Annotated in this window: 34 protein-coding genes and 1 pseudogene; 14 read left to right on the top strand and 21 right to left on the bottom strand. The window is 54.5% G+C overall.

Features of this window, described 5'->3' with window-relative positions; translation table 11 throughout:
- The 6 genes from Q0Z93_RS00175 to Q0Z93_RS00150 all read left to right on the top strand — a co-directional run.
- Nucleotides 1-295: hypothetical protein (locus Q0Z93_RS00175; protein WP_298061313.1), on the top strand; the 295-nt coding region annotated here is incomplete at its 5' end.
- 1 nt (nt 296) lies between these two features.
- Nucleotides 297-1,757 (top strand): aminoacyl-histidine dipeptidase, encoded by a 1,461-nt coding sequence (locus Q0Z93_RS00170; protein ID WP_298061310.1) that lies wholly within the window; start codon nt 297-299, stop codon nt 1,755-1,757.
- A 295-nt stretch (nt 1,758-2,052) separates the two neighbouring features.
- On the top strand, nt 2,053-5,619 hold the full coding sequence (locus tag Q0Z93_RS00165) for a SusC/RagA family TonB-linked outer membrane protein (protein ID WP_298061308.1): 3,567 nt from the start codon (nt 2,053-2,055) through the stop codon (nt 5,617-5,619).
- 24 nt (nt 5,620-5,643) lie between these two features.
- Nucleotides 5,644-7,806 carry a SusD/RagB family nutrient-binding outer membrane lipoprotein gene (locus Q0Z93_RS00160; protein WP_298061307.1) on the top strand — a complete coding sequence of 721 codons (2,163 nt, stop codon included), beginning with the start codon at nt 5,644-5,646 and terminating at the stop codon, nt 7,804-7,806.
- 298 nt (nt 7,807-8,104) lie between these two features.
- Entirely contained in the window at nt 8,105-8,986 is an 882-nt protein-coding gene (locus Q0Z93_RS00155) for an SDR family oxidoreductase (protein ID WP_298061303.1), read from the top strand.
- 957 nt (nt 8,987-9,943) lie between these two features.
- Complete coding sequence (locus Q0Z93_RS00150; protein WP_298061301.1) at nt 9,944-11,050, top strand: pyridoxal phosphate-dependent aminotransferase; 1,107 nt, start codon at nt 9,944-9,946, stop codon at nt 11,048-11,050.
- Between the two features lie 197 nt (nt 11,051-11,247).
- On the opposite strand, the gene Q0Z93_RS00145 is transcribed toward Q0Z93_RS00150, so the two are convergent.
- The 6 genes from Q0Z93_RS00145 to Q0Z93_RS00120 all read right to left on the bottom strand — a co-directional run bounded on the left by Q0Z93_RS00145 (nt 11,248) and on the right by Q0Z93_RS00120 (nt 21,352).
- On the bottom strand, nt 11,248-13,446 hold the full coding sequence (locus tag Q0Z93_RS00145; protein ID WP_298061299.1) for a SusD/RagB family nutrient-binding outer membrane lipoprotein: 2,199 nt from the start codon (nt 13,444-13,446) through the stop codon (nt 11,248-11,250).
- A 28-nt stretch (nt 13,447-13,474) separates the two neighbouring features.
- On the bottom strand, nt 13,475-16,768 hold the full coding sequence (locus Q0Z93_RS00140) for a SusC/RagA family TonB-linked outer membrane protein (RefSeq protein ID WP_298061297.1): 3,294 nt from the start codon (nt 16,766-16,768) through the stop codon (nt 13,475-13,477).
- A gap of 131 nt (nt 16,769-16,899) precedes the next feature.
- Nucleotides 16,900-18,129, bottom strand: coding sequence for a site-specific integrase (locus tag Q0Z93_RS00135; RefSeq protein WP_298061319.1), 1,230 nt, complete (start codon nt 18,127-18,129; stop codon nt 16,900-16,902).
- 98 nt (nt 18,130-18,227) lie between these two features.
- Nucleotides 18,228-18,920 carry a TrkA family potassium uptake protein gene (locus tag Q0Z93_RS00130; protein WP_298061295.1) on the bottom strand — a complete coding sequence of 231 codons (693 nt, stop codon included), beginning with the start codon at nt 18,918-18,920 and terminating at the stop codon, nt 18,228-18,230.
- Nucleotides 18,921-19,516: 596 nt separating this feature from the next.
- Entirely contained in the window at nt 19,517-20,272 is a 756-nt protein-coding gene (gene aroE, locus Q0Z93_RS00125) for a shikimate dehydrogenase (protein WP_298061293.1), read from the bottom strand.
- A 120-nt stretch (nt 20,273-20,392) separates the two neighbouring features.
- Nucleotides 20,393-21,352: a DUF368 domain-containing protein gene (locus tag Q0Z93_RS00120; RefSeq protein WP_298061290.1), complete on the bottom strand. Its 960-nt coding sequence runs from the start codon at nt 21,350-21,352 to the stop codon at nt 20,393-20,395.
- Nucleotides 21,353-21,879: 527 nt separating this feature from the next.
- Between Q0Z93_RS00120 and Q0Z93_RS00115 the strand changes: the two genes are divergently transcribed.
- Both Q0Z93_RS00115 and Q0Z93_RS00110 read left to right on the top strand, forming a co-directional pair.
- A complete protein-coding gene (locus Q0Z93_RS00115; RefSeq protein WP_298061287.1) occupies nt 21,880-22,971 on the top strand; it encodes a BF3164 family lipoprotein in 1,092 nt (363 codons plus the stop codon).
- Between the two features lie 5 nt (nt 22,972-22,976).
- Nucleotides 22,977-23,351 (top strand): hypothetical protein, encoded by a 375-nt coding sequence (locus Q0Z93_RS00110; protein WP_298061285.1) that lies wholly within the window; start codon nt 22,977-22,979, stop codon nt 23,349-23,351.
- 85 nt (nt 23,352-23,436) lie between these two features.
- On the opposite strand, the gene Q0Z93_RS00105 is transcribed toward Q0Z93_RS00110, so the two are convergent.
- From Q0Z93_RS00105 to Q0Z93_RS00095, 3 genes are all read right to left on the bottom strand, one after another.
- Nucleotides 23,437-26,079, bottom strand: a complete 2,643-nt coding sequence (locus Q0Z93_RS00105; protein WP_298061283.1) for a transglutaminase-like domain-containing protein — start codon at nt 26,077-26,079, stop codon at nt 23,437-23,439.
- 148 nt (nt 26,080-26,227) lie between these two features.
- Nucleotides 26,228-26,458, bottom strand: coding sequence for a hypothetical protein (locus Q0Z93_RS00100; RefSeq protein WP_298061281.1), 231 nt, complete (start codon nt 26,456-26,458; stop codon nt 26,228-26,230).
- A gap of 1,351 nt (nt 26,459-27,809) precedes the next feature.
- Complete coding sequence (locus Q0Z93_RS00095) at nt 27,810-29,195, bottom strand: TIGR00341 family protein (RefSeq protein WP_298061279.1); 1,386 nt, start codon at nt 29,193-29,195, stop codon at nt 27,810-27,812.
- 313 nt (nt 29,196-29,508) lie between these two features.
- Between Q0Z93_RS00095 and Q0Z93_RS00090 the strand changes: the two genes are divergently transcribed.
- Both Q0Z93_RS00090 and Q0Z93_RS00085 read left to right on the top strand, forming a co-directional pair.
- Complete coding sequence (locus tag Q0Z93_RS00090; protein ID WP_298061277.1) at nt 29,509-29,913, top strand: DUF3276 family protein; 405 nt, start codon at nt 29,509-29,511, stop codon at nt 29,911-29,913.
- A gap of 28 nt (nt 29,914-29,941) precedes the next feature.
- The gene (locus tag Q0Z93_RS00085) at nt 29,942-31,024 is read left to right on the top strand and encodes a tRNA-specific 2-thiouridylase (protein WP_298061273.1); all 1,083 of its coding nucleotides are present in this window, start codon (nt 29,942-29,944) and stop codon (nt 31,022-31,024) included.
- 11 nt (nt 31,025-31,035) lie between these two features.
- Here Q0Z93_RS00085 and rsmI read toward each other — a convergent pair whose 3' ends face one another.
- Both rsmI and Q0Z93_RS00075 read right to left on the bottom strand, forming a co-directional pair.
- Entirely contained in the window at nt 31,036-31,767 is a 732-nt protein-coding gene (gene rsmI, locus Q0Z93_RS00080) for a 16S rRNA (cytidine(1402)-2'-O)-methyltransferase (protein WP_298061271.1), read from the bottom strand.
- 483 nt (nt 31,768-32,250) lie between these two features.
- Nucleotides 32,251-33,075, bottom strand: a complete 825-nt coding sequence (locus Q0Z93_RS00075; protein WP_298061269.1) for a hypothetical protein — start codon at nt 33,073-33,075, stop codon at nt 32,251-32,253.
- Between the two features lie 301 nt (nt 33,076-33,376).
- Here Q0Z93_RS00075 and Q0Z93_RS00070 point away from each other — a divergent pair, with 301 nt between their 5' ends.
- The 4 genes from Q0Z93_RS00070 to Q0Z93_RS00055 all read left to right on the top strand — a co-directional run bounded on the left by Q0Z93_RS00070 (nt 33,377) and on the right by Q0Z93_RS00055 (nt 39,424).
- Nucleotides 33,377-34,369 carry an NYN domain-containing protein gene (locus tag Q0Z93_RS00070; protein WP_298061267.1) on the top strand — a complete coding sequence of 331 codons (993 nt, stop codon included), beginning with the start codon at nt 33,377-33,379 and terminating at the stop codon, nt 34,367-34,369.
- A 273-nt stretch (nt 34,370-34,642) separates the two neighbouring features.
- Nucleotides 34,643-36,325 (top strand): peptide MFS transporter, encoded by a 1,683-nt coding sequence (locus Q0Z93_RS00065; protein ID WP_363291291.1) that lies wholly within the window; start codon nt 34,643-34,645, stop codon nt 36,323-36,325.
- Nucleotides 36,326-36,499: 174 nt separating this feature from the next.
- Nucleotides 36,500-37,090, top strand: a complete 591-nt coding sequence (locus Q0Z93_RS00060) for a porin family protein (RefSeq protein ID WP_298061263.1) — start codon at nt 36,500-36,502, stop codon at nt 37,088-37,090.
- 513 nt (nt 37,091-37,603) lie between these two features.
- Nucleotides 37,604-39,424 carry a potassium transporter TrkG gene (locus tag Q0Z93_RS00055; RefSeq protein ID WP_298061261.1) on the top strand — a complete coding sequence of 607 codons (1,821 nt, stop codon included), beginning with the start codon at nt 37,604-37,606 and terminating at the stop codon, nt 39,422-39,424.
- An 83-nt stretch (nt 39,425-39,507) separates the two neighbouring features.
- Here Q0Z93_RS00055 and Q0Z93_RS00050 read toward each other — a convergent pair whose 3' ends face one another.
- From Q0Z93_RS00050 to Q0Z93_RS00005, 10 genes and pseudogenes are all read right to left on the bottom strand, one after another.
- Complete coding sequence (locus Q0Z93_RS00050) at nt 39,508-39,681, bottom strand: 4Fe-4S binding protein (RefSeq protein ID WP_298061258.1); 174 nt, start codon at nt 39,679-39,681, stop codon at nt 39,508-39,510.
- Between the two features lie 65 nt (nt 39,682-39,746).
- Complete coding sequence (locus Q0Z93_RS00045) at nt 39,747-40,343, bottom strand: UbiX family flavin prenyltransferase (RefSeq protein ID WP_298061254.1); 597 nt, start codon at nt 40,341-40,343, stop codon at nt 39,747-39,749.
- A gap of 332 nt (nt 40,344-40,675) precedes the next feature.
- Nucleotides 40,676-42,679 carry a dihydrofolate reductase gene (locus Q0Z93_RS00040; protein ID WP_298061316.1) on the bottom strand — a complete coding sequence of 668 codons (2,004 nt, stop codon included), beginning with the start codon at nt 42,677-42,679 and terminating at the stop codon, nt 40,676-40,678.
- Nucleotides 42,680-42,770: 91 nt separating this feature from the next.
- Entirely contained in the window at nt 42,771-43,301 is a 531-nt protein-coding gene (locus Q0Z93_RS00035; protein WP_298061252.1) for a hypothetical protein, read from the bottom strand.
- On the bottom strand, nt 43,285-44,631 hold the full coding sequence (locus Q0Z93_RS00030; protein ID WP_298061250.1) for a M23 family metallopeptidase: 1,347 nt from the start codon (nt 44,629-44,631) through the stop codon (nt 43,285-43,287). Before Q0Z93_RS00030 ends, Q0Z93_RS00035 begins: the two co-directional genes overlap by 17 nt.
- A gap of 11 nt (nt 44,632-44,642) precedes the next feature.
- On the bottom strand, nt 44,643-45,560 hold the full coding sequence (locus tag Q0Z93_RS00025; protein WP_298061247.1) for a YitT family protein: 918 nt from the start codon (nt 45,558-45,560) through the stop codon (nt 44,643-44,645).
- Between the two features lie 37 nt (nt 45,561-45,597).
- Nucleotides 45,598-48,354 carry a leucine--tRNA ligase gene (gene leuS / locus Q0Z93_RS00020; RefSeq protein WP_298061245.1) on the bottom strand — a complete coding sequence of 919 codons (2,757 nt, stop codon included), beginning with the start codon at nt 48,352-48,354 and terminating at the stop codon, nt 45,598-45,600.
- A gap of 14 nt (nt 48,355-48,368) precedes the next feature.
- Nucleotides 48,369-50,123 carry a S41 family peptidase gene (locus tag Q0Z93_RS00015; protein WP_298061243.1) on the bottom strand — a complete coding sequence of 585 codons (1,755 nt, stop codon included), beginning with the start codon at nt 50,121-50,123 and terminating at the stop codon, nt 48,369-48,371.
- A gap of 26 nt (nt 50,124-50,149) precedes the next feature.
- A complete protein-coding gene (locus tag Q0Z93_RS00010; protein ID WP_298061241.1) occupies nt 50,150-50,602 on the bottom strand; it encodes a hypothetical protein in 453 nt (150 codons plus the stop codon).
- Between the two features lie 405 nt (nt 50,603-51,007).
- Nucleotides 51,008-51,905, bottom strand: a pseudogene (locus tag Q0Z93_RS00005) (DNA repair protein RecN); the annotation flags it as partial.

Raw genomic sequence — 51,905 nt, 5'->3', positions numbered from 1 at the left:
TTCTTTGAAAAGAAAGAACCAAAGAAACTTTCAGATAGCTGCGCTACTCCTTACGCTCCGCAGTCCTCTTGCATTGAGTTTTCTTTGGGGTGTGGCAATAGCGGGCATAAAGCGTTATTTACCTAAGTGCCCGCTATTGCTCACACCCCAAGAGAATCAAAGACAAGGGCATCCGGCAGGCTCAAGAGATGCGTTAGCATCTCAAAAAGTTTTTCTGGTTCTCTTTGTTCACAAAGAGAACAGTACCCTCAAACATAGGGTAATGATTAATCGAACAGTTAAAAGTAATAAATAATATGAAACAGATTTCAGAACTTGAGCCGCGTTCCGTGTGGGAGATTTTCGAGCAGATCACCCAAGTGCCCCGTCCTTCGAAGCAAGAATCAAAGATACAAGCCTTTATCGAGGCCTTTGCCGACCAGCACCGGTTGGAACACAAGCGGGACGCGAAAGGGAACATCGTGATTATTCGACCCGCCGCGGCAGGACGGGAAAGCGAGCCCGCCTTGATTTTGCAGAGCCATATGGACATGGTGTGCGAGAAAGACTCCGACAGATCGATCGACTTCGGAAACGACCCGATTCAGGCATATGTCGACGGAGATTGGGTGAAAGCCCGCGGAACTACGCTGGGGGCAGACTGCGGGATCGGGATGGCCTTGCAGATGGCAGTGTTGATAGACAAGGATTTACGGTGCCCGAAAATCGAAGCCCTGTTCACCGTCGATGAAGAACAGGGACTGACCGGCGCGATGAACCTCGGCCAAGGGATGCTCACCGGCAGCCGGATGATCAACCTCGATTCGGAAGACGAAGGCGAGATCTTTATCGGCTGCGCCGGCGGGACAGACACTATCGCCACGATGACCTATACGCCCGAGAAAGCTCCCTCGGCAGCCGAATACCATTATTATAAGGTAGAGATCTCGGGTCTGCACGGAGGCCATTCCGGAGATGACATAGAAAAAGGGTATGCCAACTCCAATAAGCTGTTGAACCGCATCCTTTGGAACCTGGAGAAAGATTACGGCATGCGGTTGTGCCGGTTCGACGGCGGCAATCTGAGAAATGCCATTCCGCGCGAAGCGGCAGCGGTGGCGGCAATCCCTGCCGCACAGTGCGAAGCCGCCGAAAAGGCGTTCCGGCGGCTGGCCAATGATATGATTGCCGAATACAAGCATACGGAAGCCTCGATGAAGATCGACCTCGAACCTGTAGCGGAAGCCCCGGCTTATGTGTTGCCTGCCGATGTCCAGCGGCGTTTGCTGGATGTGTTGTATGCCGTGCCTCACGGAGTTATGGCGATGAGTTTCGCTATGCCGGGGTTGGTGGAGACCTCGACCAATCTGGCTTCGGTAAAGATGCCGGAGGAGGGGAAGATCGAGATCACGACTTCGCAGCGCAGCTCGGTCGAGAGTGCGAAGCGCGACGTGGCGGATCGGGTAGGGGCGGTCTTTGCGCTGGCGGGAGCCGACGTGTGCCATACGGACGGCTATCCGGGCTGGGCGCCGAATCCGGATTCGGCGCTTGTGCGCAAAGCTGCCGGGATTTATAAGGAAATGTTCGGAAACGAACCGAAAGTCCGGGCGATTCATGCGGGCTTGGAGTGCGGTCTGTTTTTGGCCCGGTATCCCCATCTGGACATCATTTCGACAGGGCCGACCTTGCGGGGCGTCCACTCTCCGGCAGAAAGGGTCGAGATCGCCAGCGTGGGCAAAGTATGGCAATATCTGTGCCGGCTGGTCGAATCGGTGTGATGCAATTATTTTATAAATAAGCACCTGATCGGCGGATTTCATCATGCCTTCTGGTGTTTTTCTCTTACACCGGCCTGAAACCGAACCGATTAGGTCAGTAAAAATATTTAATATCGTATGCGTGTCCTCGGAAAAACCGATAACGGCAAGGCATGCGGGAGGGTAAAAAACGAAATTCGTGAGAAAAAGTTTTTTTATCTCGGGATAGTATCCTATATTTGCCCATAGTTAGGGGTGGAGCCTAATGGAAACTCAAGTCAAACAATATTAACCCTTTTCACTTAAATGCTTTTATATGAAGAAAATTAGACTGTTAACATTGTTGGTCCTTGGTCTGCTTATAGGCGGTACAGCCTATGCGCAGAGCCGGGTGAGCGGTGTGGTTAAGTCTGCCGAAGACGGACAACCACTCGCAGGTGTAGTCGTACAGATCAAAGGTACGAACATTGGCGCTCTGACCAGTGCCGACGGTGCTTACACCATCAACAACGCATCGGTGGCTAATTCCACGCTGGTATTTAGCTACGCCGGTATGCGTAAACAAGAGATTGCGGTAGCGGGGAAAACGACTATCAACGTGACCTTGCAACCCGATGCTTTGCAGACAGAGGCAGTCACTGTGACTGCGCTGGGAGGACGGAAGCAGAACCGTGCACTCGGGTATGCCACGTCTTCCGTTAAAGGGGAAGAACTGGCCCGTACCAACACGATCAGCCCGGCAAATGCATTGCAGGGTAAGGTTGCCGGGGTGCAGATTGCCACAGGGGGGTCTGCCGGGGTAACTACGGCTCCGACCGTGACGATCCGTGGTGCCAAGTCGCTGACCAAGAACAACTCGCCGATCTATGTGATCGACGGGGTTATCATGGAATACGCTCAGCAGGACAAAGGAACCATCTACGGGAATAACGACCGGAATACGCAGTACGGTAACCAGTTGAAGAACCTGAACCCGGACGACTACGAAAGCGTGACGGTGCTGAAAGGGGCTGCTGCGACTTCGTTGTACGGTTCACGCGGTGCGAACGGCGCCATTGTGATTACCACCAAAAGCGGTAAGGCTCGAAAAGGGATCGGTGTCGAAGTAAGTTATGGTCATGAATGGGGCGTAACTTATAAGAACTCAATCGCCTTGCAGAACTTGTACAGCGCGGGGTACGGTTATAACGGCTATGAAGGGAACATTCCCGACGGAGCTGACGCGGCTTATAACGGATACTTGTCGGATTCGTTCGGTCCTTCGTTCGCTTCGTTGAAAGGTACACAACTGCGTCAGTATTATAAATACTACGCTCCGGACAATATCGACAACCCGTTGGAAGACGTTATAGCCTACCCGGACAACTGGAAAACGATCTATCAGAACAGCAACTACGACAACGTGAGCGTAGCGCTGACCGGGGGGTCGGACAAGGCTACTTTCCGTTTGTCGTATGCTTATACGAACACTGACGGGGCGATGCCGAACAACTCGTTCGACCGCCATTCGATCAACTTCACGACGAACGGTAAGATCAACGACATCTTCTCGACCAATCTGACCGTACAATATTCGAACTCGAATACGAAGAATGTCTATTACAGCAATGGTTGGGACTGGAATACCGTTCCGGGTTACATTACGGCTGCTACGATCAACCGGAATACGGATGTGCAGTGGTATCAGGATCATTTCATCAATCCGGAAACTTATCAACGGTATGGTACCTCGCAGCTGGGGAACTTGAACTCGTTGCTGAACAAGATTGCCGATGACAACACGAATCGGAATGAACAGACGTTGATTGCCCAATTGGGGCTGAACGCCCAGTTTACCGATTGGTTGGATGCCAACGTTAGCCTCAGCTACAACAACTGGCAGATCTTTACGGATACGAAAAACTACGGTTCAAGTACCGGACGTACCGGTAGCGACGGTTATTATAGCATCTGGGGGGAAACCAGCGGTTCGTACGACGGAATCGCCCAGTTGCACAGCAACAACCGTTTCATCGACGACAACTTGGAACTGGACGTACGTCTGTTGGCTGAAATTTACGGGAACACCCGTTCAACTTCTTATTCCAAGAGCACCAACGGCGGTTTGATAAGCCCCGGCTTGTGGACATTCGGGAACTCGGTAAATCCGATTACGGCAAGTCAGCTGGCTGCATCTGAAACTCCGCGTAATAATATGACCGTCGGGGTTGCAGGTGTAATCAACCTCTCGTGGAAAGATCAGGTGTACTTGGAAGTGACCGGCCGTAACGACTGGCTGAGTTCATTGCTGTACCCGACTTGGCTTCCGTACGGGCAGGATAACTACTCGGTATTCTATCCTTCGGTGAACGCATCGTGGGTATTTTCGGATACGTTCCAGATCGACCCGAACATCTTGTCGTTCGGTAAACTGCGTGCATCCTGGGCACAGGTAGGTAAGGGTACCGATGCGTACACTACTGCACAGGGGGCCGGTGGTTTCTCGATCAGTTCGATATATGGTCCGCAGAACAGTTCGCTTTTCCAAGCTTCACCGAACAATTCCGCTCTTCCGAACTACGACCTGAAGCCTGAACTCCAGACCTCTATCGAATTCGGTGCCGACCTGCGTTTCCTGAACGGTCGGATCGGTGTCGATGTGGCTTACTACAAAACCAATACGAAGAACCAGATTCTGGCTTTGAATGCGGTGAGCGAATCGGGTGTAAGCAGTCAGTGGGTCAATGCCGGTAACATCCAGAACCAAGGTTGGGAAATCCAGTTGGACGTGACTCCGATTCGGACTCGTACCGTGCAGTGGAACATCGGTGCAAACTGGAGCCGTAACCGCGGTAAGATCAAGGAGCTGGCTAATAACATCAACTATTATACCATTACCGGTGGTGTAGACGGTTCGCCGGGGGTATATGCTTTCGTCGACGGAGCTTACGGTGTCGTAGCAGCCGGTGGCGGTTACGGTAGCGGCCAGCCGATCGCAAGATACAATAATGCGGAAGATCCGAACGATTATCGGAATGGCATGAAACTGCTCTTCGTTGCTTCGAAAAATATTGATGGCAACTTGAATGTCAATCCGGAAGCAGGTGCACTCGGAGTTCCGGTCAATCCGGTATTCCGCTATCTGACTGCGAATAGTATTGCCGGATATTACGGTGAAGAATCTGAATATTGGGGTGGTAAAAAGAATCTTACTACCGAATTCGGTAGTGTTGAACCCGATTTCTATTACGGGATCAATACCTCGGTACAGGTGAACCTGCCGAACAACAACGGTTCGTTCGACTTCTTCGGCCAGATCGACGGTCGTTCGGGTGGTTATGCCATTCAGATTTCTCAGGAATACGCTACTGCATCCGGGACTACGGAAGAATCGTTGTATGGTCGTGATAAAGACCATGGCGGGCAGCGCCGTGTGAACTACAAAGGCGAATTTGAATACAATGGTATTATGCTGGATGGGGTATTCCACAAAACAAATTCCGTAGTCACCAGCTTGAAGACGGGCAATGATGTCGATTTGGCCGGAATGACCTATCGCGAAGCTATCGAAGCCGGGCACATCCAACCCATGTTGGCAAGCATATATTATCCATATAACTACTCTTGGGGTAGCCGTGTCGATAACTATGTTTCCAAACAGACTTACATGGCACTGCGTGAATTGACGTTGGGTTACAACTTCCCGGAAAAGTGGATCAAACACGTCGGTTTGCAGTCGGCTCGCCTGTCGTTTACCGCACGTAACGTATGTTACATTATCAATAAAACACGCGGTAAATCAAATCCGGATTCGTTCATCTCGAATAACGTGCTGACTCCGTATGACTACGGTACCACGCCGTTCGTGCGCAACTTCTCGTTCAACCTGAACCTGAGATTCTAATTTTAACAGCAAACGATTTTTCATATGAAAATAACAAAATATTTGATCGGCGGTTTGGCGGCTCTCGCTCTTGTCGGTTGCCAAGACAAGATGCGTGAGTTGAATACCAACCCGAACACTATCGGGGAAACCGACCCCAGATATATGTTCCTGGGAGCGATGCAGGACTTCGAGTACAGTACACGTGCTGTGATGGAAAACACGTATGGAAGTGCGGGTACCATGATGCAGTACTTTGTACACTACCAAGGGGCTACCAACGGCACCTACTGCAATCCTTCGGCTATAGAATTTGTTTCGCCTGCAACCATCCGTTATCAGTATGATATGTTTTACGATGTAGGCTATAAAATGGTCTCGTTGCAAAATTATATCGACGATGTGCTTCAAGAAGGCGACCGGGCGAAATATGCGGATTTGCATGCCATTGCCGGGATTGTCAAAATCTACGAAGGATTCCGGGTATTCCAGAATTACGGAGCGGCGGTTTACAGTCAGGCTTTCAAAGCGATTACCGAAGGGATTACTTTGCCGGAGTATGATCTGTTTACGGTCGAACTCTATAAGGAGATGGACAAAGAATTGGCTGAATATATTGCCGTTCTTCAAAGAGCAAAGACCGAGGGAACCTCTGAGCTGCTCGAGTATGACCCGTTGTATGGGTACACCATGCCTACCGCAGCTGGAGTTGCTCCGGCAAAAGTCAGTGATTATGATACGCAACGGACGAAGTGGAAAAAATTCGCCAACTCGTATCGTCTTTACATGGCTTGGATCATGAAACGTGCTATCGGAGATGAAGTATTCAATCAGGTGCTCAACGAAACGAAAGCCTCCGGGTGGTTCGAAAGCGCTGCCGACGGGTGCTTCGCCTACATGGACGGTTCCAGCCAGAATAGTTCGATCTACAACAACTCGGGGCCGAATACCATCAGTACCTATTATTCTGTTTCGGATAACTTCATTCATTATCTGAAAGTGTTGGACGACCCGCGTCTGCCGCTCTTGGCTCGTGCCAATAGCCTGTATGAGGAAAATAAAGCCATCCAATGGATGCAGGCTTATTTCCCCGATTCGTTGAAAGAACATTGGATCTACAAGAAAAGCGGCTCGGGTGCAGCAGCTTCCGGTACGTGGGAAAAGAAGTCGTGGGACGGAGTGCTCGACTTTGCCAGTGACCCGATGTTGGCTTATCAAGGACAAACGGCGAACCCGGAATATTTCGAACAGGGTGGCCCGGGTGAATTCTGGGGGCAACGTACATTCACTTTCCGGTTCTATCATCCGGACTACGATCCGAAGGATCAGACTGCCAATGAAAAGTTAGGTATCTGGACCGTAGACAATGTAGGTACTCCTACAGCAGACTTCCCTGCAAAATATACGATTTGGGGAGCCGATACCAGTTTCACTTTGACCATGGCATCGCGTCCGCAAGGCCGTTATTTCGTCGCCTGTGGGGGACGTACCTTCGGAGACGGCTCGACGAACTACGCAAACGGGTATGATGGCCCGGCATCGAACTGGGCAAGTCTCTTCTATCACCGTCCGGTGTATACCTATCCTGAATTCTGCTTCATGATGGCCTATCTGACCAATGACGGAGCGAATACCGGGAAAACAGCGGATGTGTGGTATGAAGAAGGGGTAGCAGCCGCTATGAAAGAACTTCAAAATGATGCTCTGTGCTATCAGATCCAGGTGGCCACAAACCCGAATACTACCACAACAGAAAACAATCAGACGGTGATGAATAACCCGAAGATCGTTGGGGTAAACGATACGGAATTATATTCCATCACGGAGGCTGATATTTCTGACTATACGACCGCTCAGGCCTTAAGTAGCGCTACCGATAAGAAAGAGGCTATCGTGGGTCAGATGTGGATCTACGCTTACAACCAGCCGACGAAGATGTGGGACTGGTGGCGTATCACGGGTTATCCCAAATTGAAAACGGTAAAGACGCCGGCTGATCGGCCGTCAGGTCTGTATTGGGTGAACCCGACCGCTCGTGACAATGGAGAAGCATTGAGTTTCCCGCGTCGTGCATCGCTTCCGCAGCCGCAGGCAGCCAATAACCAGAACTATGAGGCAGCACGTCAGCTGTTGCTTCAACAGCCTATGTACGGGTCGATGTATAATGAAACTACCGGACGTATCTTCTGGGATACGGAAGGTTTGTAGGATCAATCTTTGACTGACGGATATTTCCAGCTCGAAAACTCGGGCTGGAAATACCTTTCCTGTTTCTACCCGGTTTCTCTTATGGTGTTAGTAGTCTTGGGAGAATTCCGACCGGGAGGCCTCCGGGCCGGCATGCCTGCGTCAACGACGCAAACATGCCGCGCCAGGAGGCCTTTTGTCGTATTACGGAACGGACAAAACGAACCAGCGCCCGACCCTCCGCAAAGCTATGAACTGCGGGAGAAGGGAATTAGGGGAAAATCACTAACTTTGCAAAAAATTTAAATAACTGAACAGGATGTCTTATAATCTTCTGAAAGGTAAAAAAGGTCTGATCTTCGGGGCGCTCAACGACAAATCCATCGCCTGGCAGGTGGCCGAGCGGGCCGTCGAAGAAGGAGCAGAGATCGTGCTGACCAATACGGCCATGGCGGCACGCATGGGCGGTACGGCTGAGCTGGCCGAGAAACTGAACACCATATTCGTTCCGGCGGACGCGACCAGTGTCGAAGACCTGGAAAACCTGATCGACAAAACGATGGAACATTTCGGCGGGAAATTCGACTTCATCCTCCACTCCATCGGCATGTCGCCCAACGTGCGCAAGGGACGCACTTACGACGACCTCGACTACGGCTTCCTGATGAAAACGCTCGATATTTCGGCCATCTCGTTCCACAAGATGATGCAGGTGGCGCGGAAGAAAGACGCGATCAACGAATGGGGCTCGATCGTGGCACTCTCATATATCGCGGCGCAGCGCACGCTGTACGGATACAACGACATGGCGGATGCCAAGGCATTGCTGGAGTCGATCGCGCGGTCGTTCGGTTATATCTACGGACGGGAAAAGAAGATTCGGGTCAATACCGTATCGCAGTCGCCGACGCCGACCACGGCGGGGAACGGTGTGATGGGGCTTGACCACCTGATGGACTTCGCACAGCGCATGTCGCCGCTGGGAAATGCCACGGCATTGGATTGCGCCAACTATGTCCTGACCCTGTTCAGCGATTTGACCAAGAAGGTGACGATGCAGAATCTTTTCCACGACGGAGGATTCTCCAGCATGGGGATGAGCCGCCGGGCCATGAAACTTTACAGCCAGAGCTTGGAACAGGAACTCAAGGAATACGAAGAAAAGAACATGGAATTCCTCGATGTAAAACACGAGAAATGATAAGCGGCGGGCGTTTTATTCCGCTCCATGCGGGCCTCTTCGGGAGGCCCGCATTTATTTTACGCGATTATATAAATGTACTTTGCTCCTCTTTTCGAGTTCGGCTTTGCGCCGGGGGTCGCTTTTAGCGGCCGGGGGGCGGCGCGAGCCGAAAAATTGGAACAAGGGATGGCGGGTATGATAAAGTATATAATCGCGTTATTTTATTATGGATAATATCTACTTTAAGTTGGTAAAGTCGCGAGCTCAGCCTGAGGGGGGAGAGGAAAACTCTCGGATCGAGTGCCGAGCGGCACCTTCCGCGGGGGAGGCCCGCACTTGGTTGTTTAGCTCCGCAGTCCTTTGTCATTGCGTTTTCTTTGGGCCGGGACAATAGACCGCTCTTAATATTGCGATCTTTTGAACCGCCGACCTCCGCGGTGCCGCCAGACAGACTGGGAGTTTGCTCAGCCTTAGGGGAGTGGGCGCGAGGTCGAATACGCAGAACTTTTTATTGTACAGTTAATTATAGACCCTTGCAAACGTTTCCGTCATGTTGTCGGCGATCTCATTATTGTCAGGCCGGAGCCACCCTGGGCGAAGGGCTGGTGCCGCTGGACACTCCAACCGAGCTGTAATTACCCTAACACGCTGGCTCCGGGCCGTGCGAAAACCGTTTGAAAAACTGTAGGCTGCTTTTGCACCGTTCCGTGAGTGACCATTCTTTCTTGAAAGAAAGGCCCCCTCGGGGCTTTCCGGACTGTAATTGCCCGACTCCTTCCTTAGGCTCCGCAGTCCCACTTTCCCATAGGATTTTTCGTCGCAGTCTGTCAAAGAAAATGCAGAATATAACAATTCAGGAATATTTTTAACAAATAGATCAATTCCTCGTTCCGCTCGAGCCGGCGATTGAGAGAAAAAGTATTATTTTGCAAACAGCAAGAAACAGAATCCTTATTATCCCGTAAAGCATACAGTATGAAGATCAACAAAAGCGGAGCCGCTCTGTCCCAGATCGTGCAGATCGGCGAGAAACTCAAGAAACTGACTGCCGAGACCGGGCAGGAATACCTGCCGTTGAACCGAGGGGTCAACGCAGTAGTGAATATCGACCTGAGAGAAGTAGTCGGAAACATGGATTTCAACTCGAACGACATCCAGGTTTACCCTCCGGGGCCGGGTTTTCCCGCTTTGCGCCAGGCGATCAACGACGAATATTTCGGCGGCAAATCTTCGCCCGACAACATCCTGATCTCGGCCGGAGGGATGAATGCCCTCGATCTGGTGGTTCAGGCGGTGGGGATGGGGACGCTCTATCTTCCGGTCTATTACTGGGGCTGCTATTTCCAGATGTTGAAAGTTCGCGGTATCGGGAATGCCGAATATATGGCTCAGAGCGATCTGGAGGGGATGATTCCGGAATTGCAAGGCAACGCCGTGCTGATCTGTGACCCGGGGAACCCGTTAGGTGAAAAATACGACGACGAACAGCAGTTCGCACTGATCAAGAAACTCAACGACGCAGGCATTGTCGTCTTTTTCGACAGCCCGTACCGCCGGATCTTTTACGACAAACGGGATAACTACTACCAGCGCTTGATGGAGCTGGAAAATGTGGTCATCACCGAAAGTTTCAGCAAATCGGTCGGCCTGAGCGGCCAGCGTTTAGGGTTTATCCACACGACGAACAAAGAATTGCACGACGAATTGGAAATCCGTCTGATGTATTGCACCAACGGGGTCAATGCGTTCGCACAGCAGCTCGTCTTGCGGCTTCTGACCACTCCCGAGGGGATCAAGGCGGCTTCGGCATTCAAGGCGGCCACTGCGCGCGACATCGCCCTGAATATCGAATATCTGAAACAGCGCGGCCTGCTGGCCGAAGAATACTATCACGCGAGCACGCCGAAAGGGATTTTCGTCGTGGTGAACCGGACCGAGGAAGAACTGCTGGAACACCGTATCGGAAGCGTGTCATTGTCGTTCTTCACCAAGAGCCAGAAGGAAAAAGCCTCGAAGTTCGCCCGTATTTGCGTGTCGGCTCCGCACGGGAAGTTCGTCAAATATTTCGAGCAGGTGAGGTAACAAAAGGGAGTTGTAAAAACGTCGATTCTGGTTGTACAAAGGGCTGTCGATTGAGGTCGACGGCCCTTTGTTTCGACCTTAGCTTCCGGAAACGGCACAAAAAATCCGGGCCACTTTCTTGAGTAAGAAAGTGGCCCGGATTACGTTTACTCAAACCGAGGGCCCCGTTCAGGCACCGACTCGATTTAAAAGGCCGATTAGTACAAGCCTGCCGGTTCTACGACATCCCAGAACACGCGTCCAGAATAGTCGGTCCACCCGTGCGGTGCATAACCCGGCTGAGCTTCCATAGTCTCCTGCATTTCATACCAATTCGGCATATTTTCCGCTTGTGGAGTAGGTGCAGAAAGGCGACGAGGGAATAACATTTCCTGTCCTGTAGTCAGATAAGGCTGTTCCAACCCCATTGTCTTCGGCATAGCATCCAAAGTCGAAGTTTCCCATTCATACTTCACCGTGTGCGGATAACCGGTAGCCTTATAATAGAACCAAGTATTTTCCGGGCTTTGCCACAATGCCAACCACATCTGAATCATGATTTTGTTGGTTTTTTCGTCCTGACTGCCCGAGAAAGCTACCTGAGGTTGAGTCAAATAGTCTGTATAGTCGTCCCCTTTATAGTCGATTTTATACAGATGTTTGTCTTCATTCGAGGTTCCGTTCACACCGGCGATGAGCGGGAAGTTCGGATTCGTAGCGATTTTCACATAGACACGTTGAGCGTCTTCTTGCGTTTCCTGCATCGAAGCCTGAATTCCTTCGTTATACCAATCTTCGGCACCTTTCGAACCAATCATACCACCCTCATAGTTGCAGATCAACGCCATCAGGAAACAGTGTTCGGCGTACGAGAGTACTTTATTGACCATGTGATAACCGCTCGAAGGATTGTTATTGTCATAATCGAACGGAGCGGTCCCCCAGCCGGTCCCATTGGAAGAGTTCAATACATAGTGTCGGTTCTGTGGCCCCGATACGACACGGAAGCTGACGGTACGAGCACCATTCACGAATGCATCTTTACCATTGTATTTCACTTCTTCCACTACACCGGTAAAGTGGTTTTTCAGTTTGATCGTCGTGAGTTTGGCATTGTCTTCTTCGCGCTTTTGTTTCTCTTCTTCCGAGATTCCGGTAGTGTTCGGGTCTTTCCAATCCGGATGGTGCATCGTCAAAGACTGAGACATGTTTTTCAACAACGTTCCCGGGCCGAACACTGCGCTGTTGTTGGCAGGATTGAACGTACGGCCTTGGAAAACATTCCCCTGTTTCAGCACATCGCCCCACGATTTGGTTGACCACGTTTTGGTTTTTTCATCATATACCTGACGCTCTTTCAGAGAGTCCGGGAAATAAGTAGCGACGAATTTATAACCGACACTGAGCGAGGTATCGCAGTAGTTGGTCAGTGCCACGAGCGGCAGACGCGGGTCGTTCGACTGTTTCATCGAATTGATGTAAGCGACCGACATCATGTGCCAGAAAGACATCTGGTTACCGTCGTTACGGTCATACGAAGCATCCGGCAATACGTATTGCAAACCATCTTGAACTTCGCTCATCAAGGAGTTCGGATTGGCAGCAACCTGCTGCCGTACTTCGTTCAGCACAGTCTGATAGGTGTCCGCAGCGACATTCCGCATAGAGAAAGCCATCTTCAAACGCAGTGTGGTTGCGAATTTCAGCCACCGTTCGCGTTGTTTTTCAGGCTTAGTGGCCGTCCACTTCACCCCGCCGACATCCGGAGTAACTGTATACGAGGAACCGTAGAAATTATCTTGTAACCCCAGCGAAACAGCATCTTCGCGTACCGGCGAATTCAGTTGTGCGATACATGCTTTCACCGAGTCGTCCAACTGTTTGTAAATATCCACCGAGTAAATGTCGTAAGTCGGATAGGTAACTCCTTCACGGACTTTGAAAGCATCATTGAACACCATCGTACCGTAATTGGTAAAGATGGTCCATGCTTCGTGTATCTGGAGTAGGCGTGAAATGGCACGGATATCCTGATAACGAGCTTGTTCCGTACCTTTCAATTGTTCGTCGATGTATTTACAGATCGAATTCAGATTTTTCCCCGCACTATAATACCGGGTCCAGAAACGGCCCAAATACCCCGGATTACCGCCCGACCAAGTCGTCGGATCGACATACGAACCTGCCCCGTTGTTGTTGATCTGCATGGTTGAGCCGATATTACCAGCTCGTTCGGTCATCCACCCTTTCCAAAACCAACCCCAGTTGTAGGTGGCTCCGTAGAACATGGCCTCAGGCTGAGTCTGGCTGATCAAGTTAGGGTCCGTATTGAGTTCCCGCATCTTGTCCTTGCAGCCAGTCAGAACTGCGCCGGCAAGTACTGCAGTACTCAAAATGTATTTTTGGTATGTTTTCATAAATGACTTGTTTAGGATTTAAGTACGGTTAGAATCTCAAGTTCAAGTTGATCGAGAAGTTCCGAGAGAACGGCACTCCACCCCAATCGACCGGAACCAGCGGGTTTGACGACGACATGGACTCAGGATTCATGCGGTCGGGCAATGAGTTATACAAGTAACAGATGTTACGTGCCGAGAACGAGATACGTACATCCTGCAGCCCTACGTGTTTAATCCACTTCTGCGGGAAATTATAACCGAGGGTGATTTCGCGCAAGGCCAAATAAGTATACTCATGTACCAAATCTTGAGTCGGGAAGTTCAATTCGCCACCGATCCAAGCATATTGTGCATTGTAATAGGTAGAGCTAAGCATCGGGGCAATATAACCTGCATCGATCGCCTGTTGCATGGTCATGCCGCGCAGATCGACTTCGCCGATATGTACTTCGCCCTTAGAATCCGTATAAGAGCCCTGCCCGTTCAGCGTCTTGACAATCATTGCGTTTTTCCCGGCGTAAACCCCGTCGAGAATCATCCCGTTATAAACCGTTTCCCCTTTGTAATTGACTCGTTCGATACCTCCGTGTTCTTTGTCACGGCCATACAATGTACTTTTCAGGTTACCGGAAGACAGTGCATTGGCATAGTTGGCTGAGATCATATTGCCGCCGACGCGACCGTCGATCTGAGCGAAGAAATCCAACGAACCGCTGTTGTTCGGCAGGTTCACCATCAAGTTCGTTGTAAACGAAGCATTGAAATCGGCTTCTACATTACCCAATACGTCATACGTATGGTCTGCATTGTAGTAGTTGCCGTACCATTTGCCGTCCTTGTCTTTGTTGCGGCCCGGCATGTTGTTGTTCGTTTGCCACAAACTAACAGCTTGTCCCCCGAAATCATTCACAAAACGCAAGGCTTTCTTGCCATTCAACGGGTTGTTCGGATTTTCGTTGTCATAGAAGTAAGCCTGTGTACGAGTAGTCCCGAAGTCACCGTTCCCGGCTACGATCTGCCCGAACGCACCGCCTTCGAAAGCGACGATGGACGGGGTCATTGAAGCCCCTCCTCTGTAGAAAATCTGTTGTTTTACATTCGGGTGTAGCTCTTTGATCTTACCGCGATTGCGGCTCCAGAGCAGACCGATGTCCCACCGTACCGTATTGGTCTGAATCGGACGGAAGTCCAAACTGATTTCCCACCCTTGATTCTGGATATTACCGGCATTGATCAACATTTCTTCCACCCCTGATTCCTTAATGGCTGGTAAGGTCAAGATTTGGTTCTTGGTGTTGATCTTGTAATAAGCTACATCTACGCCAATCGCACCGTTCAAGAAACGGATGTCGGCTCCGAATTCCATAGATTGCTGGATTTCCGGTTTCAGATCGTAGTTCGGCAGCGTCTTGTCGTTCGGACTGGCCATAAAGAGGGTTTCACCGGTAATACTCGGTTTGGATTTGATCTCATAACCACCCGCACCGTCAGCTGTTGCATAAGCACTGGTACCGGAACCTACTTGTCCCCACGATGCACGCAATTTACCGAAAGAAATGACATTCGGATCGATATGGAACGTGTCGGAGAATACCCACGACAGGTTCACTGATGGATAGAATACCGAGTAGTTGTCATGAGCGCCTTCGTTCAACATGAAATTAGGATAGAGCAACGACGAGATCCAGTCGTTACGTCCCGTCACTTCGAGGTTGATCTGGTCTTTCCAAGAGAGATTGATCACACCGCCCAAACCGACAACCATATTATTCCGACGGTTCCAATTAGCGTTGAGGTTATCGACTGTAATCGGGTTCTGTGTATTGGCGAACGACCATAACCCCGGCACTTTCATTCCGCCTTCGGTTTCGCGTTTGTAAGATGCGCCGGCTTGATTCCCGTAGATTTCGTTGATCAAACGAACGTCCAGTTCCAAATTGTCATCGAGGAACCGATTGTTGCTGTGCAGAGTAATCAAAGAGTTGTATTTACCCCAGTTTTTGCCGTTGATGGCATATTTGTTACCACTGCCCATCCGGTATTTTTCCGAGCCCCAGTTCTTGGTTTCGTTATTTTCAGTATAATAATTGTACGAAATACTTGCACTGGCGTCCAACCAATCGGTCAGCTGAGCATTCAACGCCAAACGAGAGATAATGGTCTGTTCGGTGTGTTCCAGATTGTTATCGACGAATCTGTTCAATGTGTTTTGCAACGAAGTCAAAGCGCCGCTGACACCGTCGGCCACCATCCGTTCCCAATTACTATAGTCGATGTAGTTGTCACGGAACCAACGCAGGTCGGTATTACGTGCCAATTGAACAGCCACTTGATTCAAGAAACTGGACCCTTGAGAGTAACCGTCGATATAGTGAGCATTCAAGGTATTAGAATTCGAGTACTGCATACTGAAATCCACCGAGAAGACATCGTTGATTTTACCGTTGGTGCGGAAATTCACCGAGTGACGGTCGAACGAGTTGTTCGGCAGCGCACCGTTCATGTTGGTGTACGAATACGACAAACGATAGGTCGCTTTTTCTGACCCACCGGTCAAGGCTACGCTGACGTTATCCTGTTTAGCAGTCTGGAACAGAGCTTTCCAGTTGTCCGGATGCGAAACGAGCGGTTCGATCGGGTTATATTCATACCCCGGACGATCCGACCACAGTTTATACCCTTGGCGCATGTTGATCCCGGCATTCATCCGAGGACCGAACGAACTCCCAATGTATGAAGAAGAGGTCGATTCGAGAGCCGGATCGATACCGCCTTCGAAACCATTAGTCGGCGACCCCATCCCGTACACGTTCTGTAAAGCAACCGGCGATGCGTAGGTTTGTGAGAACTCGTGCGTGTAATTCACTTCAACGCCGATCCCTTTGCGAGCTTTACCGCCTTTGGTGGTGATCACGATGGCACCGTTGGCACCGCGCGAACCGTACAGCGAAGTTGCAGCGGCCCCTTTCAACACCGTCACCGATTCGAAGTCTGCCGAGTTTAGGTTCTTCAACTGGTTACCATACATATTACCTTCGTTGGTCATTCCGTTGGTGCCGTATTCGTTTTCCATAACAATCCCGTCGATCACATAGATTGGTGAGTTGTTCTTGGTCAATGATTTAGCACCACGGAGCGTAACCATCGGCGTACTGGTCAACCCCGACGACCCGCTGACACCGATATTCAGACCTGCGACTTTCCCCTGCAAGGCATTGATCGGGCTGATGGTGTTGGTTCGTGCGAGGTCGTTGCCTTTCACGGTTGTGGTTGCATAACCGATCTTACGATCTTGTTTTTTGCCTCCCAGCGCAGTCACAGTGACTGCCTCTGTCTGCAAAGCATAGGTGTACTGTAGAATTTGTGATGTATATGATTGAATGTCAGTATTATATGTAAATTGTATGTACGAGTGTACATACGATTTGCATATATCTTCGGTTTTTATAAGTGGGGGGCTAAATCATAAAATTATTTACCGAAGTCGGTCAGTAAATGGGCATTCTTTTCTCTTTCCTCTTTTTCAAATCCCGCTAAGTAGCAGGCTGTCGTTTTTAAGTCATTGTGGCCCAGCGATTCGGAGATGTAAATTATATTGGCGCCTCGCCGTTTGAGGATCGTGGCGAATGAGTGCCGGGCCGTGTAGGTCGATATTTTGCCGATTCCCAAGGCTTTGCCGATGATATTCATATGCCAGTTGATCCTTCGGGTCAGATTCTGGGTCTTGATTTTCAGCTCCATGGCGTCCTCTTTGCCGTTGAGGAAGGGGAACAGGTAGTTGCTCTCCGAAACGGGATTCCCCCAACGGTTGATGATGGTGTACATCTGTTCGGTCAGGACTGCGCGTATCTCTTTGCGCTTCTTGGCTGTGCGTTCGGTCTTCTGGCGTACGAAACAGATCTCGCCGTCTATGATATTGGAATATTTCAGCTTGATCAGGTCGGCGACGTTGATCCCGTTGCAGAGATAGATGAAGAACCATAAGTCCCGGTAGTAGGAGGTCAGCCGGTTCTCGGCGGAGTAGTTGACGATCTGCTCGATCTGTCTGATGTTCAGTGCTATTTTCCGCCCTTCGCCTTCTTGTATCTCGAATTTTCCTTTGCCGAAGGGGTATTGCGAATCTTTGAGGGTGCCGCTTTTGCGGGCTTCGTTCAGGATGGCGCGGATGGCGCGCAGGTGCATGCTGATGGTCACCGGGCTTTTTTTCTCGGACTGGAGGAATTTTTCGTAGCGTTTGAGCCAATGTACGGTAACGTTTCCCAATGGGGTCTGTCCGGGGAAAAACCGTTCGACGGACTTAAGGACGTTGTCGTACCACAGCATGTTGCCTATCCGCTGCTCGTTTCTGAGGCTGTCGATCCGGTGCCGGAATGCGCTGTTCAGCGTGTCGCCGCTTCCCCGACCCAGCCGTTGGCTCAGTGTCTCGAATGAGAATGCGCCTTTGTCGGTCAGTTCCCGGACCTGTTCTTTGATGAGGTCGAAACTGCTGCTGATATCTTGTCTGATTTCCAGTAATTTGATGTTCCTGACCCGGGGCAGTTTCTCCCACTCTTCCGGCAGCAGCTCTTTGCCGGTGGGGTAATATTTCTGGATACGTTTATAGGTTACCTGAATTTTGACGGGATAATGGCCGTTTCTTTTAACCCGCCGGGTATCGAGCACGGAAGATACGGTCACCCCGTCTTTCGCATACTTATACATTATCAAATCCTCTTTGATCTTTTAGCTGCAATTGTAGTGGAATTTGCATACAAATGTAGCTAAAGCAGGATTTTATAGATGCAAAGCGGTAATGTGCATCAAGTGTCGCGCAAACTCCGGGTAAATTGGTTGTAGGAGGCAAGCTGGCCGTAGACGACGATGATGTCGCCGGCTGTCAGGACGGTTTCCGGAGGGAGGGGGTCGAGGACGAGTTTCTGGTTGTGTCTGATTCCGATCGAGTTGCGTGTCTCGCTGTCGCGGATGACGGCTAACAGTTGCAGTCCGTCGCGTTCGATCTCGCTCTGGCTGATGGTTTTGCCGTCGAGCGCGGGCGGCAGGGCGAAGCGCATCACGTAGTGGTCTTTGTCTATCCGGTAGGAGCCGAGGAAGCCGCTCAATTCAAAGGATTGGGCCATCACTTCGGCGGCTTCCTGTTCCGGGAAGATGATCCGTTCGACGCCGAGTGCTTGCAGCACGGTTCGGTGCAGTTCGTTCAAGGCGCGGGCTGCGATGTTGGCGATTTTCATCTGACGCAGTTGTGCGACGATCTGGATCGAGGCGGCGAAGTTTTCGCCGATGGCTACGATCACCATGTCGACTTGGTCTAAGGGGAGGGCTTTCAGGGCTTCGGGGTCGGCGGCGTCCATGCAGATGGTGCTGGAAAGGCTGTCGCGCAATTCGTCGACGTGGCTGCGGTGGTCGTCGACGCCGATCACTTCGTGGCCCATCTGGGTCAGGCGGGTGGCTAACACGGAACCGAAATTCCCTAATCCGATCACAATGTATTTCATAACTGATTGAATACTTGTTCGTTTTTTTTTTTTTTGCGGCTTCTGCTGCGGGGATTTTTCTTCGGGGTAAGACTGCGGGCGTACCTACGCTGGGGTAGGGTAGAGGCTTTTTCTCTCTTCTTGCTCAGACCGTGGGGCGGCTTTTGCTTTTTGTGAAGAACCGCGGTGCTGCCGGCTGGGCTGGAACTACTCGGGAACGAACAGTGCGATGTGTGTATATCGCCACCCCCGGAGCGCGCAGGCCGACCCGACAAATCGAGTAGCCTGAAGGGAAGCCAACAATTTTCACATGGGCCAGAGCCAGCAGGGACTGCAAACGAGCGCAACGAGCATTTTGCGGGCCTCCGCTGCGGGAGGCTGCGGCCCGCAGGGCCTTACGGCACGCAAAGCGATCAGTTTCCAGCAACTACTCATGGAATACCGGGCATAACTTCCGGAATCTTCCCGATGGCGGGCCGGATGCCGCCCAACGGGAGGCCCGGTGCCGCTCGGCACTCGAACCACTCTTTCCCGTCACAACACGTCCCCCGCGAACTCAAAAGAGGAGGAGAAAAGTACCTTAAACTATCTGATCGTGGGAGACAGGAAGCGCCCTCCTACCCGTTCCATATCTCCCAACTGCGCTCCGCTTGGAGCACCAGCATCTCCAGCCCGCACTTGACCCATGCCCCACGCAGACGCCCCTCCCGCAAGAAAGCCGTTTCAGCCGGATTGTAGATCAAATCGAACAAATAATGCCCCGCGCCGACACCCTCATAAAGCAGCGCAGGCTTCGCCCCGACATTCGGGTGCATCCCCAGCGGCGTGGTATTGACAATCAGCCGGTGCGCATCCATCATTTCCGGCGTCAATTCGGCATACACCATCCGCCCCGCAGCCCCGTCCGAGCCCGTGCGCGAAACTTCGACATACGGAATGCCGAGCTTTCCGAGTACATAATGCACCGCCTGCGCCGCCCCCCCCGTTCCCAAAACGAGCGCCTTCAAAGTAGACAACGGCCCCGGGAAAGTCCGGAGCATCCCCCGCAGCGACACCTCGAAACCGTACACATCCGTGTTATACCCCTTAAAAGAGCCGTCCGGCAAAACCTTGACACAATTCACCGCCCCGACAGCTTCCGCCTCCGGATCGATTTCCGCCAGCAGCGGCAGAATATGCCGCTTGTGCGGAATGGTGACATTGAACCCGCACACACCGGCCGGAAGAACCGTTTTCAGGTCTTCTATACCCTCCACCGGAAAATTCTCATACGAACACTCCCCCGTCAGCCCCGACGCAGCGAACTTATCTGCGAAATAGCCCGCCGAGAACGAATGCCCCAGCGGGAAACCGACCAATCCGTATCTTTTCATGTTTCTACCCTACGATAAACCGAAGCTATTCTTTGGAAAGTTCAGACCGCTCCGTCGCCCCGGCCATCGAAGATTCCCCGGAACGGCCCAGCGATGCAGCGGCATCGCTGGCCATAAGCCCTATTCCCTTGCAGCAGGTTCGCTCCGCCTTCGGCTCAGCACCGCCGCCACTTTCTCGATGCCCCAAATCAGCAGGAACCCGACTGCCATAAAAACGACCGCCCAGCCCAGCATTGCCGGCTGCCCCGTGATCTGCTCGAAAGTGCCCGGCAGGATATTGCGCTCCACCAGCGGCTGAATCCCCCCGTGACTGTCGGTATAAGTCTCCAACGTCTCTTTCCAGGGCCATATCTTGTTGAGCGAGCCGACCATGAACCCCGTCAGCAAAGCCACCGTCATCCCGTGGTGTTTGGCCAGCAGCCACGAGAGCAGGTGCGAGAAACTGATGATCCCCGCCACGGCCCCCACGGCGAACAGCAGCAGTACCGGAATATCGAACGCGGACACCGCCCCGATGATGTAGGCATACTTGCCCAGCAGCAAAAGAATAAACGCTCCGGAAATGCCCGGCAGAATCATGGCGCAGATCGCGACAGCCCCCGACAGCACGATAAACCACCACGCATCCGGCGTCGAGGCGGGACTGAGGACGGTAATGAAGTAAGCCGCCACAGCTCCGGCCACCAAAGCGATAACCGTTCCTGCGCTCCATTTCTTCACCTCGCGTGCCACTAACCACGCCGAAGCGATAATCAGCCCGAAGAAAAACGCCCACACGAAAATGGGGTGGGTTTCGAGCAGGTATTTCATCACTTTGGCCAGCGAAAAGATGGAGATGCCGATACCGGCCAGCACCGAGAAAAGGAATCCGCCGTTGATATGCCTCCAGAACCCTTTCAGGTCGAGCCGGAGCAGTTTCCGCACCGCGGTCAGATCGAACGAGCGGATCGAACCGATCAGTTCTTCGTAAATCCCCGTAATGAAAGCGATCGTGCCGCCCGACACGCCGGGAATGACGTCGGCGGCGCCCATTCCGATCCCTTTGAGCACCAGCATCAAGTAGTTTCTCTTTTCTTTCATAGAGGTTTACTGTTAGTGGAAAACAAAGATACACGTTTTTTAGAGAATGCCGACCTCTAAGCATGGGGGAGGGTTTATCGGAAGTTTATGTCCCAAAATTTTGTTTTTATATGATTTAGTGCTATCCTTGCAAAAGGATGTCGCGCAAGATTTATTTCCTTAAAAAGGAAACGCGATCATAAAAAAATTACACGAATCATGCTGAGCGCCGGCCACGCTGGTACTCGGTACGGGGCTGGTATTGAGCTATATGCAGGCACAGCCCGAAGAGCGACTCTCCGACCTTACGCTCGCCAATATCGAGGCCTTGGGTTATGACACGATTGGAGAAGCTATTGATGCCGGATGTGCGGGGTGTTGGGGAACAACCTCCTCATGCTATGCACAAGTGACCAATCTTGAGACAGGTGAAATTGTCGCAACTGCAAAGTGTCCTGGATTTTATCCCGGTTAACCTCTCTTTGTTAGGGCCTCCCGCATCAATTCTCATGCGGGAGGCCTGTTTTTTCTGATAATTCTGAAAAAAGATGAAAAAAATTCTTACACTCAGCCTGATAGCCATGCTTTGCTGGGGTTGCGGAGAGACGTCGCAAACATTCGACGGGGCGACGCTGTTTGATAATGCCTCGTTTCCGGAGACGAAAACCCTTCATGGCGAGGTATTTCCGTTGGGCGATCCGACACTCATTCCGTACGACGTCACGGTGATCGACTCGTTGTTGATGATCGTGCCCTACCCCAACTCCTCCTCGAGGTTCGTTAAAATCTACGATACCGAGAAGCAACGAATTACAGGCTCTTTTCTCTCACAAGGACGGGGGCCGGGAGAATTGATCGGACTCGACAAGGTCGGATACACACCAGGAAAATCTTTTTTTTGGTGTTACGACATGACTATGCAACAAATACTGATTTATAATAAATCGGATCTGGCTCATTTTAACGATGACCACTCTCTAATCATGCCGGTACAATCTGTTCAGATCGAATTCATAGGCACTTCTCCTGACATTTATCGCACACCGGATGGACGGTTTATCGAATCCCATATTATGACCCCCGTCAAGCGATTCTCAGAATTCGACACCAAGGGCCGTTTTGTCCGCTCGTTCGGGGAATACCCCACATATCCGGGTTTGAACGTCACGGAAGACCGTTTGCTGGGCGAACTCTTCGACGGGAAATGGACGATAGACGATTCCACAGGACGGCTTGTATTTGCCTGCCTCAAAACCGACCTGATCTCGATATACGACTCGACGGGCCGCGTAATCAAGCATCTGTATGGCCCTGCGCAACGATTACCGGAATTCAAAGTGGGTGTCAGCGGACGAAACGGGAACCATAAAACCGTGAGTGGCAAACGGAACGAAACCATATTCAACTATTATGACATCAAGAATCGGAATGGTCGGATATGGGCATTATACCAGCCCAGGCTGTTCAATCCCAAAGCCGAACCAATGGAGGCGAGCATCTACGTTTTCGACTGGGACGGGAATCCTGTAATACGTTACGAGCTGGACATGCCGATCTACAAATTCGATGTCGATCCGGTCAGACGCATCATATACGGCATAAAATCCGACACAGAAGAAATACTGACGTTTAAATATTAAAAAACATGAAACGATCGATCCTTTTTGTTAGCCTGCTTGCCTGCATGGCCTTAGCCGTGCCTTCTTTCTCTCAAAGTCAGACGCAAATCGAGAATCCGCAGAAGGCTTTGGGACTCGATACCATAAAACAAATCCGCCCGACAGATTTGCGCCAACCGAATGACAAGAATCCGGGTACGCTCTTTTCTTACAAAGGACATTTTTATGTGGCCGAGAGCGTCGCCGCTTTGAGGCAAAAGCAAATCATCCCGCAAGACCCGAAAGCGATTATCGTCATACACGTCGTGAAGCAGTCGCTTATCGATGTCTATCGTACCAAACTGCCGGCCAAACATCGCGACATTCAGAACGTCGCTTTGATCGAAGATTGGGAGCTATAACACTCGCACTTATTATTTACACGAAGCGGGTTCGGAAAGAATTTCCGAACCCGCTTAATTTTTTATCGCAACAAGATCAGCCGCCCTACAACGAGCCAATGACTTTCATCATCTGCTCGCCCAAGCCGATCCGGTAGCCCTGCGACACGAACACCACCCGGCCGAACGTGTCCGCCACCACAAAGATTGGCAGGTCGTTCATATTGGTCAGCTCCAGCGACTGCCGCAGCATCTCCGATACCTCGCCCCCGCGATCCACCCCATAGGTGATCGTCTTCGGCAGCTCGCCGAACTCGGCCGGGTCGAACGCTGCCAACTGGTCGTCGTTCGCGAAAAGGAACACCAAACCTCGCCCCCACGCTTCCAACTCCGCCTTCAGCGCCGCGATGTCGCGCAGCGCATGGTTCGTCGGCTCCTTCTTCGCCTCCAGCAGTGCCAGCACGAAATAACCGCGACCCGTCGTCGCCAAGATCGACTGCGCCTCCGTAGAACCCTGCGGCACGAACTTCGACTCCGGATTCATCGTCCCGATCACCTGCACCGCATCGTCATCCTCGCGCATCGTCATATCCAGCGTCGTCTGCTTGCCCGCTTCGATGCGGAAAAACCGGGCCTCGCTCAGCACCGTTCCGTCCGCCATCCGCGTCCCGCTCACTAACCGGTAGTCCCCCTCTTCCAAAGCGACCGGCCGGGCGAAAATCGCGCTCAACGCCCCCGCAGCCCCCATATCCACGTCCGGATTGCTCAGCTCGATCGTCTCGTACCGCCCGTTCCGGAGCTTGCCCACCGTGAAATGGCTGTAATACTTCGGATCGTCGTTGTGCTTGCTCGGCGTATAGTTCACCATCAACGTGCCCCGCGGCACCGCCGCAGCCGCCGAAGCCAGTTCGCCGTCGAAATCGACATTCCGCCACGCCTCCGTCCCGCACGTCGCCCCCAAGTCATAATATTGCAAACGCCCCGTCACCGGTTCGTACCGTGCCGGAATCCCCTTGCTGCGCGCCATCGCGATAAAGTAGCGGTCGCGTCCCGCCTTGTCCGCCCTATTCAGCCGCTGCACCCCGAGGGCCGAGATCGGAATCCGCGCCGGGTTCAAACTGTCTACCAATTCCACCCCCTTCGCCTTTGCGATAATCGCCTCGATTTCAGCCGGTTCGCCTGCCATCGCCGCGCGGTACGGCACCAACAGCTCCGTCCCCACCCGCGGGTTGAGGATATACTCCTTGAAATAAGGCCGATCCTTATACTTCGCCGCCCCCGTCAAATGGTCGGTCAGCACCGCCGCCGGCGTATCCTGCAAATCTTTGACTGCCACCACGTCCAACAGGTCGAACGCCACGTCCAGCTGTCCGGCCGCCGCCGCATCGGTCAGGAATTTCGATATTTCCGCCCAATTCCCCCGGCTCGTCCGAATCGCATCCCATACTTTCGTCGTATCCGCTCCGATCCGTCCGGCCAAAGCAAAGGCATCCGCTTTCGGCATCCACGTGGCGATATAGGCATTCCGGATCGAGTCTTCCTGCGCCAACCGCACGTCGTTGGCTGCCCGCTGTTCCGGTGTCACGCGATTTTCCGTCTGCCCCTCGACCGGCGGAACGATGTCCCAGACCTCCGCATAAGCCTCGCCCGTCCCGCCGCGGTGATTCAGGATGATGGTCAGCGTATCCTGTTTGCCGAACGAGAGTTTTTCGTAGCCGAAGTTCGTTCCGTCCGTCGCCCAGACGAGCATATCGCCCAAGCCTGCCGTCATCGAAGTCTCGCCGTTCGCATCCGTCCGTTTGCGCACCGCCGGATAAAATTCGGCGTAGTTGTAAATGCCGAAGTCCACCGCCGCATCCGGCACCGCCGCCCCGGTCGTATCGCGCACCACGATCGTGGCGGTCGCCACCGGCGCATAGTTGTGGGTCACATTGATTTCGGTGTAGAGCGGCGTCTGACTGATCACCTCCTCGTCGCCGACGTAATTGCCGAACACTTTGGTGTGCATCAGCATCCCGCGCTTGCTGGGCCCGTCGAACCAGCCCATATCCAGCACCGGTTCCGGTTCGCAGGCGCCGAAGTAGTACCACTTTCCGTCGGCCCACGCTTCGACCCACGCATGGTTATCATCCGTATGCGCCCACCGCGGGGTATAGACCTGCCGTGCGGGAATCCCCACGGCCCGCAGTGCGGCCACCGTAAAGGTGGATTCTTCGCCGCACCGCCCTTGTGCGTTCCGCACGCAGGCCGACGGCGACAAGGTCCGCCCGTCGCTCGGCGTATAGATCACTTTCTCATGGCACCAGTGGTTCACTTCGAGTATGGCGTCGGCCATGCTCAACTCCTGTACGCGTTCTTTCAGCTCTTCGTAGAATGTGACGCGCGAGGTGTCCAAGTTTTCGTTGTTGATCCGCACGGGCAGTACATAGTGCAAGAATAGTTCGTTGGGCACGGTCTTGCCCCACGGCATCTCTTCCGCGGCGCGCAACGACGCACGCACGTTGCTCAGGTAGAGTTCCGGCGCATAGTCTGCCGCATCTCCGACGGGCATATAGGCGTACAGGAATTTCAGTCCTTCCTGTTCTTCCTGAGTAATGCCCGCAGGCAGCGCAGGCAGCCACGCCTGCCGTGCGGCTGTCTGGATTTCGACGCTTTCGCGGGTGCGGGGGTCTTTCACGAGCTGCCCGCTGTCGCCGCAGCTGCTCAGCAGTCCGAGCGTCAACAGGGTGTAAAGTGTTTTCTTTTTCATGGTTGGGGTATGTTTGTTTTTATCGTATTTTCTTGACTTGCATGAGGTTCTGCGGGATGCAGCCTGTTTTGCGACAAGGTGTTACGTTACATTTCGTCCCGTTTCGTTTCGTTTTGCGCATTTCTTAGGGTCGCAGCCGGCGGGGATTTTAACCGGGCAAACTCCGGCTGGAGTGTCCAGCGGCACGGTTTCTCTGCGGGGCGAGTTGCGGGCTGCCTGCTGCGCGGAAATATTTTTTCCGTGCCGATACTGCCGTTTCGGCCTTGCGCCGGGTGGTTTCAGTCGCTTGTTCCGTAGAATTTTTCATGCTCATGCTGCCGGTTCGGCCCGGAGCCGGGGTGGTTTCGGTCGCCTGTTTCGTGGATTTTTTCATGCTCATGCTGCCGGTTCAGCCCTGCGCCGAGGTGGTTTCGGTCGCCTGTTTCGTGGATTTTTTTCATGCTCATGCTGCCGGCTCAGCCCGAAGCCTGCGCGGGCAAGACCTTTAGGTTGCAGCCCTGCGCCGGGGGAGGCTTCGGGCTGCCCGCTCCGCGGAATCCTGTTTTTTAACTGTTATTTTCTTTCCTGTTCATACTGTTTGACACGCAAACCGCAATCGTTGGCTGTTTTATTAGTTTCTTTCTCCGTTTAGTTTCTAATCGTTGTTGTCAGAATCCAATAAATCGCGACCTATGGTCGCGCGCCCGACACCGGGACGCTAAAGGACTTTTGGCTGTGATCTCCCTTTGTCGGGCCGCAGCCTCCCGCAGCGGAGGCCCGCAACTTTGTTGCTTAGCTCCGCAGGCTGCACCCCGAAGCTGGGCTTTATCCCACATGCCACTCGAAAGTGCTTTCCGACTGTGATCTCCTCATTGTCAGGCCGGAGCCACCCCGGGCGCAGGCCTGGTGCCGCTCAGCACGCGAACCGGGCTGTAACTACCCCAACTCCGCGGACTGTGGCCCGTTGCAGATCAGAAACGGTCTTTATCCCGCGCGCTGGCGGAAATCCAGTTCAAAAGCGCAAGCTGCTTTTGAACGATTTCCTACTCCAGCCGTCGCGCGCGGGTGCCGGTGCCGCTGGGACTCCAGCCGCACCCTTCGGGCGTTCTGCTGGCCTGCCGGCAGCAAGATAAACTACCCCAAAGAGGGAACCGCCCTCGGGCCGGGCGGGCCGCGGGTGCCCCCGCCGGGCTTGCGATACTTCGTATCGTTTGGGCAGCCTCTACCCTCAATTATTCTTTCCGCGCGCCGGGAAAATCGTTCGCTTTCAACTCGCGTTGAAACCGTCGATTTTCCTTTTTCCGGCGTCGGCGCGCGGAGGATGAACATTCGTTTGTCCCGCGCGCTGGCGGAAATCCAGTTCAAAAGCGCAAACTGCTTTTGAACGATTTCCTACTCCAGCCGTCGCGCGCGGGTGCCGGTGCCGCTCGGCACACGAACCGGGCTGTAACTGTCCTCTCTTAGCCGGAGCCAGCGGAGCCGGATAACGAGCCACGCGAGTTGCAGGCCTCCGCCAGGGGTGGCTCCGGCCTGTCATAGGGAGATCATAGATAACCTTTTCCGCCTACTGGAGTGCCCCCGCGGTGACCGAGCGAAACTGCGTTTCGCTTGGATCGGAACTACCCCGGACAAAAACTGCGTTCCCCCCTACGAAATCCCACGAAACCGTAAATAAATTTCTCGAAACCCCGGCAAACCAAGGGGGAAACCCCGAAAATCCCGTCTTCCCCGGAAAATCCCGGAAAAAGCCACTAAAACTCCTCCTCTGCCCTCACCTCTAACTCGACATGCTGCATCTTGGTACGCGCCCGCAACCATGCGGTCAGCTTTTGCCGCTGGTCGGCATCGAGAGTGGCATCCGCGGCAGTCGTGATATAGCAGAAGACCGCCGTATCAGCCACCGTCCCCCCCGCCGTGAAGATCGGCGCCTTGGAGAGACTGACCCGGCTGATATGCCGCCCCCACAGCGACCCCAACTCCCGCGAAATGTCCGCCGCCGGCAGCGTATCGCTCAGATAACGGTCGGCAAGCTGTTGCAGCTGCTCGATCCGGCGGTTTTTCTCGTCCAATATTTCCGTATTGCTGCGCAACACGCTTTGCAAGGTATGGCTGTCGAAAGTGTTGTCCGCCCCCGCCTGCCGCACAATCAGCGCAGTGCCCTCCAGATTGTAAGCCCCCAGCTGGTTCCGAGCCACGGCGATAGCCTCTTCCGACACCGTCTTGCCCATCAGGATCACCTCGATGGTAGAGCTGTCGCGCGCATAGGTCGGCACCGCACTGACAATCTCGCTCCCCTCGAAAGTCAGCACTTGGTCGATATAATTTTTGGCATTGTTCTCGAAAATGGTTCGCTGCACGATCCCGTAAGCCAGGATGACACTCGGCACTAACGTAATGGTCACTACCACAGTCATGTACCGCCGCGCCCGGAGCTCCTTTTTCGGATCGACGAAAGCGACTTTGCGGTATTTCAGGAAACGGACGATGATGAATGTCCCGACAGCGATAAAGACAGCGTTGATAAAAAAGAGGTAGAACGCCCCGATGAAAAAAGCCATGTCGCCCCGCGCCAGCCCGAACCCGGCGGTGCACAACGGCGGCATCAGGGCCGTAGCAATCGCCACCCCCGGAATGACCGTCGAAGTGCGGTCTTTGCGCGACTGCGCCACGATGCCCGCCAGCCCCCCGAACAGAGCGATCAGCACGTCGTAAATAGTCGGCGTGGTTCGCGCCAGCAGCTCGCTCTGCGCCGTGCTGAGCGGACTGATCCAGAAATAGAGGGTCGATGTGGCCAGCCCCACCGCCGCCGCCAGCCCCAGACTGCGCAGCGACCGTTTCATCAGGTCGAAATCGTTGACCCCGAGCGAAAGCCCCACCCCCATGATCGGCCCCATCAGCGGCGACACGAGCATGGCCCCGATAATCACCGCCGTCGAATTGACATTCAGACCGATCGAAGCGATGAAAATGGCGAAAATCAACACCCAGAGATTGGTGCCCCGGAACTCGACCCCTTTGTTGATGTTCTCGCGCATCTCCTCCTCGGAAGCCTTGTCCTCGTCGAGGTTGAAACGCTCACGCAGAAAGTCCGTGAAGCGGTTCCAGTTGGATTTATAGGGTTCCTGCGGCTCGTTCATAGCGGTAAAGGATAGTTCGTTCACAAAGATAATGCTTTTTCGGCGCGCGCCTCACGTCCGGGCAGCCGAACCCGCACCGCAGAAACCGCATGACCGGCCTCCCGACCGGGGCGGCGGGAAAGCGATTGTACAAAAAGTGCCGAAAAGGTTTTCAGTATTTAATTTTTTATATACATTTGAAAAACGATTCGGGGTTTCTCCGGCGCGACATGGGCCGGAAAACACCGGTTCATCCGATAACGGGCTTGCGCCGCGAAGCCTATTTGCTAACCGAAACGGCACACGGACGTGCCACAATTTAACTCAAATCTGTATGAACAATTTTGACTACAACGACCGGAGCGAGATGGACTCGATGGGAGATGAACTGTACTCCGTGCCGGTGAAGGCGGGGAAACGTATTTATTACTTCGATGTGAAGGCCACGCGCGGAGAGGATTACTACGTGACGATCACCGAAAGCCGCAAAAAACAGATGCGCGACGGCAGTTTCACCATCGACAAGCATAAGATCCACCTCTATAAGGAAGACTTCCAGAAATTCGGCGACGGATTCCGCGAAGTGGTCGAATATATCAAACGCGAACGGCCGGAATTCTTCAACCCTGACGGGTCGGCGATCAGTTCGGTGGCTTCTTCTTCGGAAAACTCGTCTTATGACGGCGGAACGGTTTCCGCACAGACTTTGTCGGAAGACGACTTTTTCAAAGGATTGTAGTTTCTGCATCTGATCTGCGTCGGCCCGGATGTCCCGGAATAAAGACATTTTGGTGGCGCTGAGCGGAGGAATAGACTCCGCAGCGGCGATATTGTTTTTGCGCGAGGCGGGTTACCGTCCTCGCGCTCTTTTTTTAGATATGCTCGGCTCGGTACGGGCGCGAGAACGCGCGGCGGAGACTGCCGAGGCCCTCGGTGTGGAACTGATCGTCGAATCCTGCACCGACCTTTTCCGGAGGGAAATCATCGGTCAGGTATTGGCGGAACATGCGGCGGGGCGCACGCCGTCTCCTTGCGCGCGGTGCAATCCCCGGATCAAGTGGCGCTTACTGGCGGAAACGGCGGACAGACTCGGGATTTTCCATATCGCTACGGGCCATTATGTGCGTACGGTTCGGCACGAAAACGGGCATTCCTATTTCCGACGGGGAGCGGATCCGACCAAAGACCAGTCTTATTACCTGTGGGATGTGCCGGAAACGTGGGTGCGGCGGGCGGTATTGCCGCTGGGGGATCATACGAAGGCGGAGGTGCGGAATAGGTTAAAGAATCAGTATGGCCTGACGGAACTGTCGGAGCGCAGGGAAAGTATGGGGCTCTGTTTTCTGCACGGCTGCTCTTACGAGGGGTTCCTGCGCTCGCATCTTCCGGAAAACACGCTTCGGCCGGGGGAGGTTGTGGATTTGCAGGGAACCGTTATCGGGCGCCACGAAGGCTGCGCGCTCTACACGGCCGGACAAAAGCGGGGATTCTCCCTGTCTGATCCGACACTTTACGGGCAGGCGGCCGTTATCGCTGTCGAGGCAAAGCGGAACCGCATTGTCGCAGGGCCGGACGAGGCGCTGTACCGCCGGGAGATGATCCTGAAAGACTGGCGGGCGGTGTGTAGGGAGGAATTTTTCGGCCGGGCGGACGACCTGCGGATCAGGGTTCGGGGTATCGGACGGAATCCGGACGGAGGGTGCCGGCTGACGGCAATAGAGGACGGACGGCTGCATGTCCTGTTGTTGCAAAACGACGCCTGGGCTTTGATGCCTGGCCAGCCGGTGGTTTTCTACCTCGATGACCGGGTGGTCGGCGGCGGCATGCTGGACGAGGTGCCGCAGGTGTAAAAACTATAGTCCTACCGACCATTGTCGGTGTCCTCTGCGGCTGTATCGGCATTGCGCGCCTTTTTGGCAGCCGAGCCGGCTCCTTCGATCACCAGGACGATCTCGCCTTTGGGCTCCTTATCGGCATAACGCGCTGCCAGTTCGCTCAGTGTCCCGCGAACGGTTTCTTCAAATTTTTTGGATATTTCGCGGCACACGGCCCCTCTCCGTTCCCCGCCGAACAGTTCGGCGAATTGTCCCAGTGTCTTGCCGACGCGGTGCGGCGATTCGTAAAATATCATCGTCCGCGGCTCGGCGACAAGCTGTTGCAGCCGTGTCTGCCGCCCTTTTTTCTGAGGCAGAAAGCCTTCAAACGCGAACCGGTCGCAGGGCAGTCCGCTGTCCACCAAGGCGGGTACGAAAGCGGTCGGACCGGGCAAGGTCTCTACGTCGATTCCTGCTGCGATGGCTTGATTGACCAACAGGTACCCCGGATCGGAAATGGCGGGTGTCCCGGCGTCGGATATTAGGGCTACGGTCTGCCCTCCGAGGATCCGCTGCACGATCTGCTCGACTACGCCGTGCTCGTTGAATTTATGATAGGAGCTCATGGGCTTGCTGATGCTCAGGTGCCGAAGCAGGTTCCTGCTGGTGCGGGTGTCTTCGGCGACTATATGGTCGCTTTCTCTGAGCACGCGCACGGCGCGCAATGTGATATCTTCTAAGTTACCCACTGGGGTGGGAACTACATACAGTCTCGCCACTTTATTCTGAAATTATCCGTTCGTTTATTCTGTACCCTACAGTGAGTGACTGTTCTTTCTTTGAAAAGAAAGGCCCCATAGGGGCTTTCCGGGCTGTAATTACCCTACTCCTTAGGCTCTGCAGTCCTCTTGCTTCGAGCTTTCTTTGGGCCGGGGCAATAGACCGCTCTTTATATTGCGGTTCTTTAGAATCGCCGACCTTCGCGCCCAGCGGCGAAGCCGCTCGGGGGGTGGTGGGCGCGAGGTCGAACTAAGGAGCAGTAGAGCGGTCTATTGCTCGGCCCAAAAAGGATCGAAGACAAGGGTACCCGGCAGACTCAAGAGATGCGTAAGCATCTCAAAAAGTTTGGCTTCGCCTTCCTCCTGGCGCCTCGGCCATTCGAGCAAGCTCGACGGCGCTCGGCTGCTGCGTCGGTTTTCTGGTTCTCTTTGTTCACAAAGAGAACAGTTCCCTCAAACATAGGGTAGTGAATAAACGAACATTTATTTTTCGAATCGGGATTCGAGCAAGTCAATAAACTTGATAGTCGCCGCATTTTCCGGCACCCAGCGATACGTTTCCCCGATATAGACCAGCGCCTCCTCCAGCGAACCCATGGCATCCAATTTCGCACATTCCACCTCGAAAAGCTCCGCATTTCCATGGAACAGCGTATCGATCATCTCATGCCAGGCATACGGGCTCACCTCGAGGCCGAAAATCCGAGGCACCTCCGAGCCCTTATCCGCATTTTCCTTCACCTCAGGAGTTCCATCCGACACAAGATTCCGATCCGACACACCAGCCTCCCCCGTCGTTTCGCTATCCGCATCGTCCCCGCCCCGATCCGCATCCGGAGCATCAGCCGCCGCATTCCCTCCCGCAACAGCCTCCGGGAACTCCGTCGGCGACGGACACAGATCACGCGACCAATACTCCTGCTGCATATGCGTTTCCACCGAGACACGACTTCCCTCCTCGACCGCATTCTCTACCTGCGCCTCCGGTTCCGGTCGGGACTCCGCCTCCGGGAACTCCGTCGCCGGCGGACACGGGTCATGCGCCTCATCATCCTGCCGCACATGCGTCTCCTGTGCAAGCCCCGCCCCCATATCCGCTCGCAAGTCGCCGGACGCAGCACCATCCGTCCCCTCGACCGCCGGCCCATCCGGTTCGCCGCACGGCATATCGAGCAACCCTGCATAAATCCTCTGCAAACGCCCCAACGCAATCCCCTGCTCAATCATCGGCATGCAGCCCATTTCCCGCCAACGAGCGATCTGCGCCAGCGTTTTCCTCAACTCGATCTCCAATTCATTGTATCCCATGTCAACACGCTTTTTATCCATTTTCAAAAATAGTTTTTCTTCCCGTATTTTTCACAAATCATGCCAAGTTTTTCCCGACGCTCCGAAATCGTCCGCCCCCGATCTTCGACCAAACAAACCACCTGCCGAACCATAAATAATACAAAAGATTTTATTTACAATCTTTTAAGCCATCCCCCTCCCGGTTCGATTTTCGCAACAGCTATTTTATACTCCCTTTAACAAAAATATGTTAACTTTGGAGCCGTCATCAAAATGATGCACAGTAACTTTCATAATTACAGCTGTTTTACATCTATCCATGCAATCTAATCACAACACACCGAAGATAGGCGTATTCTATGACGGTAATTTTCTGTTGCACGCCTCGAACTATTACAACTATATACATCCGCAGCGAAGACGGCTCAGCTTGAACGGACTGCACGACTTCATCTGCCAGCGGGTGGCCGAAGAAGAAGGAATCGACCCGAAACGGTGCCGGGTATGCGAAGCGCACTACTTCCGCGGACGGCTCAACGCGGCGGATGCGGCCGCAAGAGGCAGCCAGCTGTACCACGACCGGGTGTTCGACGACATACTGATGTCGGAAGGCGTGCACACCCACTACCTGCCGCTTCGGAACATCTACGGACGGAAAGAGGAGCGCGGGACGGACGTGTGGCTCTCCCTCGAAGTGTTCGAGATGGCTTTGCAGGGGAAGATCGACATCGCGGTATTGGTGGTGGCGGATACGGACTATGTGCCCTTGGTGCGGAAACTGATTGCCATGGGAGTGCGCGTGATGCTGATCAGCTGGGAATTTGAATACACCAATGACGAAGGCACCCGGATCGTGACCAAAACCTCCCACGAACTGCTCAACCTGGCACACTATCCGGTGCCGATGCAGGAAGTGATCGACTGCGGACTCGAACAGAACAACCAGCTTATCATGAACCTGTTCGTGCAAACCCCCGACTCGCGCCAGGGGGCGGACGGAGAGGACGACAGCGAGTACAGCCCCCGGGAGAAAGGATCGGACACCAAAGAACAGGAGCGCAACCCCGAAGCACGCCACACCAGCCAGGTGCTGAGTTTGAAAAACGGATACGGCTTTATCAAATACCCCAACAACAACCTCTTTTTCCACAGCCTGGATGTGATCGAAGGCGATTTCTCCGAATTCACCCCGGGCGACGAAGTGGAATTTTCGATCGACAAAAACGATCAGGGACAGGACGTCGCCAAACAAGTCAAACGGCTCGGGCCGGGGGATGCTTCGGTAAAAAACTCATTCTGGCACAACATCTGACATTTTACATACTCCCCGGAGAACATCCGCACCCTATCCGCACAAAGCCGGCGGTCGCTCCATGCCAGTGGAACCGACCGCCGGCCTTTTTACAGGATCGGTATGCCGGCCCGACCGGAAAATTCCGGAAATGTTGTTGTAAATTTAACAAAAGCCGATTCATGTGAACGAAACTGTTAAATTTGCAGTTTGTTTATTCTTCCGGACAAAGAACCGGCACACGAAACACAGAAACACCCCCTTGCCAATATTAACCAAAACCACAATAGACCCATGTTAAAAGGACAGCCCAAAGGTTTGTACGCCCTCTCGCTCGCCAACACCGGCGAACGGTTCGGCTACTATACCATGCTTGCGATCTTCACCCTTTTCCTGCAAGCGAAATTCGGCTACACCGAAGCCGTGACGACCCAGATTTACGGACTTTTCCTCGCCGCCGTCTACTTCATGCCCTTCTTCGGCGGGATCCTGGCCGACAAATTCGGCTTCGGCCGGATGGTCACCCTCGGCATCTTCATCATGTTCGGCGGCTACGCCCTGCTGGCTATTCCGACCGGGACAGGCATCGTCGGCAAAATGATGATGTTCGGCGCACTGGCCCTGATCGCCTGCGGCACCGGCCTCTTTAAAGGCAACCTGCAAGTGATGGTCGGCAACCTCTACGACGACCCGAAATACGCCGCCAAACGCGACAACGCATTCTCGATCTTCTACATGGCGATCAACATCGGCGCCATGTTCGCCCCCGGCATGGCCACCTGGATCACCAACCACTTCCTCGCCCAGGACGGATTGGTGTACAACGGCCAGATACCGGCCCTCGCGCACGAATATTTGGAAAAAGGCGCTGCAATGGGCGCCGAGCCGCTGGCCAAACTCACCGATCTGGCCGCCTCGATGTCGGGCGGCGGCAGTGACTTGGCCCAATTTTCAAGCCACTACATCGAAAAACTCTCCTCGGCTTATAGTATGGGCTTCGGCGTCGCCTGCATCTCGCTCATCGTCTCCTACGTGATTTACGTCGCCTTCCGCAAGACCTTCCGCCACACCGACGTGACCGCCAAGCAACAGGCCGCCGCAGGCTCCGTTGCACACGTCGAACTGACCCCGGCCCAGACCCGCTCGCGCATCACAGCCTTGATGTTAGTCTTCGCCGTGGTGATCTTCTTCTGGATGGCATTCCACCAGAACGGCTCGACAATGACCTTCTTCGCCCGCGACTACACCTCGCCCGAAGCGACCGGCATCACCCGCATGGGCTTCGACATCTTCAACCTCGTATTGGTCATCGTGGCGATCTACGCACTGGTAGGCGCATTCCAAGCCGAAAAAAGACGCGGCAAAACGATCGGCTGGAGCCTCTTTGTCGCCGCTCTCGGCGTGCTGGTCTACCGCTGGACGCAAACCCCTGACCCGGTGAAAATCCTGCCGCAAGACTTCCAACAGTTCAACCCCTTCTACGTCGTGGCGCTGACCCCGGTTTCGGTGGCCCTCTTCTCGGCCCTGGCCCGCAAAGGCAAAGAACCCTCGGCACCCCGCAAGATCGGGATCGGGATGATCATCGCCGCCCTCGGCTTCCTCATTCTGACCATCGGCTCTGTCGGCCTGATGTCGCCCGACGCCGTGAAAGCCGCCGGATCCAGCGATACTTTCGTATCCCCGAACTGGCTTATATCGACCTATTTAGTGCTGACTTTCGCCGAACTGCTGCTCTCGCCGATGGGAATCTCGTTCGTCTCGAAAGTGGCGCCGCCCAAATACAAAGGGATGATGATGGGGTGCTGGTTCGCCGCTACGGCAGTCGGCAACTACGCCACTTCGCTGATCGGCTACCTGTGGGGCAGCGGGATTCCGCTCTGGATGGTCTGGGGCGTCCTGATCGTACTGTGCCTGCTCTCGGCCCTCTTCCTCTTCAGCATCATGAAAAAGCTGGAACACGCCACGCAAAATGCCTGACGACACGGGATCGTGTCCCGTTTTTCCGAAAACGTGATCCGGACGGAACGATTTTTGCACTTCGGCCGGAGGAGCCTCGAGCTTCTCCGGCTTTTTATTTATATTTACAGAAAATAAGATGCTTTTTAGCTGTTTGTCTTTGTCGCTGCACACTTCCAAACCCGAATCGAACCTATGAAAAAAATCATCCTCACCTTCGTATTTACATTCGCTGTCGCGACGGTCGCGGCGCAAGTCAAGGGTCTCGGCTTCGGGCCGCGTGTCGGGATCAATTTCGCCGACTATATGAACAGTCCGGGGAGCTCGCGCACGGGTGTTTATGCGGGAGCATTCGTCGATTACAATTTCACCCACCGCTGGGGGATCGAGACTGGTGCGTATTATTCTCAATTAGGTTCGACTGATAACGTGGAACTGGGCTATGCTTCGCCGACGATCCACCGGATGGATTACCTGTCGGTGCCATTGGTCGGAAAGTTCAATTTCCTCGGAGGCTTCCGGGTCATAGCCGGTTTTGAGGGGTTGTTCAAGCTCTCGGCGGAACGCAAGGTGAAAAACGGCGGGCCGACGACCGAAATGGAAAATGTACGCTCGTCCAATCTGGCTTTCACCGTGGGCGCGGGCTATCTGCTCCGCTGCGGACTGGACATAACGGCTTCGTATTCCAAGGGTTTCAACAGCGCTATCATGCACACGGGAGAGACAACGTGCCCGACTTATTTCCGGGTGGCGGTAGGCTGGCGCTTTATCGGGACCAATAAATAGACCGAGCGTTTGTCAGTACGTACCCGGTATTGAACGGTTCTCGTTAACTTCGCGTCGCTCGTTGTCCTCGCGCTACCTCAGCATAGCCCGCAAGCAGTCTCTGCACTCGGAACGCTGCTCGGTTGTGAACAAAAGGAACCGAAAAAACTTTCTGAGATGCGTAAGCATCTCAAAAAGTTTGGCTTCGCCTTCCTCCTGGCGCCTCGGCCATTCGAGCAAGCTCGATGGCACTCGCCTGCTGCGTCGGTTTTCTGGTTCTCTTTGTTCACAAAGAGAACAGTTCCCTCCCATGCACGTACAAGAAAACCTACCTAATAATCAGGCTTGTTCGTTAGCCGGCCGGAGCCAGCGAAACCCACTGAAAAACCGGGAGCAGACGGTTGCAAAAAAGTAAAACCGCCTGCGATACCCCGCTTAGGGTGAATACGGGGAACAGAGACCGAATTCTGCACAAATTTTGTAACTTTCCGCCACCCGATCCGATTTCCCGTCGACTCCAATTCCAAAAAACAGATGAGACAACCCGCAGGCCGTTTCTTACGCCACCTTCGGCGCTGGGCGCTGAAACTTGTCCGCATACTGATCCTGCTGATCAGTGTCGCGACCCCGTTCGGCGTCGTCTATATGTTCGGCTATCCCCAGACGCCCGAGTCGATGCGATACCTCGCCGCCGGGTATCAAAGCCTTTTGATCCTGATGTGGGTCTGCGTGACCATACGCGTGCTGCTCGGCGACACATCGGACGACAACAACAACCGCCTCAACCGGCGCAATCGAACCATTCTGCTCGGCGCCTATGTCGTCCTTACATTGATCGCCGTCTTCAATATCGCACTGCGTCACCGGTGGTTAGCCTCGGACTCTTTTCTGGACACAATCAGTGCACCGTGGCTGATTGTGGTCACCTTGCTGGTGGCATCCTTTCTCGAGCTGGCGCGGGCCGTGTCGGATATTCTTTCCCGGAAAGTCAACCCCTCCTCCATCCTGGCAGGCAGTTTTCTGTTGATTATTCTGGTAGGTTCGGGGCTGCTGATGCTGCCCAACTGCACGCACCACGGCATCCGGTACGTCGATTCGCTGTTTACGGCCGCCAGTGCGGTGTGCGTGACAGGCCTGAGTACGGTCAGTACGGCGGAAACGTTTACCACGACCGGGCAAGTCGTGATTCTGATCCTCATACAGATCGGCGGATTAGGGATTATGACCGTCACCAGCTTTTTCGGTCTTTTCTTCATGGGGCAGACTTCTCTGAAAAGCCAGTTGCAGCTGGGCGACTTGCTCAGCAGCGACAAAATGGGAGGATTGGGCAAAACGCTGGTCAAGATTATCGCGGTGACTCTTTCGGTCGAAGCACTGGGGGCGGGACTGCTTTATGGGGTAGTGGAAGGGCAGCCGGGTTTCGCATCGGAAGGCGGGAGGATCTTTTTCTCGGTATTCCACAGCGTGTCGGGGTTCTGCAACGCCGGTTTTTCGACACTGCCCGGGAACCTGTACGATCCGCTGGTACGGCACCTGTGGGGTGTCCCGGTCATTATCTCCTGGCTGGTGATTTTCGGGGGCATCGGGTTCCCTATCTTTTCCAATTTCCTGGTGATCGTGGGCCGGGTCCTCAAAAATGCGGTTCGCCGCATCCGGCGGCGCCCGTTGGAGCGGCATCCCAGACAGTGGAGTCTGAACAGTTATATCGTGCTGAAAATAACGGTGATTTTGGTTCTGGGGACATGGGTCTATATGCTGGCGGCGGAGTGGAACCACTCGTTGGCCGAGTTTTCGTTTATGGGGAAACTCAGTCAGGGATTTCTGGCGGCGGTAACGCCGAGAACGGCGGGGTTCAACGGGGTGGATATGCACCGGATGCTGCCGGCGACGCTGATTCTGACTACGGTGCTGATGTGGATCGGGGGTGCGCCGCAGTCTACGGCGGGCGGGATCAAGGTGACGACGTTTTATCTGCTGGTGAAGAACATTGTCGGCACGGTACGCGGCAATTCGGCGCTCGAAGCGCACAAACGGGAGATTCCGGCCGAATCGGTGCGACGCGCTTTCGCGGTGATCGGGATTTCACTGAGCATTCTGGCGATGTCGGTCACTGTGCTCACGTTTCTGGAACCGCAGATACCGATTTCGGCGCTGTTGTTCGAGGCGGTGTCTGCCTTGTGTACGGTGGGCCTCGGGCTGGGCACGACGGAGATACTGGGGCCGGCGGCGAAGGTGGTGCTGGTGGTGCTGATGTTCGTCGGCCGGGTGGGGATCATCGGAATGATGATGGCGCTCGTGAAGCCGCAGCCGCACCGCCCGTATTGCTATCCGAATGAGGATATTCTGATTAACTGACTGATCCGGCATAAACATGATGCGGGGATATGCAAAGCCATTTGCATATCCCCGCTCTCTGTGTTTTTGTACGGGTTCCCCGATTATGCTTCCGGAGCGATAGCTTCGGCCGGGCAAACGTCGGCGCAGGTGCCGCATTCAGAGCATGCTGACGGGTCGATAACGTAAACGTCACCGGCGGAAATAGCCCCTACCGGGCATTCGTCGATGCAGGTGCCGCAAGCAACGCATTTGTCGGGATCGATTTTGTAAGCCATGAGTAATTTGAATTGAGTTGGTTTTGTTTGTGCAAATGTAAAACTATTCCGTCGAATAGTCAAATTTATTCCTGCCAGCCGCGATGATCGGCCGGAATGAGCCGCAGTTGGGACAAAATGCGCTGTATCACGGTGTCGACTGCTTCTTCTATGGTTTGCGGCTTGGTGTAGAACGAGGGCATGGCGGGCAGTATGGTCCCGCCGGCTTCGCGTATGGTGCAGAGGTTGCGCAGATGGATCAGGGAGAGTGGGGTCTCTCGCGGACAGAGGATCAGTGTTCGCGGATGTGCGGGGGTGTTTTCTTTCAGTATCACGTCTGCGGCTCGCGAGATCAGGTCGTCGGATATGCCTCCGGCGATGCGTCCTGCCATACCCATACTGCACGGCACTATGACTAAGGCGTCGAAGTGTGTCGAACCGGATGCTACGGGGGTGAAGAAATCGTCGTTCCGGTATTCGACGAGGTGTCCTGCTTCGATCTGTCGGGCAAGCCAGGGCAGAAGCTCTGGTCGCTCGAACTGTACGACGTCCTGCCCGTTTTTTGTGAAGATGACGGCCGGGGGTTCCACGTCTTTGTTCTGTGTGAGGTGGAGCAGGTGGCGGAGCAGGCGTTCTGCATAAATGGCGCCGCTGGCACCGGTAATCCCTATCGCAATCTTCATAAATTCTTACTTAACCGTTCGTTTATTCTGTACCTTATTGTGAGTGACTGTTCTTTCTTTGAAAAGAAAGAACCAAAGAAACTTTCCGATAGCTGCGCTACTCCTTAGGCTCCGCAATCCTCTTGCATTGCGTTTTCTTTGGGGTGTGGCAATAGCGGGTATAAGGTAATCACTCGATAACCCGCTATTGCTCACACCCCAACAGAATCAAAGCCAAGGGTACCCGGCAGGCTCAAGAGATGCGAAGCATCTCAAAAAGTTTTTCTGGTTCTCTTTGTTCACAAAGAGAACAGTACCCTCAAACATAGGGTATTGAATAATCGAACGATAAATTAGTTACGGTTTGGGAGGAACGAATAGTCCGACGAATAAGTCAGCATTTGTTCTACATAATCCATCGGGTATTCGATTTTCACATCCGAAATCGCTCCCTTGTCATCGGATACCGGTATATAGCGCGGATTCACGAAACCCGAATAAGGCGCGATATTCAGTGCCGCATACCGCTCTAATACCTCGCCATGCAGCTTCGGATCGACCTTCACCCCGTAATTTTCCACCAGCTCCATTCCCGCCTTGAAATCCCCCTCGGATTTGATGCGTTGAATCTCCTTCAACAGCTCACCGAACAGCCCGCGCAGCTTCTCGTAATCATTGACCATGACAAATGTTTTCCCATTCTCCGTGACAAATTCGACCACCTTATCCTCCTTGCCCCGCTCATAGACCCAGTTTGCGATAAGCGCCCGGTTTCGCATGTGCGCCTCCTCGATATTCTTGCCCGGTTCGATGCGCGTGAGCTGAGTCATCAGACCGTTCATCATGTAATTGTTATACTCCGTCTTAGCCACGTCCAGCGTCGGGATCACCCCCAGTTCCACCAGTTTCGGATCGTTCATGTAGTAAAGCGCAAACAAGTCCGCCCGCGCCTCCTCGAGCGTCGAACCGTAATTCTTCAATTCATCGCCGCGCACGCCCTCGGCCAATTGTCCCGATGCGTGTCCCAGACATTCGTGCAGGTCGGTGTGCAAGTTATTCCCCACCGTTCCCCAGCGGGCCCGCAACTCGCGGTCTTCCGGCCGCAGGATGAACTCTTCGGCAAAACCGTTCCCCGCCGCTGCCGCATCGTAAGCCGCCGTGATGTTGGCGATCGTCACCGACTTCGACCCATGATCCCGCCGGATCCAGTCCGCATTCGGCAGGTTGATCCCGATCGGCGTCGAAGGATAGCAGTCGCCGCCCAGCATCGCCACCGTAATCACTTTGGCCGAAACTCCCTTGACGTGCGGTTTGCGGTACTGCGGGTCGATCGGCGAGTGGTCTTCAAACCACTGGGCGTTGTCGCTGATAATCCGGGTGGTTTTCGTAGCCTCGAAATCCTTGAAATTCACGGTCGACTCCCACGATGCCTTATACCCCAGCGGGTCGCCGTAGTTTTCGATGAAGCCGTTCACGTAGTCCACCGTCGATTTCGTGTCCTGCACCCACGCGACATTGTATTCGTCGAACAGCCTGAGGTCGCCGGTCTTATAGTATTCGATGAGCGTTTTGGTGTACGCCTCCTGCTCCGGCGTATCGGCCACCGCCGCGGCCAGCTCCAGCCATTTGACGATCTCGCGGATGGCCGGGCCGTACATCCCGTTTGCCGACCACACCCGTTCGACGACTTTCCCGTCCTTGCCTTTGGAAAGCTGGCTGTTCAGCCCGTATGAAACAGGCTGTTTATCCGTCGTATCGGTCAATGCCGTATAGAACGCTTCCGCTTCGCTCTGCGTCACTCCGTCGTAGTAGTTGCAGGCCGATGCGGCCACCATATCGACCCCGGCGGTCTGATCCACGCGCTTCGGATAAAGAGTCGGGTCGAAGATCACGAGCTTTACCGTATCCAACAGCGACCCCTGTATATCGCCCAAGCGTTCGGCAGGGGTCGCTGCCAGCAAGGTGTCGAAATAGGATTCGTTGAATTCCGGTTTGAATTTATCTCCGGAATAATGGTGGTGCACTCCGTTCGCAAACCAGACTTTTTTGAGGTATTTCTCGAATGCTTTCCACTCGCCGGCGGTTTTGTCCACACCGTCGGCCCCGGTATAGATCGCTTCCAGTGTCCTGCGCACGGGTAGGTTGTACTTGCAGTTCTGGTCGTACAGAATATCTCGCCCGCAAATCGCTGCCTGGCTCAGGTAATAGATAAACTGTTTCTGCCGCAAGGTCAGACTGTCGAAGTCGGGCACCTGGTACCGCAATACGTTGATGTCGTCGAAGCGGTCGATCTGCCACTGGAAGTTGTCGGCAGCGGTGTCTGTCGTGTTCCGGTCGCCGCCGCAACCGGTGGTCATGAGTGTCGTCATAGCTAAAATGGCTGCAAGGCCGGTGAGCTGTTTCATATCTTATTAACGTAAAAAAGGTGGTTCGCTATTATGCGCAGCCCTATGCCCGGGTAGGCTCCCGGTCGGCCGCGGCTGCGGCGCTGTTTGCCGAAGGCCAGTGGAGTTTGGTCCCGAACCCTAAGGTGTTGTCCGTGTATTTGAACCGGGTGACCTCTATCACCCAAAGGTCGCTCAGCATCACCGCAGCGAACGGGAACCGTTTCAAATAGGCTTGTCTCGCCGCCGCCAGCATCGCCGAAGAGATGTCCGCCCGCCGCACGATTCCCTGAAACTGCAATCCCTGCAACCGCCCCACCGTTTTCGATTCCAATACCACAGACCCTGCCGCATTCGGATTGTCCGTGAACATCGCCGCATGGCGGGTGGTCTCCGGGGAGGTGAATACAAACATACCCCCTGCATAATCCGGGAAATCGGCCGAAGCCGGCATATAGGCGTAAAACAAATTGCAGCACCACAATCCGCCGCCCGCCCTATCAGCTGCCGCCAAGGTCAGCACCCGGTGGCGTCCGATAAAGCGCAGGATGCGCGGATCGACCGGCAAAACAGGGGTGTCAGCGGTCCGAAGCATAAGATTCCATGACTTTCCGCACATCTGTCTTCACTTGCTCGAAAGCCGCCTTGTTGCCCGCCTTGATCGGGGTGCTCGGCTGCGAAGTATTGGTCAGCGGATTGATGTATTTTCCGTTTTTCTTGAGCCGATAGTCGAGGTGCGGCCCTGTCGAGCCGCCCGTATTCCCTGAATAGGCGATCACCTGTCCCTGGGACACCCGCTGCCCCTGCTTCACTGCAAAACGGCTCAGATGCAGGTATGCCGACTCGTATCCCTGCGCATGCTTGATCCAAATCCGGTTCCCCCCGCCGAACGGATCCCATCCCCGTTTGGTCACCACCCCGCTGGCCACCGCATGCACCGGCGTCCCCACCGGACAGGCATAATCCACTCCGTTATGCTGCCGCCGGATCCGCTTGATCGGATGGATCCGCTTCCCGAACCGGGAGGTAATGCGGGCGCTGAAGCTCAACGGCGCTTTCAACATCGCCTGTTTCAGATTGACCCCCTTGTCGTCCCAGTATCCCCACTCGTTGTCTTGCTGGAAGCGGTAAGCCCAGTAGCTCTTCCCCGCATGGATGAACTCCACGCCGTAGATATTCCCCACTCCGATACAAGTGGTGTCGATGTATTCCTCTTCGTAGAGCACCCGGAATTTGTCTCCTTTCTGCAAGGCGAAGAAGTCGATCACCGACTGGTATATTTGGGCCATACGTTGAGCCAGATCGACCGGCAGCTTATGTTCGTAAATCGTTGCGGACAGGGAGCTGTTGATCACCCCTTCGACATAGCGTTCTTCGCTGGCGACTTCTTTCTTGTCCACTCGCACGTACACGCTGTCGCACAAGGCGAACGTCACGTAGTCCTTCTGGTTCCGCTCGTAGACCAAGTAGCAGAGGGCCTGCGTACTGTCCGGGGTCAGAAATGCCGTGTAGGTGTGTCCCGCCCGGATGTCCCGCAGTTCGAACTTGCCTTTCGACAGGGCGATCAGCCGGTTGACGATCTTGATGTTGACGTCGTACCGCTGGTTGAGCAATCGCGAGAAGGTCTCGCCGCTCTCGATTTCGCCGCGTTCGATTTCATATTTGTCCACGGGCAGCCCGTAAACTTTGCTCTGCGATCTGAGGACGATGGAGTCGAGCCGCGAGCAGGCTTCCAACGGCGCCAGTTCTGGGGTCGCGTAACTGCTTGCCGACAGCGAGTGCGAGCATCGCTTGACGCAGATCAGGATCCCCAGCACGAGGATCACGAGCAGCAGACCGAGAAAAATCCATACCAACGGATGCCGCTGCGCGATCCGCCTGAATATCCGGGAAAAGGTCGGGGTGTTCGGGGTGTCGTGTGCCATAGAGGGAAGTCCTATTTCGTTTTCAGTGCGTCGAATCCTTCGCCGAATACGCCCATCACACTGGCTTGCGTGATGAATGCTTTCGGGTCGGTTTCTTTGATGATCCGGTAAATTCCCGACGCTTCGCCCCGCCGGCAAACCACGAGCACTACTTTCTGCGGGGCCTTGGAGTACCAGCCCGTGGCGTCGAGGATGGTCGCGCCGCGGTGTACTTCATGGATGATGCGTTCGGCGATCTCTTCGTATTTCGACGAGAAGACCATGATCTGCGATGACGATTTGCTGCCGGAGAGGAACATGTCGATGGCGTTCCCCATCGTGAACAGAATCACGTAGCCGTAGACGACGCTCGCCAGGTCGTGCAGCACGAAGTACGAGCAGCCGATGATGACCACGTCCATCAGCATGATGAGTTTGCCGAGACTGACGTTCCGGTATTTGTTGATGATCATGGCCAGAATGTCCGTCCCGCCCGACGATCCGCCGACCGAGAAGCACATGCCGATCCCCACCCCTGCCAGCCCGCCGCCGAGGATGGCCGACAGCAGTTTGTCGTTCGCCAGCCCCATCAATCCCGGGGGAACGGTCTCCTGCATGAGGGTCAGCATCACGGAGGTGAAGGCGATGGCGTAGATGGTCTTCGCTCCGAACCTCGGCCCCAGTATCCAGAAGCCGAAAATCAGCAGGATGATGTTGGCCACCAGGTAGGTGACCCCGACCGGAATCCCTCCCTGCCCCGCGGCGTTGCTGGTAGCGTAGTAGACAATGGTTCCGATGCCGCCCGTCCCGCCGCCGACCATCTTGGCCGGGATCAGCAGGGCGGTCCATGCGAACGAGTACATCAGCAGTCCGATGGAGATGATGATATAGGCGCGTATTTCCCGACGGAGGTCTCGCAGATCGATCCGGGGTTTGGGTAGCGTTTTCATTCGGTATTTCTTTCCTAAATGGTTTCGAGGGTGCGGATCAGCACACGATGTTGATAATCTTGCCCGGCACTACGATGACTTTCTTGATCGCCCGTCCGTCGGTGTATTTGGCGGTCTGCTCGTCCGCAGCGATCGCTTCGGTAATCTGCGACGGTGTCATGGAGAGGTCGAATGTCCGTTTGAAGCGGGTCTTGCCGTTGAACGATACCGGGTACTCGAACGAGGATTCGGTCAGGTACCGTTCGTCACAGACCGGATACGGCGCGTCGCACACCGATTCCGTCTCAGGGTGCCCCAGCGCCCCGTGCCACAGCTCTTCGGCTATGTGCGGCGCGAAGGGGGCCACCAAGGCCACTAACGGTTCGAGTACGAGCCGCGCCGTGGTCTTGCTGTCGTACAGTTCGTTGAGGCAGATCATAAACGCACTGACCGCCGTGTTGAACGAGAAGTTCTCGATGTCGTCCGAAACCTTTTTAATGGTTTTGTGCAATACTTTGAGTTCCGCGTCCGTCGCGGGCGTATCGCCGACATTTTCCACGAGCCGCCACAGCCGTTTCAGGAACTTATGCACGCCGTCGATCCCGTTGGTGTCCCACGGCTTCGACTGTTCTATCGGCCCGAGGAACATCTCGTACATCCGCAGCGTGTCCGCCCCATAATTATCCACAATGAAATCCGGATTGACCACGTTGTACATCGATTTGCTCATCTTTTCGACGGCCCAGCCGCACACATACCGTCCGTCCGGTTCAAGAATGAATTCGGCGTCTTTGAATTCCGGCCGCCATGCCCGGAATGCGTCGAGATCGAGCACGTCGTTCTTCACGATATTGACATCCACGTGAATCTCCTGGGTATCGTATTGATCCTTGAGGTTGAAGCTGACGAAGCGGTTCGTCCCCTTGATCCGGTAGACGAAGTTCGACCGCCCCTGGATCATCCCCTGGTTGACCAGTTTCTGGAATGGTTCGTCTTCGCACACATATCCTAAGTCGTACAGGAACTTGTTCCAGAACCGGGAGTAGATCAGGTGTCCCGTGGCGTGTTCGATCCCGCCCACGTACAAGTCCACGTTCCGCCAGTAGTCGTTCGCCGTTTTGGAAACCAATGCCGTGTCGTTCTTCGGATCCATATACCGCAGGTAATAAGCGGATGACCCCGCAAACCCCGGCATCGTACTGGTCTCGTATCCCCACCCGTCGACCCGGGCCAGCGGCGGCCGCCCGTCGGCGGTCGGCGTGAAGTCCTGCACTTCCGGCAAAAGGAGCGGCAGTTCCGATTCCGGCAGCAATACCGGAATGCCGTCCGCCGTGTACGAAACCGGGAACGGTTCGCCCCAGTACCGCTGCCGGCTGAAAATGGCGTCCCGCAGCCGGTAATTTACCTTTTTATGTCCGATCCCGCGCCGCTCGATCTCGGCGAACATGGCCGGTATCGCCTCCTTGACATCGAGTCCGGTCAAGAAGTCGGAGTTGATCAGCCGTCCTTCCTTCGCATCATAAGAGCCTTCCGAGACATCGCATTCGATGATCGGCACGATCGGCAGGTCGAAATGCCGTGCGAACGCCCAGTCCCGACTGTCGTGCGCCGGCACTGCCATGATCGCCCCCGTCCCGTATCCCGCCAGCACATAGTCGCTTACCCAGATCGGTATCTCGACTCCGTTGAACGGATTGATCGCATATGCCCCCGTAAATACCCCGCTCACCCGTTTCGTGTCCGCCATCCGCTCCCGTTCGCTGCGTTTCTTGGTCTCAGCCAAGTACGCCTCCACCGCTTCCCGCTGTGCAGGGGCGGTGATCTCTCCGATCAACGGATGCTCCGGCGCCAGAACCATAAACGTCACGCCGAACACCGTATCTGCCCGGGTGGTGAAAATTTCCAGCAGTTTGGCTCCCTCGCCCGCCGCAGCAAAGCCTTTGATCGGGAAAAACATCGTCGCTCCGGTGGATTTCCCGATCCAGTTCCGCTGAATCTCCTTGAGCGACTCGCTCCACGCCAAACCGTCCAGCCCCTGCAGCAACCGCTCTGCATAAGCGGTCACCCGCAAGAGCCACTGCCGCATCCGTTTCTGCTCCACCGGAAAACCTCCCCGCACCGACAGCCCGTCTTTCACTTCATCGTTCGCCAGCACGGTTCCCAACCCTTCGCACCAGTTCACCATCGTATCGGCCTGAAATGCCAACCGGTAGTTCATCAACACGTCGGCTCGCTCTTTGTCGGAATAGGCTGCCCACTCTGCTGCGGTGAAGTGGAGTTCCTTGCCGCAAGCCGCATGAAGCCCCTCGGTTCCGCGTTGTGCGAAGTGTGCCTCGAGCTCTGCAATCGGCTTCGCCCGGTCTGCCGCGGTGTCGTAATAATGGCCGTACATCTGTTCAAATGCCCACTGCGTCCACCGGTAGTATCCCGGGTCGCATGTCCGCACTTCGCGATCCCAGTCGAAGCTGAACCCGATTTTGTCCAACTGCTCGCGGTACCGCTTGATGTTCTGTTCCGTCGTCACCGCCGGATGCTGCCCGGTCTGTATCGCATATTGTTCCGCCGGCAGCCCGAATGCGTCGTACCCCATCGGATGCAGGACGTTGAATCCTTTCTGCCGCTTGTACCGGCTGTAAATATCGGAGGCGATGTATCCTAACGGATGCCCCACGTGCAGCCCCGCCCCCGACGGATAGGGGAACATGTCCAGCACGTAGTATTTCGGCCGTGAAGCATCGATCTCCACATGGTAGGTGCCTGCCTCTGCCCACCGCTGCTGCCATTTGCGTTCGATTTCTTTGAAATCGTATTCCATTTCGTATTTCGTTGTTATTTTTTGTCCGTATCCTGTGTGGCGACGATACGCGTATATTCGCCTTTGTCCAGCAATATATCTGCCGCCTGCCGCGCCGTCTTGTCGCGCCGAAGCATAGATTCCAACCGCCCGGCATCGTAGTACCACCGTGTCATTACCGCATCCGCCAGCACTTGCCGGATTTCCGGCGCAAATGCTTTCAGCTCCGCCGTCTTGTCGTCTTTTATCTTGACGGCTATGGCCTCCAGCTCGCCTGCGATCCGCTCCGAATATTTCTCCCGCTCGGCTACCTTGCGCAATTGTTCGAGCAGCCGTTCGGTTCCCGACTCGAAAGCGATCGGCTTATCGGTCATGAATGCGCAGAATTCCGCATAGGTGCTGTCGTCCACCGCAAAATCACGTGTGGGTTCGTGTTCGACCGCGTAGCGGTTGGCGAAGTCGTCGATATAGCCCGATCCCAACAGGATGACTGTAAACTTGCCGAAATATTCCGCATCGGTTTTGATGTCCGGCATAATTCCTCCGCCGTCGTAAACGGTGCGTCCTCCGGCTGTCCGGTACGAACGGATCAGCGAGTCCGGCACTGCGCCCACGCTGCCGTCTTCATTCCTGTGGCTGTAGTCCATGGCCTGGATGCACCGCCCGCTGGGCGTATAGTATTTCGCTGTGGTGAGCTTGATGTAGCCGTTCTCGCCCACCGGCCGGGTGGATTGCACCAGGCCTTTTCCGAAGCTGCGTTGTCCTATAATGACTGCACGATCCAAGTCCTGTAAAGACCCTGCCACGATTTCGCTGGCCGAGGCGGACGAGTGGTTGATCAGCACGGCCAGCGGTACCTCCGGCGCGAGCGGTTCGCCCACAGTCCGGTATGTGCCGTTCATTTCCTGCACCCGCCCCCGTGTCGTTACGACTACGGTGTTCCGCGGGACGAACAGTCCCACGATTTTCACCGCTTCGCCCAATATCCCTCCGGTATTGTCCCGCAGGTCGAGAATCAATCCTTTTAAAGCCCCGCCGCTTTGGTGCCGGAGTGCGGTCAAGGCAGCTCTGACTTCCGCCGCGCAGTTCTCCGTAAAGCTGTTCAGCCGGATATAGCCCACCGAGTCCATTCCCCCTGTGTCTTTGACCCATCCGTAATAAGGGACTGCCGGTACGGAAATCCGTTCCCGCTTGATATGGAGTGTTTTTGTCGCGGTCGTATCGGCGACGGGCCGCACGACCAGAATGGCCGTTGTCCCTGCTTTGCCTCGCATCCGGTCGCTGGCGAAGGCTACTTCGCGCCCTTGCAGGTCGATCCCGTCGACGGATAAGATCCGGTCTCCGGCTTTCAGACCGGCCCGGTCGGACGGTGTTCCTCGGTATGGTTCGGCGACTTCGATCCATTGGCCGTCGGAGGATTTCCGGATCAGTGCGCCGAGGCCTGCATATTTTCCGGTGGTCAGGGTCTCGAAATCGGCCATCTCTTCGGCGGGCAGGTATTCGGTATAAGGGTCCAGGCTCTCGAGCATGGCGCTCCCGGCTTCTTTCACCATCCGGGCCGGAGAGGTGGTGTCTACATAGTAGAGGTTTACTTCGCGGAATATGTTGAAAAAGGTCTCCATCGACCGCCCGATCTCTAAGTCGCGCCGCTGCGAGACGATGACGGAGCTATCCGCCGTCGGTCGCGGTACGGCCTGTTTTTTAACCGCCGCCGAAACGCTACCTGCCGAAATAAGGAGGCTGGCGACTGCCGGCAGGGAGAGGAGGAGTATGTGCCGATATGCGCTCATATCATCGGGATGTCTGTCTTCCTGGGTTATGCGATGTAGGTTCCCATGCGGAATGCGGCCCGTACGACTGCTTTGCGGTTCCCTTCGATGTAGGAGATACCGTCTATGGTGGTGATCTCTATTTGGTCTTCCCACATCATCACGATCTTTTGGGCTGTGGAGGCTGCCTGAAAGAGCATGTTGTCGGCGCTGTGATTCTCGGTGTCGATGCGCTTGAATCCGCACATGCCCATCACGCGCTCTACATCTTCGGAACGGGCGGCGGCATTGAAGGTCAATCGCTTGCGGGTAAATCCGAAGAAGGGGTACAGCAGGGCGAATACTATGACTACGCCCAAAAACAGCAGCCCTCGCGAGGTGCTCCACAGTACACTGATGGGCGAGGCGCTTCCGAAGGCTCGGAGCAGGGCGAATAGTATGAAAAATAAAATAATCAGGTAAATGGCGTATTTCGCCGCGCGAATCGGATATCGTTTCATACTTTCTTAATTTATTCGTTCGTTTTATTTCTACCTTATGTTTGAGGGTACCGTTCTCTTTGTGAACAAAGAGAACCAGAAAAACTTTTTGAGATGCTTCGCATCTCTTGAGCCTGCCGGGTACCCTTGTCTTCGATCCTTTTGGGCCGAGCAATAGACCGCTCTATTGCACCTCAGTTCGACCTCGCGCCCACCCCCCGAGCGGCTTCGCCGCTGGGCGCTGAGGTCGGCGATCCGAAGGATCGCAATATTAAGAGCGGTCTATTGCTCCGGCCCAAAGAAACCACAATGCAAGAGGACTGCGGAGCCTAAAGAGTAGCGCAGCTATCTCAAAAGTTCTTTGCGCCGCTTTCTTTCAAGAAAGCGGCAGTTCCCTCCAACTAAGGCAGAGATTAAACGAACATATTATGAACGTTTGAGCAATTCCCGAGCTTGCGTTCTGGCCGCCTCCGTCACCGCACTGCCGCTCAGCATCGCCGCGATATGTTCCACCCGTTCCTCCCCCGTCAGTTCCCGGATATGCGTTCCTCCCCCGTTCCGTTCTGCAGCAGCCTCCTTATACACATAGTAATGATGTTCCCCCTTGGAAGCCACCTGCGGCAGATGCGTGATATTGAGCACCTGCATCGAACCGGCCATCTCCGCAATGATCTCCCCCATTTTATCCGCCACCCGTCCCGAAACCCCCGTATCGATTTCGTCGAAAATGACCGTCGGCATCCGCATGCTCCTGGCCACCAATCCCTTGATCGCCAGCATCACACGCGACATTTCCCCGCCCGAAGCCACATCCTCGATCGGCTGGGCCGCCGTTCCCGCATTCCCGCTGAACCACATCGTTACCTCATCCGCTCCCAAGGCAGTCAGGCCGCCCGCAGCCCTCGCCGGAGCAACGCGCACCTCGAAAGCAGCCCCTTTTATGCCCAATTCCGCCAAAGTCTTAATGACATGCTTCCCGATTTTCGGTGCCGCCGCACGCCGTCCTTCGGAGATTCGGCCTGCCTCCGCCTCCGCCTCCGCCTCGAGTTCGGCGATCCGGCGTTTCAGCTCCGCCATATAAGTTTCCGCCGCCTCGAATCCCTGCAATTTCGCATCCAGCTCGGATTGAAGCCTGAGCAGCTCCTTTTCTGCATTCGCTTCGTCGATCCTGTGTTTGCGGCACAAAGTGTAAATCTCGTCCAGCCGCCCCGTCACGACCGACAGCCGCTGCGGGTCGATCTGCACCCCGTCCTTGCGCCGTTCGAACTCTTCCGCCAGATCCTTGAGCTCCAGATAAACGCTCGACATGCGCTCACCCAGTTCC

The sequence above is a fragment of the uncultured Rikenella sp. genome (assembly GCF_947628055.1).
Taxonomy (GTDB): domain Bacteria; phylum Bacteroidota; class Bacteroidia; order Bacteroidales; family Rikenellaceae; genus Rikenella.
The sequence above is the reverse complement of the archived record's forward strand: the minus strand, read 5'-3'. Positions and strand labels throughout refer to the sequence as shown.

What these genes read in the sequence shown, in the direction of transcription:
- Q0Z93_RS00170 (WP_298061310.1), top strand. Translation starts at nt 297, where the DNA reads ATGAAACAGATTTCAGAACTTGAGCCGCGTTCCGTGTGGGAGATTTTC.
- Q0Z93_RS00165 (WP_298061308.1), top strand. Translation starts at nt 2,053, where the DNA reads ATGAAGAAAATTAGACTGTTAACATTGTTGGTCCTTGGTCTGCTTATA.
- Q0Z93_RS00160 (WP_298061307.1), top strand. Translation starts at nt 5,644, where the DNA reads ATGAAAATAACAAAATATTTGATCGGCGGTTTGGCGGCTCTCGCTCTT.
- Q0Z93_RS00155 (WP_298061303.1), top strand. Translation starts at nt 8,105, where the DNA reads ATGTCTTATAATCTTCTGAAAGGTAAAAAAGGTCTGATCTTCGGGGCG.
- Q0Z93_RS00150 (WP_298061301.1), top strand. Translation starts at nt 9,944, where the DNA reads ATGAAGATCAACAAAAGCGGAGCCGCTCTGTCCCAGATCGTGCAGATC.
- Q0Z93_RS00145 (WP_298061299.1), bottom strand. Translation starts at nt 13,446, where the DNA reads ATGAAAACATACCAAAAATACATTTTGAGTACTGCAGTACTTGCCGGC.
- Q0Z93_RS00135 (WP_298061319.1), bottom strand. Translation starts at nt 18,129, where the DNA reads ATGTATAAGTATGCGAAAGACGGGGTGACCGTATCTTCCGTGCTCGAT.
- Q0Z93_RS00130 (WP_298061295.1), bottom strand. Translation starts at nt 18,920, where the DNA reads ATGAAATACATTGTGATCGGATTAGGGAATTTCGGTTCCGTGTTAGCC.
- aroE (WP_298061293.1), bottom strand. Translation starts at nt 20,272, where the DNA reads ATGAAAAGATACGGATTGGTCGGTTTCCCGCTGGGGCATTCGTTCTCG.
- Q0Z93_RS00120 (WP_298061290.1), bottom strand. Translation starts at nt 21,352, where the DNA reads ATGAAAGAAAAGAGAAACTACTTGATGCTGGTGCTCAAAGGGATCGGA.
- Q0Z93_RS00115 (WP_298061287.1), top strand. Translation starts at nt 21,880, where the DNA reads ATGAAAAAAATTCTTACACTCAGCCTGATAGCCATGCTTTGCTGGGGT.
- Q0Z93_RS00110 (WP_298061285.1), top strand. Translation starts at nt 22,977, where the DNA reads ATGAAACGATCGATCCTTTTTGTTAGCCTGCTTGCCTGCATGGCCTTA.
- Q0Z93_RS00105 (WP_298061283.1), bottom strand. Translation starts at nt 26,079, where the DNA reads ATGAAAAAGAAAACACTTTACACCCTGTTGACGCTCGGACTGCTGAGC.
- Q0Z93_RS00100 (WP_298061281.1), bottom strand. Translation starts at nt 26,458, where the DNA reads ATGAGCATGAAAAAATCCACGAAACAGGCGACCGAAACCACCCCGGCT.
- Q0Z93_RS00095 (WP_298061279.1), bottom strand. Translation starts at nt 29,195, where the DNA reads ATGAACGAGCCGCAGGAACCCTATAAATCCAACTGGAACCGCTTCACG.
- Q0Z93_RS00090 (WP_298061277.1), top strand. Translation starts at nt 29,509, where the DNA reads ATGAACAATTTTGACTACAACGACCGGAGCGAGATGGACTCGATGGGA.
- Q0Z93_RS00085 (WP_298061273.1), top strand. Translation starts at nt 29,942, where the DNA reads ATGTCCCGGAATAAAGACATTTTGGTGGCGCTGAGCGGAGGAATAGAC.
- Q0Z93_RS00075 (WP_298061269.1), bottom strand. Translation starts at nt 33,075, where the DNA reads ATGGGATACAATGAATTGGAGATCGAGTTGAGGAAAACGCTGGCGCAG.
- Q0Z93_RS00070 (WP_298061267.1), top strand. Translation starts at nt 33,377, where the DNA reads ATGCAATCTAATCACAACACACCGAAGATAGGCGTATTCTATGACGGT.
- Q0Z93_RS00065 (WP_363291291.1), top strand. Translation starts at nt 34,643, where the DNA reads ATGTTAAAAGGACAGCCCAAAGGTTTGTACGCCCTCTCGCTCGCCAAC.
- Q0Z93_RS00060 (WP_298061263.1), top strand. Translation starts at nt 36,500, where the DNA reads ATGAAAAAAATCATCCTCACCTTCGTATTTACATTCGCTGTCGCGACG.
- Q0Z93_RS00055 (WP_298061261.1), top strand. Translation starts at nt 37,604, where the DNA reads ATGAGACAACCCGCAGGCCGTTTCTTACGCCACCTTCGGCGCTGGGCG.
- Q0Z93_RS00050 (WP_298061258.1), bottom strand. Translation starts at nt 39,681, where the DNA reads ATGGCTTACAAAATCGATCCCGACAAATGCGTTGCTTGCGGCACCTGC.
- Q0Z93_RS00045 (WP_298061254.1), bottom strand. Translation starts at nt 40,343, where the DNA reads ATGAAGATTGCGATAGGGATTACCGGTGCCAGCGGCGCCATTTATGCA.
- Q0Z93_RS00040 (WP_298061316.1), bottom strand. Translation starts at nt 42,679, where the DNA reads ATGACCACCGGTTGCGGCGGCGACCGGAACACGACAGACACCGCTGCC.
- Q0Z93_RS00035 (WP_298061252.1), bottom strand. Translation starts at nt 43,301, where the DNA reads ATGCTTCGGACCGCTGACACCCCTGTTTTGCCGGTCGATCCGCGCATC.
- Q0Z93_RS00030 (WP_298061250.1), bottom strand. Translation starts at nt 44,631, where the DNA reads ATGGCACACGACACCCCGAACACCCCGACCTTTTCCCGGATATTCAGG.
- Q0Z93_RS00025 (WP_298061247.1), bottom strand. Translation starts at nt 45,560, where the DNA reads ATGAAAACGCTACCCAAACCCCGGATCGATCTGCGAGACCTCCGTCGG.
- leuS (WP_298061245.1), bottom strand. Translation starts at nt 48,354, where the DNA reads ATGGAATACGATTTCAAAGAAATCGAACGCAAATGGCAGCAGCGGTGG.
- Q0Z93_RS00015 (WP_298061243.1), bottom strand. Translation starts at nt 50,123, where the DNA reads ATGAGCGCATATCGGCACATACTCCTCCTCTCCCTGCCGGCAGTCGCC.
- Q0Z93_RS00010 (WP_298061241.1), bottom strand. Translation starts at nt 50,602, where the DNA reads ATGAAACGATATCCGATTCGCGCGGCGAAATACGCCATTTACCTGATT.